This window comes from Caulobacter vibrioides OR37 (assembly GCF_000372645.1).
GTDB lineage: Bacteria > Pseudomonadota > Alphaproteobacteria > Caulobacterales > Caulobacteraceae > Caulobacter > Caulobacter vibrioides_E.
This window is the reverse complement of record NZ_APMP01000028.1, coordinates 1-57,671: the sequence shown is the minus strand read 5'-3', so window position 1 is coordinate 57,671 and position 57,671 is coordinate 1. Positions and strand designations below refer to the sequence as shown.

Annotated in this window: 34 protein-coding genes and 1 tRNA gene (1 of these 35 running past the window's edge); 22 read left to right on the top strand and 13 right to left on the bottom strand. The window is 67.0% G+C overall.

The genetic code is table 11. The features are described 5' to 3' along the window. Nucleotides 1-2,219, bottom strand: the 5' portion of a protein-coding gene (locus tag OR37_RS17210) for a beta-glucosidase family protein (RefSeq protein ID WP_004622707.1). Its footprint begins 88 nt before the window's first position; the window shows 2,219 of its 2,307 coding nt (coding positions 1-2,219); the start codon lies at nucleotides 2,217-2,219; its stop codon lies off the left edge, out of view. A 61-nt stretch (nucleotides 2,220-2,280) separates the two neighbouring features. Continuing rightward, nucleotides 2,281-3,324 carry a LacI family DNA-binding transcriptional regulator gene (locus OR37_RS17205; protein WP_004622706.1) on the bottom strand — a complete coding sequence of 348 codons (1,044 nt, stop codon included), beginning with the start codon at nucleotides 3,322-3,324 and terminating at the stop codon, nucleotides 2,281-2,283. Nucleotides 3,325-3,953: 629 nt separating this feature from the next. Here OR37_RS17205 and OR37_RS17200 point away from each other — a divergent pair. The 3 genes from OR37_RS17200 (at nucleotide 3,954) to OR37_RS17190 (ending at nucleotide 10,288) form a co-directional block, all read left to right on the top strand. Further along, nucleotides 3,954-7,067, top strand: a complete 3,114-nt coding sequence (locus OR37_RS17200) for a TonB-dependent receptor (RefSeq protein ID WP_004622705.1) — start codon at nucleotides 3,954-3,956, stop codon at nucleotides 7,065-7,067. Between the two features lie 137 nt (nucleotides 7,068-7,204). Beyond that, nucleotides 7,205-8,728, top strand: a complete 1,524-nt coding sequence (locus OR37_RS17195) for a tryptophan halogenase family protein (RefSeq protein WP_004622704.1) — start codon at nucleotides 7,205-7,207, stop codon at nucleotides 8,726-8,728. A gap of 9 nt (nucleotides 8,729-8,737) precedes the next feature. Next, complete coding sequence (locus tag OR37_RS17190) at nucleotides 8,738-10,288, top strand: tryptophan halogenase family protein (RefSeq protein WP_004622703.1); 1,551 nt, start codon at nucleotides 8,738-8,740, stop codon at nucleotides 10,286-10,288. 6 nt (nucleotides 10,289-10,294) lie between these two features. Here OR37_RS17190 and OR37_RS17185 read toward each other — a convergent pair whose 3' ends face one another. The 3 genes from OR37_RS17185 to OR37_RS21895 form a co-directional block, all read right to left on the bottom strand. After that, the gene (locus OR37_RS17185; protein ID WP_004622701.1) at nucleotides 10,295-11,947 is read right to left on the bottom strand and encodes an ankyrin repeat domain-containing protein; all 1,653 of its coding nucleotides are present in this window, start codon (nucleotides 11,945-11,947) and stop codon (nucleotides 10,295-10,297) included. A 177-nt stretch (nucleotides 11,948-12,124) separates the two neighbouring features. Continuing rightward, nucleotides 12,125-12,733, bottom strand: coding sequence for a peptidylprolyl isomerase (locus tag OR37_RS17180; protein ID WP_004622700.1), 609 nt, complete (start codon nucleotides 12,731-12,733; stop codon nucleotides 12,125-12,127). A 240-nt stretch (nucleotides 12,734-12,973) separates the two neighbouring features. Then, nucleotides 12,974-13,144: a hypothetical protein gene (locus OR37_RS21895; RefSeq protein WP_165570628.1), complete on the bottom strand. Its 171-nt coding sequence runs from the start codon at nucleotides 13,142-13,144 to the stop codon at nucleotides 12,974-12,976. 227 nt (nucleotides 13,145-13,371) lie between these two features. Here OR37_RS21895 and OR37_RS17175 point away from each other — a divergent pair, with 227 nt between their 5' ends. From OR37_RS17175 to OR37_RS17160, 4 genes are all read left to right on the top strand, one after another. Further along, on the top strand, nucleotides 13,372-15,039 hold the full coding sequence (locus OR37_RS17175) for an MFS transporter (RefSeq protein WP_004622698.1): 1,668 nt from the start codon (nucleotides 13,372-13,374) through the stop codon (nucleotides 15,037-15,039). Nucleotides 15,040-15,166: 127 nt separating this feature from the next. After that, the gene (locus OR37_RS17170) at nucleotides 15,167-15,757 is read left to right on the top strand and encodes an RNA polymerase sigma factor (protein ID WP_004622697.1); all 591 of its coding nucleotides are present in this window, start codon (nucleotides 15,167-15,169) and stop codon (nucleotides 15,755-15,757) included. Beyond that, nucleotides 15,754-16,716 (top strand): FecR family protein, encoded by a 963-nt coding sequence (locus tag OR37_RS17165; RefSeq protein WP_235046597.1) that lies wholly within the window; start codon nucleotides 15,754-15,756, stop codon nucleotides 16,714-16,716. Before OR37_RS17170 ends, OR37_RS17165 begins: the two co-directional genes overlap by 4 nt. 113 nt (nucleotides 16,717-16,829) lie before the next feature. After that, nucleotides 16,830-20,111, top strand: a complete 3,282-nt coding sequence (locus OR37_RS17160; protein ID WP_004622693.1) for a TonB-dependent receptor — start codon at nucleotides 16,830-16,832, stop codon at nucleotides 20,109-20,111. Nucleotides 20,112-20,261: 150 nt separating this feature from the next. On the opposite strand, the gene OR37_RS17155 is transcribed toward OR37_RS17160, so the two are convergent. Together OR37_RS17155 and OR37_RS17150 are read right to left on the bottom strand one after the other, a co-directional pair. Then, nucleotides 20,262-23,015 carry a M14 family metallopeptidase gene (locus OR37_RS17155; RefSeq protein ID WP_035017653.1) on the bottom strand — a complete coding sequence of 918 codons (2,754 nt, stop codon included), beginning with the start codon at nucleotides 23,013-23,015 and terminating at the stop codon, nucleotides 20,262-20,264. 208 nt (nucleotides 23,016-23,223) lie between these two features. Further along, complete coding sequence (locus OR37_RS17150; RefSeq protein ID WP_004622691.1) at nucleotides 23,224-26,016, bottom strand: TonB-dependent receptor; 2,793 nt, start codon at nucleotides 26,014-26,016, stop codon at nucleotides 23,224-23,226. 550 nt (nucleotides 26,017-26,566) lie between these two features. Between OR37_RS17150 and OR37_RS17145 the strand changes: the two genes are divergently transcribed. After that, complete coding sequence (locus OR37_RS17145) at nucleotides 26,567-27,844, top strand: alginate lyase family protein (RefSeq protein ID WP_004622689.1); 1,278 nt, start codon at nucleotides 26,567-26,569, stop codon at nucleotides 27,842-27,844. Nucleotides 27,845-27,850: 6 nt separating this feature from the next. Here the strand turns inward: OR37_RS17145 and OR37_RS17140 are convergent, their stop codons facing one another. Further along, entirely contained in the window at nucleotides 27,851-28,615 is a 765-nt protein-coding gene (locus OR37_RS17140; protein ID WP_035017646.1) for a FadR/GntR family transcriptional regulator, read from the bottom strand. 171 nt (nucleotides 28,616-28,786) lie between these two features. Between OR37_RS17140 and manD the strand changes: the two genes are divergently transcribed. From manD to OR37_RS17115, 5 genes are all read left to right on the top strand, one after another. Beyond that, nucleotides 28,787-29,998, top strand: coding sequence for a D-mannonate dehydratase ManD (gene manD, locus OR37_RS17135; protein WP_004622686.1), 1,212 nt, complete (start codon nucleotides 28,787-28,789; stop codon nucleotides 29,996-29,998). Between the two features lie 123 nt (nucleotides 29,999-30,121). After that, nucleotides 30,122-31,981, top strand: coding sequence for a hypothetical protein (locus OR37_RS17130; protein WP_004622684.1), 1,860 nt, complete (start codon nucleotides 30,122-30,124; stop codon nucleotides 31,979-31,981). 421 nt (nucleotides 31,982-32,402) lie between these two features. After that, the gene (locus OR37_RS22005) at nucleotides 32,403-32,630 is read left to right on the top strand and encodes a hypothetical protein (protein ID WP_200864146.1); all 228 of its coding nucleotides are present in this window, start codon (nucleotides 32,403-32,405) and stop codon (nucleotides 32,628-32,630) included. Between the two features lie 91 nt (nucleotides 32,631-32,721). Continuing rightward, nucleotides 32,722-33,996, top strand: a complete 1,275-nt coding sequence (locus OR37_RS17120; protein WP_035017644.1) for an MFS transporter — start codon at nucleotides 32,722-32,724, stop codon at nucleotides 33,994-33,996. After that, a complete protein-coding gene (locus tag OR37_RS17115) occupies nucleotides 33,993-35,621 on the top strand; it encodes a glycoside hydrolase family 43 protein (RefSeq protein ID WP_035017642.1) in 1,629 nt (542 codons plus the stop codon). Before OR37_RS17120 ends, OR37_RS17115 begins: the two co-directional genes overlap by 4 nt. 209 nt (nucleotides 35,622-35,830) lie before the next feature. Here OR37_RS17115 and OR37_RS17110 read toward each other — a convergent pair whose 3' ends face one another. Further along, nucleotides 35,831-37,243: a glycoside hydrolase family 2 protein gene (locus OR37_RS17110; RefSeq protein ID WP_235046599.1), complete on the bottom strand. Its 1,413-nt coding sequence runs from the start codon at nucleotides 37,241-37,243 to the stop codon at nucleotides 35,831-35,833. Nucleotides 37,244-37,832: 589 nt separating this feature from the next. Further along, nucleotides 37,833-40,337 carry a TonB-dependent receptor gene (locus tag OR37_RS17105; RefSeq protein ID WP_004622679.1) on the bottom strand — a complete coding sequence of 835 codons (2,505 nt, stop codon included), beginning with the start codon at nucleotides 40,335-40,337 and terminating at the stop codon, nucleotides 37,833-37,835. Nucleotides 40,338-40,718: 381 nt separating this feature from the next. Between OR37_RS17105 and OR37_RS17100 the strand changes: the two genes are divergently transcribed. Further along, on the top strand, nucleotides 40,719-41,363 hold the full coding sequence (locus tag OR37_RS17100) for a TetR/AcrR family transcriptional regulator (RefSeq protein ID WP_004622678.1): 645 nt from the start codon (nucleotides 40,719-40,721) through the stop codon (nucleotides 41,361-41,363). Nucleotides 41,364-41,515: 152 nt separating this feature from the next. Beyond that, nucleotides 41,516-41,605, top strand: a tRNA-Ser gene (locus OR37_RS17095). Nucleotides 41,606-41,694: 89 nt separating this feature from the next. Here OR37_RS17095 and OR37_RS17090 read toward each other — a convergent pair. Beyond that, entirely contained in the window at nucleotides 41,695-42,744 is a 1,050-nt protein-coding gene (locus OR37_RS17090; RefSeq protein WP_004622677.1) for an alpha/beta fold hydrolase, read from the bottom strand. Between the two features lie 293 nt (nucleotides 42,745-43,037). On the opposite strand from OR37_RS17090, the gene OR37_RS17085 reads away from it, so the two are divergent. The 4 genes from OR37_RS17085 to OR37_RS17070 all read left to right on the top strand — a co-directional run bounded on the left by OR37_RS17085 (nucleotide 43,038) and on the right by OR37_RS17070 (nucleotide 49,546). Further along, entirely contained in the window at nucleotides 43,038-43,571 is a 534-nt protein-coding gene (locus OR37_RS17085; protein ID WP_004622675.1) for an RNA polymerase sigma factor, read from the top strand. Beyond that, a complete protein-coding gene (locus tag OR37_RS20835; protein WP_004622674.1) occupies nucleotides 43,558-44,610 on the top strand; it encodes a FecR family protein in 1,053 nt (350 codons plus the stop codon). Before OR37_RS17085 ends, OR37_RS20835 begins: the two co-directional genes overlap by 14 nt. Before the next feature lie 69 nt (nucleotides 44,611-44,679). After that, complete coding sequence (locus OR37_RS17075; protein ID WP_165570627.1) at nucleotides 44,680-47,493, top strand: TonB-dependent receptor; 2,814 nt, start codon at nucleotides 44,680-44,682, stop codon at nucleotides 47,491-47,493. Nucleotides 47,494-47,503: 10 nt separating this feature from the next. Further along, nucleotides 47,504-49,546: a phosphocholine-specific phospholipase C gene (locus tag OR37_RS17070; protein ID WP_004622670.1), complete on the top strand. Its 2,043-nt coding sequence runs from the start codon at nucleotides 47,504-47,506 to the stop codon at nucleotides 49,544-49,546. A 477-nt stretch (nucleotides 49,547-50,023) separates the two neighbouring features. Here OR37_RS17070 and OR37_RS17065 read toward each other — a convergent pair whose 3' ends face one another. Further along, nucleotides 50,024-50,920: a bestrophin family protein gene (locus OR37_RS17065; protein ID WP_004622669.1), complete on the bottom strand. Its 897-nt coding sequence runs from the start codon at nucleotides 50,918-50,920 to the stop codon at nucleotides 50,024-50,026. Between the two features lie 367 nt (nucleotides 50,921-51,287). Between OR37_RS17065 and OR37_RS17060 the strand changes: the two genes are divergently transcribed. Beyond that, a complete protein-coding gene (locus OR37_RS17060) occupies nucleotides 51,288-53,780 on the top strand; it encodes a TonB-dependent receptor (RefSeq protein ID WP_004622668.1) in 2,493 nt (830 codons plus the stop codon). Between the two features lie 259 nt (nucleotides 53,781-54,039). Here OR37_RS17060 and OR37_RS17055 read toward each other — a convergent pair whose 3' ends face one another. Next, on the bottom strand, nucleotides 54,040-55,446 hold the full coding sequence (locus OR37_RS17055; protein WP_004622667.1) for a porin: 1,407 nt from the start codon (nucleotides 55,444-55,446) through the stop codon (nucleotides 54,040-54,042). Nucleotides 55,447-55,501: 55 nt separating this feature from the next. On the opposite strand from OR37_RS17055, the gene OR37_RS22375 reads away from it, so the two are divergent. Further along, entirely contained in the window at nucleotides 55,502-56,389 is an 888-nt protein-coding gene (locus OR37_RS22375; RefSeq protein WP_326972926.1) for a YceI family protein, read from the top strand. Nucleotides 56,390-56,574: 185 nt separating this feature from the next. Continuing rightward, nucleotides 56,575-57,671 (top strand): S-(hydroxymethyl)glutathione dehydrogenase/class III alcohol dehydrogenase (locus OR37_RS17040; protein WP_004622665.1); only part of this gene is annotated, 1,097 nt, incomplete at its 3' end.

Genomic DNA, 57,671 nt, shown 5'->3' with positions numbered 1-57,671 from the left:
ATTTCGTACTGGCCAGCCGCGATCGACCAGCCGTGGGCCTTGCCGTCCCAGACGGCGAGCAGGCGCGGATCGATCGTCAGGACGACATGCTGGCTGGCGCCGGGGGCGAGGGCCACCTTCTGGAAGCCCGCCAGGCGCTTGGGCGCTTCCCAGGTCGCGCCATTGGCCCCGGCCTTCGGCGAGACATAGACCTGGGGCACGTCCTTGCCGGCGCGCGGGCCCACGTTCTTGACGTCGAAACTGACCGTGACCTTGTCGCCGACGGCGGCGGCCTTGAGGTTCGAATAGGCGAACCGGCTGTAGGACAGGCCGTGGCCGAACGGGAACAGCGGCTGGATCCGCTTCAGGTCGTACCACTTGTAGCCGACGGCGGCGCCTTCGATCGAATAGTCGACGTCGAACGGCTGGTCCTTGGCCTTGTCCAGGCCGTCCAGCTTGGGACGCGGCAGGTCGGCTTCGCTCCGGGGGAAGCTGACCGGCAGGCGACCCGAGGCGTCGACCTCGCCCGACAGCACGCGAGCGATCGCCTCGCCGCCGGCCGTGCCCGGGTACCAGGCCTCGACCACGGCGCCGACCTTGTCGAGCCACGGCATCAGCACCGGGCCGCCGGTGGTCAGGACAACGACCGTCTTGCGGTTCGCCGAGGCGACGGCGTCGATCGTGGCGTCCTGGTCCTTGGGCAGCGCCAGGGTGTGGACGTCCTCCGACTCGGTGGTCCACTGGTCGGCGAAGACCAGGGCGATGTCGCTGGCCGCAGCCAGCTTGGCGGCGCGCGCCGGATCGGTCCCGTCGTCATAGACCACCTTCGCCCCCGGATAGCGCTTGGCCAGGGCCTTCAGCGGCGAGGAGGGATAGTAGATCACCGGGCCCGGCCAGGTCGCGGGCGTCAGGCCCTTCACCGCGCGTCCGCCGACCGGATAGACCTGGGACGAGCCGCCGCCCGACAGCACGCCGACGTCTGCGTGGCCGCCGATCACGGCGATGGTCCTGGCGGTCTTGGCCAGGGGCAGCAGGCCTCCGTCGTTCTTCAGGAGGACGATGGCTTCCTCGGCGTCGGCCTGGGTGATCTTGGCGTGGGCCGCCAGCATCGCGGCCGGCAGGTCGTTGGTCGCGGGCTTGGTCACCGGGTGATCGACCGCGCCGCTGGCGAACAGGGCGCGCAGCACCCGGCGGGCCATGTCGTCGATCCGGGCCTGACTGACGGCGCCGGCGGCCAGGTCGGCCTTCAGCGGCGCGCCGAAGAAGGGCTGCTTGTCGAAGGCTTCGCCGGCCGATTCCTGGTCGAGACCGGCATTGGCCGCCTTGGCCGAGGAGTGGTCGGCGCCCCAGTCCGACATGACATAGCCCTTGTAACCCCAGTCCTTCTTCAGGACCGTGTTCAACAGCCAGTCGTTCTCGCAGGCGTAGTCGCCGTTGACGCGGTTGTAGGCGCACATCACCGAGTGCGGGTCCGAGCGCTCGATGGCGAACTGGAAGGCCAGCAGGTCGGAGATCCGCGCCTCGGCGTCGCCGATGTTGGAGCTGACCACGAAGCGGCCGGTCTCCTGGGCGTTGAGGGCGTAGTGCTTGATGGTCGAGACGATGTGGTTGGACTGGATGCCGCGGATCTGGGCGGCGACCATGGTTCCGGCCAGCCAGGGATCCTCGCCGCCATATTCGAAGTTCCGGCCGTTGCGCGGCTCGCGCATCAGGTTGATCCCGCCGGCCAGCTGGACGTTGAACCCGGACGCCCGCGCCTCGGCGCCGATCATCGCGCCGCCCTTGAAGGCCAGTTCGGGATTCCAGGTGGCGGCGGTGGCCAGGCCCGAGGGCAGGGCTGTGCGCGGGCGCAGGTCCTGGTGGCTGCCCTGGGTGGCCACGCCGACGCCCGCGTCGGTCTGCCACTGGCCCGGAAGCCCCAGGCGCGGCACGCCGGCGACATAGCCGGCCGAGGCGTCCAGCGAGGCGGCGGGCCGGGCGTACCTCGGCTTCATGTCCGAGCCGAAATAGCCGAAGATGACCGTGAACTTCTCGTCGTTGGTCATCGCCTTCAGGACCAGGTCGGCGCGGCGGTCCGGCGACAGTTTCGGGTTCAGCCAGGGATGAGCGGGCTGGCTCGCCTTCGGCGGGGCCTTCGGGGCGGCGGGCTTGGCGGCCTGGGCGTAGGCCGGGCTCGCGATCAGGGCCGAGGCGCCGATCAGCAGCGCCAGTCGCGGGCCGCGCCAGTTCGTCCGGGTCATGTTTCCTCCGTCGTCTTCTTCTTGCGCCCCGCGCGGCTTCGGACCGGGTCGGGGGAGGGGTTCAAGTCTTGCGTCGAGGCGGCGCGCCGCTTCGGACCGGACCGGTGGACTCGCGCACCACAAGGCTGTGTCGCGCGAGGAAGGGGGTGTTGGTCTTGCCCGCGCCCTCGTTGACGCTCCACGCGCCCAGGGTCTGCAGCGCGCGCAAGGCCATCTGCTCGAAGGGCTGGCGGATCGTGGTCAGCGACGGCCAGATCACCCCGGCGATCGGCGCGTCGTCGAAGCCCACGACCGAGAGGTCGTCGGGAATCCGCAGCCCGCGCCGCTGGGCTTCCATGCAGGTGGCGGCGGCCATGTCGTCATTGGCGGCGAAGATCGCGGTCGGCGGCTCGTCCAGCTCCAGCAGGCGCCTGGCCGCTTCGAGACCCGTCTTGAAGGTGAACTCGCCCTGCACGATCAGCTCGGGTCCGGGGCGCGGCAGGCCGGCGGCGGCGTAGGCCTCGAAGAAGCCGTTGCGGCGCAGGGTGCTGGCCACGTGATCGGGATGGCCGGCGATGTGGCCGATGCGGGTGTGTCCCAGCGAGAACAGGTGCTCGACCACCTCGCGGGCGGCGGCGCGGTCGTCCATGGCGAAGGCCGGGAACTGAGGGTCCGGCGTGGTGGGCGAGATCAGCACGCAGCGCACGTCGAGCTCGCGCATCAAGGCCTTCATCGGCCCGAAGTCGCACTCGGGCGGCAGCAGGATCATCTCGCGGATCCCGCTGTCCTCGACGAAAGCGCGGATGCGGTCGTCCCAGCCGGGGATGGGGCCTTCCGACAGGTCGACCGAAAGGTGCCGGCCGGTCTCGACGCAAGCCAGCAGCAGGGCGTGGTGAACGCGGGTGTGGTAGCCGCCCGACGGATCGCCCATCAGCACGCCCACCGACCCAGAGCCGCGCGCGCGCAGGCTGCGGGCCACGGCGTTGGGCTGGTAGTCGAGATCCTTCATGGCCGCGCGGACGCGGTCGCGCGTCCTGGCGCTGACGCTGTCGTGATCGTTGAGGACGCGAGACACGGTCTTGGGCGAAACGCCCGCCCGTTCGGCCACGTCGTTGATCGTCGTCATGGATTCTACCTGCGTCTCGCCGCTCGAGCCTGGCGCACGCCATCATTCCACGGCGACGCCCGCAAGACCGCGAACGTCCGAAGCCATAAAGGATGCTGTCCCGCTTGTCATGCGCCAAGACAATATCGGGTCAAATATGAACGGACATAGAGACAATTTGGGACATTTTCGGGAGGCCCCGACAGTCAGGGCTTGGCGTTCCAAGCGCGGATGCGGGCGCGGACAGGCATTGTGTCCATATTGAAAGTTAGCGCTATCAGTCGCGGCGCGCCGAAAAATTCGGTCAATTTATACAACAAGATAATGTTTTCAGGTCTGAGACAAATCGCCTGCCGGGAGCGCTTCTCGTGTCTCCCATGGCGTTCGCTCGCCGCGAAAAGGCTGCCTTCTCGAAAATGACAACGTTGACATTTTCGTTGACTTGGTTGGGACATATGCGAAATGTGACGGCGTTCGGGGAAGGCGTGGGGCCGGACTCGGACGTCCGGCGCTGGGTCGTCCGGAGATGGACAAGGCGGGACATCCCGCCCGTCCCGCTCCGTCGAGCCTTCGCCCTCGACATCCGCCGACAAGAGCGGCGGCGCGAGGCGCGAGCGGTCAACAAGAACGAACTATTGGGGAGCGAGGAATTGTCACAGGAAGCAAGGAAAGCCGCGTTCAAGCGTGGCCTGACGCTGGCGCTCGTCGCCGGCGCGTCGCAGCTGGCGCTGGCCAGCGGCGCCTTCGCCCAGACGAGCGGCAACGACACCCAGGTCGAAGAGATCGTCGTCACCGGCGTTCGCGGATCGCAGCTGAAGTCGGTCGACATCAAGCGCAAGGAAACCGCGCTGGTCGACGCGATCTCGGCCGAGGACATCGGCAAGCTGCCGGACGTCACCATCGCCGACTCGCTGCAGCGCATCTCGGGCGTGCAGATCCAGCGTGACGCCGGCGAAGGCAAGACGGTCAATATCCGGGGTCTGGCCCAGGTCATCACCCTGCTGAACGGCGAGCAGTACCTCAGCGCCGGCAACATGGGCTCGGCCCAGCCGAACCTGCTGGACGTGCCCTCGCAGCTGATGAACCAGGTGCTGGTCTACAAGTCGACCAATCCGCTGAACCCCCTGTCGGGTATCTCGGGCACGATCGACCTGAAGACCCGCCGTCCGTTCCAGTTCGGCGAAGGCTTCAGCCTGGCGGGCGCGGCCGAGGGCCAGCGCGGCGACCGCACCAAGGACAACGACTACCTGCTGAACGGCGTCGTCAACTGGCGCAACGACCGCGTCGGCCTGATGCTGTCGGCCGCCGGCAGCAAGGCCAATCTGGGCGACAACTCGTCGGGCGCCGTGGGCCTGTCGGGCAATAACGACTGGGGCGGCTCGGCCCCGAACAATTTCGTCTCGCCGCACGGCTACGAGAGCTTCAACCGCGTCGTCGAGCGCAAGCGCCTGGGCGTCAACGCCTCGTTCGAAGCCAAGCTGGGCGAGGGCTTCACCCTGATCGCCGAGGGCTTCTACGCCAAGCTGGACGAATACAATCGCGGCGCCGGCATCAACATCTCCAACCGCTGGGACGGCGGCGCCTTCGGGGTCTGGAACCCGCCGACCGTGTTCCAGAACGCCGGCGTGAAAAGCCCGGGCAACGGGATGCCGTGGCTGGCCGTCCAGCAGTACGACATCAATGCCTGGTGGGTGAACTCCTTCACCGTCAACCGCACGACCAAGTCGAACTCGAAGAACTACAATCTCGAGCTCAACTACGACAACGGCGGTCCCTTCACCTCGGAGGTGCGGGCCATCCGCGCCAACGGCCACCGTCTGAGCATGAACGGCCAGGTGCAGGGCGACCTGTCGAACTGGCAGTACGCCGACGGTCGCTTCAACCTGTTCCGCGATCCGAACGACCGCACGCGCGGTCCGTTCTATCCGAAGGGCATCTGCGACCAGTATCCGGCCAGCCAGCGCAGCAATTCCGTCGTCGGCAGCGCCGGCGGCTGCTATCTGAACCCCAACCCGCTGGGCTACGGCGCCAACCCGCAGCTGCACTACGACATCAGCGGCGATCATCCGGTCTGGAGCGGCTTCGACCGTCCGCTGGTCGGAGGCCTGGGGGCCGGCAAGTCCCTCAAGGACTACATGGCCAACAAGGACAGCTACGCCGTCGCGGCCTTCTCGTCGGAAGGCAATAACGAGGTCAACTCGGACATGAACGTGTTCCGGGCGGACGGCCATTATCGCTTCGACGACAAGCTGCTGGGCTTTATCACCAAGGTCGATGGCGGCGTGCGGTTCAGCGACCGCTCGGTCAGCGTCGAGCAGTTCCACCTGTTCTCGAACTTCTACGGCGGCACGCCGGGCGCGGTGCAGGCCAATGGCCAGCCGGTGCCGGCCTCGGGCTGCGAGGCCCAGTGGAAGGCCATCGACGTCGTGATGAACCAGAACCAGTGCCAGGCGGGTGAGTTCGTGCCCGATCCAGTCACGGGCAAGCCGGTGTTCCAGGGCTATACGGTCAACAAGCCGACCAAGCTCGGGACCTACAACAACCTGATCTGGGTGAATAACCTGGGTGGCGTCACCTCCGGCATTCCGGGCTTCTGGGCCGTCGATCCGCGCGATTTCGACAATGTCGAGGCCTTCCACAAGAAGGTGTTCGGCGGCGCGATCCGCGAGATCGTTCCTGGCCAGACCTACGACGTGACGCTGAAGGAGCAGAGCGCCTATGGCGCCTTCAACTTCGCGCTGGGCAATCTGCACGGCGACGTCGGCCTGCACGTCATCGAGACCAAGCTGACGGTGAAGCAGAACCTGACCGGCGACACCCGCAACTACGGCGACACCAACGCCGACGCGGGCGATCAGGTCACCTCGCGCAAGTACACCGACTGGCTGCCGTCGCTGAACGCGGTCTACGACCTGGACGACCACTGGAAGTTCCGCTTCGCCTACGCCAAGACCATGCAGCCGCTGGACCTGGGCAGCTATGGCGGCGGCCTGAAGATCAACACCGCCGACTGCGGCGCGGCCCTGCCGAACGTCCGTTGCGTGACCAGCGCCAACGCCGACGGCAACCCGAACCTGGATCCCTGGCGCTCGTCAAACTTCGACGGCGCGGTGGAATACTATTTCGGGCGCGCCTCGATGCTGAACATCTCGGCGTTCCAGCTGAAGATCGACAGCTTCGTCACCGGCGGCCAGACCACTGGCCGCTTCCCCGACCAGGACGGCGTCATCCGCCGCACGGTCAATGTCAGCCTGCCCATCCAGGGCGACGGCGGCTCGGTGAAGGGTCTGGAAGTCGGGGCCAAGGTGGCGTTCAGCGACGTCATCCCGGACGTGCGGCTGCTGTCGAACTTCGGCGTCGACACCAACTACACCTACTCGCCCAGCCACGAGAGCCGTAAGGACCTGACCGGCAGCGAGATCCCGTTCTTCGACAACTCCAAGCACCAGTTCAACCTGGTGGGCTGGTATCAGGACCAGAAGCTGCAGGCGCGGGTGGCCTACAACTACCGCACCGATCGCCTGTCCGGCACGATGGGCGGCGGCGGCGACGCGGTCATCCCGATCATGCAGAAGGCCACCGGCTATGTGGACGTGAACGTCAGCTACAACGTTCGCGACAACGTCACCGTCTACTTCAACGGGTCGAACGTGACCGGCGAAATCGAGAACTACTATCTGCGGTTCGCCCCCGGAAAGACCCAGTACGCCAACCAGAACGAGTTCGAGCCCCGCTACACGCTGGGCATCCGGGCTCGCTGGTAGGGCCTCCCCGTCACCTCCTGCTGGCCGCCGTGGAAGCCCCACGGCGGCGCTTTTTCGCGGGAGGCGGGCTGTCCGATGCTGGCGTGAGCCGTTAGCGTTGGGCAGCCGGACGACAAGAGACCGGGTGGGAGCGTTCGATGGGTGAAGGCAGGATCCAGAAGCTGGTGATCGTCGGCGGCGGGACCGCCGGCTGGATGGCCGCCGCGGCCCTGCGCCGGCACTTCCAGGGCGGACCTCTGGAGATCACCCTGGTCGAAAGCGCCGAGATCGGCGCGATCGGGGTGGGCGAGGCGACCATTCCCACCATTCGCGGCTTCTATCGGTCGCTGGGCCTGTCCGACGCCGAGGTGATGCGGGCGACGCAGGCGACCTGCAAGCTGGGCATCCGCTTCAACGGCTGGCTGCGCGAGGGCGAAAGCTTCATCCATCCGTTCGGCCATTTCGGCCAGGACCTGAACGGCGTGCCGTTCCACCACTATTGGCGAAAGCTCGCGGAGGGCGGCGAGCCGACCGACATCGCCGACTATTCGCTGGGCGCGTCGCTGGCCAGGGCCGGCAAGTTCATGCCGCCGCCGCGCGATCCGGCCTCGACGGCCTCGGTGTACGACTGGGCCTTGCATTTCGACGCCAGTCTGTTCGCCCAGCTGATGCGCCGGGTAGCCGAGGACAACGGCGTGCGCCGGATCGACGCTCGGATCGTCAAGGTAAATCTGAGATCCGACGACGGCCGCGTCGCCTCGCTGGACCTGTCAAACGGCCAGACGCTGGAGGGCGACCTCTTCATCGACTGTTCGGGCTTCCGGGGACTCCTGATCGAGGAGGCGCTGGGCGCCGGCTACGAGGACTGGAGCGACCTGCTGTTCTGCGACCGGGCCTGGGCCGTACAGAGCGAGGGCGTCGGCGAGCCCATGCCGTACACGGACGTCACGGCCCATGCGGCCGGATGGCGCTGGCGCATCCCGCTGCGCCATCGCCACGGCAACGGCTATGTCTACGCGTCCCGCTATATCAGCGACGAGGACGCCCTGGCCGAGCTGAAGGCCGCCGTGCCCGACGCCCTGCTGCACGAGCCGCGCCGGATCACCTTCACCCCGGGCCGTCGCAAGAAGGTCTGGAACAAGAACGTCATCGCGCTGGGCCTGGCGTCCGGCTTCCTCGAACCGCTGGAAAGCACCTCGATCGCCCTGATCGAGACAGGCATCGAGAAGATCAAGGCGCTGTTTCCAGACCGCGACCTCGCGCCCGAGCTGGCCGACGAGTTCAACGACTGGTCGCGCCGCGAGATGGAGCGGGTGCGCGACTTCATCATCCTGCACTATTGGGCCAATCGGCGGGGCGACACGGCGTTCTGGCGCGACTGCAACGCCGTCGCCTTGCCCGATGATCTCAAGCGCAAGGTCGAGCTGTTCGTCCAGCGCGGCCACTTCGTGCGCTATCGCTGGGAGATGTTCGCGCCGACCAGCTGGATGGCGATCTATGCCGGCTTCGAGCTGCTGCCCCAGGGGATCGACCCGGCGCTGGACGGCGTCGACGCCAAGGCGCTGGGCCCGCCGCTGGCCCGGATGCGCCAGGCCGTGCGCGAGGCCGTCGCCTCGGCCCCGACCCACGGCGCCTTCCTCGACCAATTCTCCCGCCCGGCCGCCATGACGGCGGCGCGCTAGGATAAGACGATGAGCCACGCCAACCCCAACGCCATCCGTAAGATCGTCATCGTCGGCGGCGGCTCGGCCGGCTGGATCACGGCGGCGATGCTCAGCCACTATTTCCAGAACGGCGGCTGCCAGGTCGAGCTGGTGGAGTCCGAGGAGATCGGCACGATCGGCGTGGGCGAGTCGACCATCCCGCCGTTCCTGCAACTGATCGCCAGCCTGGGCATCGACGAGCGCGCCTTCATCCAGGCCACCCAGGCCAGTTTCAAGCTGGGCATCCGCTTCGAGGACTGGAAGCTGAAGGGCCAGCACTACTACCACCCGTTCGGCGCCATCGGCGGCCCGATCGGTCCGCACGAGTTCTATCAGTGCTGGCTGCGCGCCAAGGCCAACGGCCATCCTTCGGAGCTGCAGGACTTCGCGCCGGGGACGGTCATGGCCGACCAGTGGAAATTCATGCTGCCGTTCCGCGCCCAGCGTTCGTTGATCTCGGGCGCCAGCTACGCCCTGCATGTCGACGCGCGGCTGGTCGCCAAGTTCCTGCGCGACTTCGCCGAGGCGCGCGGCGTCAAGCGCACCGAGGGCATCGTCACCGACGTCGTCACCCGTCCGGACGGCGCGGTCGCCAAGGTCGTGATGAAGGACGGCCGCGAGGTCGAGGGCGATCTCTTCATCGACTGCTCGGGCTTCCGCGCCTTGCTGATCGGCAAGACCCTGAACGCGCCGTTCGACGACTGGTCGGACATGCTGCTGTGCGACCGCGCCGTGGTGGTGCAGACCCAGAACGTTGGCGATCCGCATCCCTTCACCCTGTCGAGGGCCGAGGACGCCGGCTGGCGTTGGCGCATCCCGCTGCAGCACCGGGCCGGCAACGGCTACGTCTTCAGCAGTCGCCATCTCGGCGACGACGAGGCCCGCGCCACACTGGTGAGGAATCTCCAGGGACCGGCGCTGATGGAGCCGATGTTCATCCCGTTCAAGACCGGCGTGCGCCGCCGCCTGTGGGACAAGAACGTCGTGGCCGTGGGCCTGGCGGGAGGCTTTATCGAACCGCTGGAGTCGACGGCCCTGCACCTGATCTATCGCGGCGTGGACTTCCTGCTGCGCTTCTTCCCCGACCGCGACTTCGATCCGACCCTGGCCGCCGAATACAATCGGCGCATGGTCGCCGACTATGAAGAGATCCGCGACTTCATCGTGCTGCACTACTGCACGACCCAGCGCGACGACACGCCGTTCTGGCGCGACGTCCGCCAGGCGCCGATCCCCGAGAGCCTGAAGGAACGCATGGCGCTCTTCCAGGCCCACGGGGTGCTGCGCGAAGGGGTCGACGAGATGTTCCGCAACCCGTCCTGGCAGTCGATCATGGAGGGCATGGGCGTGCGCCCGCGCCGCTACCAGCAGCTGGTCGACACCGCGCCCTACGCGGTGATCGCCCAGACCCTGGACCAGTCGAAGCCGATGCTGGCCGCCGAGGTCGCCGGCCTGCCCAGCCACGGACAGTTCCTGGCCCAGAACTGCCCCGCGCCGCCGCCGGAGGCTGCGGCGGCGCCGTTCAAGACCGTGGCCTGAGGGGGTCTAGACACCCAGCAAGGTCGCCGCCTCGTCCAGCCCGCGCTTGCGGGCCGCGTCGGCCGCGGTGTCGCCCTTGTCGTTGCGCGCGCGCCGGTCCGCCCCGCGCGCCAGCAGGAGGCGCGCCGTCGCCACCGCGTCCTCCTCGTCGTCGGGCAGGCAGAACAGCGGCGTGGGGGCGTCGCCGGGCAAGACCGCGTTGGCCAGCTCCGGCCGGGCGTCGAGCACCGCCGCCAGCCGCTCCAGACTCCCCAGGCTGGCGAGGGCGCGGACGTCGTGGCTGATCGGCGTCAGGCGCTCGACCAGACGCGGCTTTCCCAGCACCAAGGCCCAGCTCAGCGCCGAGCCGCGCCATTTGCGCTCGCGCCGGTCGACGTCGGCCCCCGCCGCCAGCAGGCGCTCGACCGCCTCCAACGAGCCGGACTGCACGGCGCGATGCAACGGCGTGATTCCGTCGTGGTCGCTGGCGCCCGGATCGACGCCCAGGTCGAGCAGCAGGCCGACCGCGCCCGCCGCGCCGTGCTCGGCCGCCGCCAGCAGCGGTCGGGCGTCGCCGACCAGGGCCGGCTGGGCGGCGACCAGGGCGCGCGCGCCGGCTTCGTCGCCCGCCAGCGCCAGGGCCTGCAGCGCCTCGACGCCGCCCAGCGCCTCCGGCCGCGCGCCGTGGGCCTCCAGCAGCTCCGCCATGGCCGCGAAGCCCGATAACCGCGCGACCGTATGCACGGACCGCTTGGCGTAGGCGTGAAACGTCCCGGCGTTCGCGCCGCGCTCCAGCAGCCAGCGCGCGCGGTCCAGGTGGTTCTGGCCGACGGCGTTCCCCAGCAGATAGTCCAGCGTCGAGCAGCCCAGGCCATCGCCCAGGCGGCCGGGTCCCCGGACCCGCCAGTCGTCGAGCTTCCCCGCCGCGTCGGCGTGGCGCCACAGAATGTCGTACCAATGGGTGTCGGCCCCCACGATCGAGACATCGTACAGCGACTGGGAGTCGTAGGCGTCCGCCCCCGCCGCGATCAGCAGGGCGACCATCGCCTCGGCTTGCGGATGGCTGGATTTCGCGCCTTCGCCCAGGCCGATCGCCCCGGTCAACACCTTGAACGGCGTCTCCCAGTCGTCGGTGAAGCCGAAGTTCGGATCGGCCCCGGCGTCCAGCAGCAGGCGGGCCATGGCCAGGCCGTTGACGTCGTCCAGCCGGCCGTAGGCGACATGCGCCAGGGCCGTCCAGCCGCGCGAGGGATCCACGCGCCGAGCGGCGTCCGGGTCGCGGGCCAGATGCCGCTCGACCGTCGCCAGATCGCCGGCGGCGGCGGCCGTGAACAGGCTGTCGGTCGCCAGCTCGGGATGGCGCTTGAGGATGCGACGGGCGATGGCCGGTTCGCCGTCCCACCCGTGGCGAAGGATCGCCTCGATCCGCTGGGCGCGGCTCTGGCGTTCGATGGCCAGGTCGTCGACGGCGCCCTTGAGGGCGATCCAGCTCTCCTGGCCATATTCGCGGGCCAGGGCGTGCTGAATGTCGCGCAGAGACGGTTCGGCCGGCGCGTCCGGCCAGGCGGCGGCGAGGCGGGCGCGGGCGTTGGCGGCGCCGGCGCGCAGGGCCTTCAGCCACCGCTTGGCGTCCTTGCGTAGGGTCTCGATCCGAGTTTTGGGCGTGAGCGCGCGGCTCATGGCAAACCTTCCTTCCCATGGCCGATCGTCCGCTTACGAAGGCCGGAAGAAGGGTTCGTAAGACTTCAGGTCTGACTGGACGGGAGGATCTCCCTTGCCGCGGACAGGCGGCGCTCCAGGGGCGCGCTGAACTTAGAAAGCCTCATACGCCCTGGGCCGTCAACCGGCGGCCGCGCTCTACCCCAGGCGCTTCATCGCGATGATCTTCACCGGCGGGTTCAGCATCTGGCCCTTCATGGCCGGGACGGTGGCGGGGCCGTCGGTGCGGCCGGCGAGGATCTTCTTCACGACGTCCATGCCCGACACCACCTGGCCAAAGACCGCGTAGCCGGCGTCGGCGTCGCTCTTGCCCGGCTTGGCGTCGAGATAGGGCTGGGGGCTGGCGCAGATGAAGAAGTCGGCCGTGGCGGTGCCCGGCGCGTCGCGACCCATCGAGATCGCGCCCGCCTTGTGGCGCAGGCCCGTCTTCAGCGTGCTCTCGTGGGCGATGGCCGGCATCCGGCGGGAATAGGGCTTGGGCGCGCCCTGGATCGAGCCGCCGCCGGGCTCGCCCTTGGCCCTGTTGGCGCGGAAGAAGGCGCCGCCGTCGTAGCGATGGCGGTCGACATAGGCGAGGAAGTTGGCCGAGGTGATCGGCGCCTTCTTGTCTTCCAGCTCGACCACGATCGTCCCCTTGTCGGTCTCGATCGCCACGCGCGGCTTGCCGGCGGCGAGAGCGGGCGAGGCGAGGGCCAGGAGCAGGGCGCCGCCCAGCATGGCGCGGCGGGCGATCCGGGAAACGGTCATGTCGGCGGCTCTCGTTGCGAAGGTCCGCGACAGGCTTAGAGCCTTTAGCCTGAAATCGGAATCGATTTCAGGCGTCAAAAAGGCTCTAAATCAGATGTTTAGAGCGTGAGATAAGCTGAAACCGGTTCCCACTTTCAGCCTCCCGCTCTAGCGCTTCGAGGGGCTGGAAAGAAGGGGAGGACCACGCCGGCTTGGGGGGCGTCGGGGCGGGGTCCTCCCCAAGGCATGGACTCCTCGGCCTTACGCCGTGGTGTCCACCCGAAGACCCGTGCCTTGAGCCGGCGCGGCCTTGATGGCGGCGGTCTTGCCGCCGTCGTCGGCGTCGCCGTCACGGTCGGGACCTCTTTCGAGGGCTTCGGGCGCGCGCACGGCCATTTGAGGACGGACGGCGGAGAGGCTGGAGACGTTCATTTTGAACACCCTTTGTTGTGACGGTCCGAGCTTGACCGTCGGGTGCAGGGACGACACGCGGGATCAACCGCCTCAAGCGTGAGGTTGCGACAACCCGTCGCGCCCAGGGCAAGAAAGTGACCGCTATCAAATTTGCGGCTCGCGAGAGTCGCGTTCGCTGAGCTAGGGTCGTTCAAGCATGGGCGACCGCGGGGGAACGCGGCGCGATCAAGGGGGAGGAGTTGTCGATGGGGGCTAAGGTCCAGGCCGCGTCCGGCGAAGCGAAGCAGGGCGGGGGGCGCGATGTGCTGGTGATCGGGGCGTCGTCCCTGGGCACGGTGTTCGAGTGGTACGACTTCTATCTCTACGGCTCGCTGGCGCCGATCATCACCAGCCATTTCTTCTCGGGCGTCAACGAGACGACCGGCTTCATCCTGGCCTTGCTGGCCTTCGCGGCGGGCTTCGCGATCCGGCCGCTGGGGGCGGTGATCTTCGGCCGGCTGGGCGACCTTTGGGGCCGCAAGAACACCTTCCTGATCACCATGCTGCTGATGGGCCTGTCGACCTTCGTGGTCGGCCTTCTGCCTTCCTACGCCCAGATCGGCGTGGCCGCGCCGATCGCCCTGGTGGTCATGCGCCTGGTCCAGGGCCTGGCGCTGGGCGGCGAGTACGGCGGGGCGGCGACCTATGTCGCCGAGCACGCGCCGGCGGGTAAGCGGGGCTTCTACACCAGCTGGATCCAGACGACGGCGACCATCGGGCTCTTCCTGTCGCTGGCCGTGATCCTGGCCACGCGGACGCACCTGGGCGAAGACGCCTTCAAGGCCTGGGCCTGGCGCATCCCGTTCCTGGTGTCGCTGCTGCTGTTGGGCGTGTCGCTGTGGATCCGCCTGAAGCTGCACGAGAGCCCGACCTTCCAGCGGATGATCGCCGAGGGGAAGGGGACCAAGAAGCCGCTGGCCGAAGCGTTCGGTCAGTGGGCGAACCTGAAGATCGTGCTGCTGGCGCTGGTCGGTCTGACGATGGGCCAGGCGGTGGTCTGGTACACCGGCCAGTTCTACGCCCTGTTCTTCCTGGAGAAGGTGCTCAAGCTGGACGGCGCCCAGGCCAACCTGCTGGTGGCCGCGGGCCTGCTGATCGGCACGCCGTTCTTCGTGATCTTCGGCTGGCTGTCGGACAGGATCGGCCGCAAGTGGATCATCCTGGCTGGCTGCCTGCTGGCGGCGGCCACCTATTTCCCGATCTTCAAGGCGCTGACCGTCGCGGCCAACCCGATGCTGGCCCAGGCCGAGGCCGCCGCGCCCGTCACGGTCTCGACCGACCCGGCCACCTGCGCCTTCCAGTTCGACCTGATCGGCAAGGCCAAGTTCAACAGCCCTTGCGACGTGGCCAAGGCCGCGCTGGCCAAGGCCGGGGCGCCGTATCGCGTCATCGACGCCGGGACAGGCGCGCCGACCACGGTCCAGGTCGGCCGCGTCACCCTGTCGGGCTTCGATCCGGCCGGCGCGACCGGCAAGGCCTTCGCCGCCGCGCGCAAGGCTTGGGAAGGCGAGCTGGCCGATCAGTTGAAGGTCGCCGGCTATCCGGCCAAGGCCGACGCCAAGCGGGTCGACCAGCCCAAGGTCGTCGGCCTGCTGGCGCTTCTGGTCATCTACGTGACCATGGTCTACGGCCCGATCGCCGCCATGCTGGTCGAACTGTTCCCGACGAGGATCCGCTACACGGCCATGTCGCTGCCCTACCACATCGGCAACGGCTGGTTCGGCGGCTTCCTGCCGACCACGGCCTTCGCCATCGTGGCCGCGACCGGCGATATCTATTCGGGGCTCTGGTACCCGGTGATCATCGCGGCGGTGACCGCGGTCGTCGGCGGGCTTTTCCTCAAGGACACGCGGAATCGTCCGATCGAGGACTGATTGGCGACTCCGCCCGGTCAGGCGATGATCAAGCGGCGGGCATTCGGCGTCGGCGACGGCGCTGGCGGCCTCGCCGGCTTGCCAACCCGCGCGCGATGGGCTTGGCTGCGCCCCGAGGGGAGCGTTCATGGCGCAAGAAGATGAAGATCGGCGCGCCTGGTTCCGGCGGGAAATCCTGCCGCTGGAACCGGACCTGCTGGCGTATGCGCGGCAGTTCTGCCGCGACGGCCAGACCGATCCGGAAGATCTGGTCCACGAGACCTTCGCCCGCGCCATCGCCTGCAAGACCTGGCGCGAGGTGAGCAATCCGGGGGCGTTCTGCACCCGCATCCTGCGCAACAGCGCCCTCGACGCCCTGCGCCGGCGCAAGGTGCTGACCATCACCGCCGTCGCCGATTTCGATCGCATCGAACCGATCGACGAGGCTCCCGGCGCGCACAGCATTCTTGAGTCGCGCGAGGAGCTGCGCGCGCTGGCCGAGGCGATCGCCGAACTTCCGACACAGTGTCGCCGCGTCTTCACGTTGCGAAAAGTTTATAGCCTCTCACCGGAGGAGATAGCGGTTCGGATGGGGCTGTCCGTCTCTACTGTTGAGAAGCATCTGGTGAAGGGTCTGCGCTCCTGTTCCGACAAGCTCGGACGGCGTATCGGACGCAAGAGCAGGGTCGACGAAGGGCGCTCATGGGGCGGGAGACGGGATCACGACGCGAAGCGGTGAGGCTGGCGGCCGCCCAGTGGGTGGTCCGGCTTGACGCCGCGACGTGCTCGGACGCCGATCGCGCCGCTTTCGAGGCTTGGCGCGGCGAGAGCTGCGAGAACGAGGCCGCCTTCGAGCGCGAGGCCTTTGCCTGGGAGCGGATGGAGCGGCTGCGCGCGTACCGGCCCGGCCAGAGCGTCCCCGACCGCGACATCCTTGCGCCCGCGCGGCGTCCCGCCCTGCCCAGCCTGCGCCGCGCGCCCTGGGCGCGAGGGCTGGCGGCGGCGGCGGCCGTGGCCCTGGTGATCGGCGGGACGATGTCGTTCGGGACCTCGACCGCCTACGCCACCGCCATCGGCGAGCGCCGGGTCGTCGTGCTCAGCGATAACAGCCGCATCGAGCTGAACACCGACAGCAAGGTCGTGGTCCGCTACGCCCACGGCGTGCGCGAGGTGAAGCTGGTGCGGGGCGAGGCGGTGTTCGAGGCCGCCAAGGACATCCGCCCCTTCGTGGTCAAGGCCGCCGACGCGGTGCTGGAGGCCGACGGCGGCGCCGAGCTGGCCGTGCGCGTGGCCGGCGACGGCGGCGCGGTCACCGTCAAGCGGGGCCAGGTCGAGCTGGACGCCGCGCCGGCTCAAGGCCGCGAGGAGCTGAAGCTGCGCGCCGGCGTGGCGGCGACCTATGGCGGCGGCGTCAGCCGCGCCCAGCCGGTCTCCGACAGCGAGATCGACCGGACCCTGGCCTGGCGACAGGGGGCGATCGCCCTGAACGGCCAGTCGCTGGCCCAGGCCGTCGCCGAGTTCAATCGCTACAACCGCCAGCAGATCAGCATCGCCGACCCGTCGATCTCGGGCCTGCGCCTGGCGGGCTATTTCCAGACCACCGAGCCCAAGAGCTTCGTCGCCGCCGTGACCAGCGCCTTCCCGGTGCGGGCGTCCGAAAGCGCCGACGGCGCCATCCGCCTGACGCGCCGGAGCTGACGCGCAAAAACTTCCCCTGGGACTGGCGGAAGCCCGACTTGGGGACGTCGGTCTATCGAAGAGTCCTTCCCGCGCGCGCGAGGGCTGGGACCAACAGGGGGTGGCTAAGAGGCATGTCCGACCGGCGCGGCCGCAGGGTTCGCGGCTTCCTGATGACGTCCGTGGCGGCGGCGGTGCTGGCGGGGCCGGCCCTGGCCGAGGACGCGCGTCACAGCTTTAACATCCCGGCGGGCGACGCGGTGGCGGCGTTGCAGACCTTCGCCCGGCAGTCGGGCCGGCAAGTCCTGTTCCCCTTCGAGGCGGCGTCGGGCAAGCGCACCCCGGCGGTGGCCGGAACCTTGTCGGACGGCGAGGCGCTGACGCGCCTGGCGCGCGCGGCCGGTCTGGTGGTTCAGTCGGACGACGGGAAGACCGTGACCCTGCGGTCCGTTCCGGCCGAAACGGCGCCGTCTCCGCTCCCCCAGCCCTCGAGCGCGGGGGCCCGCGCGATTGAAGAAGAGGCCCAGGTTGTCGACACCCTGGTGGTCGTCGGCTCCCAGATCGAAGGCGCCAAGCGCACCGCCGCGCTGCCGGTGACCGTGATCGGCGAGAAGGAGATCCTGGCGACCGGCGCGGTGTCCGGCGACGAGCTGTTTCGTGCGATCCCCCAGGCCGGCGACGTGCAGTTCCAGGAGGCTCGCACCACCGGCAATCTGAACGACGCGCGCGGCGACGTCGCGTCGCTGAACCTGCGCAGCCTCGGGACCGGCAACACCCTGGCCCTGCTGAACGGCCGCCGCGCCGTGCTCGCGCCGGGCAGCCAGACCGAGAACCTGGTGCCGGTCCAGACCGTCAACACCAACGCCTTTCCGGTGGCGGGCATCAAGCGGGTCGAGGTGCTGCGCGACGGGGCGGCGGCCATCTATGGCGCCGACGCGGTGGCGGGCGTGGTCAATGTCGTGCTGGACACCCGGTTCCGGGGGCTGCGCATGGAGGCTCAGGCCGGCGGCTCGGAAGGGACCGGCTACCGCGAGGGGACGGTCAATGTGAAGGCCGGGACGCGATTGGCCGACGGCACGCGCCTGACCCTGTTCGGCGGCTACACCGCCCACGGCCGCCTGATGGCCAGCGAGCGCGCCTACGCGGCCAGCGAGGATCATCGCGCCGCGACGGTCGGCACGCCCTGGGAGGGCGACACCGCCTTCGACAACCGCTCGACCTCCAGCCCCTGGGGCGCGTTCACGGTGATCCCGGCCTCGACGACGGTGCGCCAAGGCGCCAGCGCCCTGACGACCTCGGGCGTGTTCCACGTCGAGCCGACCAGCAACACGGCCGCCGGCTGTTCCAGCGCCCCGCTGGCCGGCGACCTATGCCTTAAGGCCGGCGTGATAACGGGCGCCGCCGACCGCCCGCTGCGCTATGACGAGAACCCAGACCGGACGCTGAAGGGCGGGCTGGAGCGGTTCAACCTGTTCTCGACGGTCGAGCACGACTTCGGCGCGGTCACCGCCTATGGCGAGGCGGGCTATTACCACGCCCTGTTCTCCGGAAGCCGCGAGCAGTCGGCGCCGATCAGCTCGGCGCCGATCAGCATCGCCGCCAACGCCTATTGGAATCCCTTCGGTCCGGCGACCAGTCCCAATCGGCTGGCCAATCTGAGCGGCGTCCCGGCCTCCGGCCTGGCGATGACCATCACCAATTATCGCCCGGTCGACGCGGGTCCGCGCACCTACACCGTCACCGACGACAGCTACCGCTTGCTGGGCGGGCTGAAGGGCGACTGGAGCGGCTGGAAGTGGGATTCGGCGCTGCTCTATTCGACGGCCCGCACCAAGGACATGACGCACAATGCGATCAGCAACACCCTGTTCCAGCAGGCGCTGAACCGCACGGACGCCAGCGCCTACAACCCGTTCAACGGCGGCGGCCTCGACAACTATTCCCTGGGCGACGCCACGCCGAACGGCCGGGACACGATCAACTCGTTCCTGATCAACGTCTATCGCGTCAGCGAGACCTCTCTGGCCCTGGCCGACTTCAAGATCTCCCGGAAGGACCTCTTCCGGCTGCCGGGCGGCGATGTCGGGGTGGCGGCCGGCGTCGAATGGCGGCGCGAGACCTATGACGACAATCGCGACAAGCGCTTGGATGGGACGATCAAGTACACCAACACCGTCACCGGCGTGACCTACGACACCGACGTGATGGGCGCCTCGGCCGCCCCGGACGTCGCCGCGCATCGCCAAGTCGCCTCGGCCTTCTTCGAGCTCGCCGTTCCGGTGATCTCGCCGGAGATGCGCATCCCGTTCGTCGAGGAGGTCAGCCTGCAGATCGCCGCCCGCGACGAGCGCTATTCCGACTTCGGCAATGTGCTCAAGCCCAAGGGCGCGATCTATTGGAAGGTCGGCCGGGGTTTCGCCTTGCGCGGCTCGGTCTCGCAGAGCTTCCGCGCGCCGAACCTGCCGCAGTTCTATAGCGACGGCTCGACCGTCTCCAACACCCGCACCGACTGGGCGGCGTGCAAGATCAACAATCCGGCCGCGACCACCTGCGCCAGCGCCTCGACGCTGGAAGTGCGCAGCGGCAACAAGACCCTCCAGCCCGAGCAGGCCGACAACGCCACCATCGGTTTCGTCTACCAGCCGAGCTTCATCCCTGCCGCCCTGGGCAAGCTGACCCTGACGACGGACTTCTGGTCGATCCGCGAGAAGAACGTCATCGGCATTCTGGGCGGGGGCAACCAGATCTATTACGACTGGCTGCTGCGCCAGAGCGGCTCTTTCAATCCCAATGTCGTGCGCGACGCGCCGGTCGGGACCAACACCGTCGGGGCGATCGCCTATATCAACGACACCTACGCCAACCTTCAGCCGCGCGTGGTCCAGGGCGTCGACTTCTCGCTTGGCTATGACCTGGACGGGACACGCTGGGGCGACTTTAGCCTGGACGTCAATGTCGCCAAGCTGCTGAAGTTCGACCAGGCCCCCAGCCCGATCGAACGGCTGCTGATCGAGGCGGCGGCGGCTGGCAAGCTGCCGGGCGTCTCGATCGTCTCGTCCGGCAACCAGATCAAGCTGGGCGGCTTTCCCGAGTTTCGCGGCGGCGCCAGCCTGACCTGGCGTCAGGGCGGCTGGGGGGCGGGCGCCTTCGTCAATTATGTGGGCGAGGTGTTCGACACTGGCTCCACCCTGATCGATGGGCGCTATTGGAAGCTGAACGCGTGGACGACCGTGAACCTCTACGGTCAATACGCCTTCGACGACGGCCGTCTGGCCGGTTCGACGGTCCGCCTGGGCGTTCGCAATGTCGGCGACAAGGACCCGCCGCTGTCCGCCTCGAACTTTGGCTACTACGGCTCGCTGCACAACGCGACGGGCCGCTACTGGTACGTGAACTTCAGCAAGCGGTTCATCTAGATCTTCGGTCTGGGCGGTCCACCGCCCACGCCGGAGCGATCGCGCCCCTCCCGGGTCATCCCTCCCCCCGAGAAGCCCTCGGGACGCGATCATCGGCGCCGGAGCTGCCCCTCCGGCGCCGAACTTCGTTTTGGGAGGAACTCGTCCCGCCTACTTCCCGCTCACCGCCGGCCCGTACAGCAGGCCGTTGAACAGGAACTTGAACGTCCCCCACGACTGGGCGCGCTGGGTGATTTCCGGGCCGAAGACGAAGACCTTGCCCTTGCCCACGTCGATGTCGAGCATGTCGGCCGAGCCCTTCAGCCGCTCCTGCCCGACCGCCCAGCCGCTGTGCAGCGGCTTGTCGCTGTCGAACCACGAGACCTTGGCCACGCCCTTGGCCTCGGCCTTGATGGTGAAGGTCGGGCTGCGGTCGAAGAAGACGTCGATGTCGGGACCCGAGCCGTAGGCCAGGGGCTGCTTGACGTCGACCTTGGCGCGCAGAACCGAGCCTGGGATGTAGAGCTCGCGAGTCGACAGGGCCTTCAGCTGGCCGTTCTCCATCTTGGCCGTGGCGACGTCGATTGGGGCGCCCAGGGCCTGGGCCAGGCGCGTCGAAGCGCCGATGGCCACGACCGTACCGCCGCCCTTCACGAAGTCGGCGATCTGGGGAAGGGTCTTGTCGTCGCTGATCCGGCCCAGCCAGGAACGGTACTGGGCCGGAATGGCCTCGGGCTTGGGCTGCGGCCCGCCGCGTCCGGCCTTGTAGGGGCCGTCGGCCGGGGCGGGGACGACGCCGTCCGGGAACACCAGGACGTCGAAGTCCTTGCCGATGTCGCCCGCGTCGAGGCGCTGCGGGTACACGACCTGGAACGGCGCCTCGAACTTCTCGAACATCCAGCGGTTCCAGCCGGACGGCATCGAGCCGCCATACACGTCGACCAGGCCGACTCGGATCGGCTTCAGGGCGATGGTCGCGCCCGAGGGTTTGCCGCCCACGGCGTAGGCGTCGATGCCCAGGTCCTTGACGCCCTTGTCGATCACCGCCTTGGCGGCGGGCGAGGCGGGGACGAAGATCGCGCCGGGACCAAAGGCCGTCTTGCCGGCCTTGGCGCCGTCCTTGACCCAATAGACCCTGGCGCCAGCCTTCAGCAGGCGGTTGGTCAGGGTGAAGCTAGCGTTGGCCTCGTGGCTGATCAGCCAGCCCGCGCCGCCCGAGCCCTTCACCGCGCCCGGCGCGACCGAGATCAGGTCCGGCACGCGGGTCGTCGGGGCCTCGAAGCCGTCCAGGATCCGGTCGAACTTGATCCCCATCTGGTAGGCCAGAGTGTAGCCGGTCACGTCATACGGCGCCTTGGGCGGGCCGCCCGGATATTCCAGGTCGTGCGGGTGATCCTGCGGCTCGAACATGTCGAGGATGTGCGGGCGATAGGCCTGGGCCGTCCGCACGACATACGAGCCGGCGGGATAGGTCTTGCCGGCGATCGCGAAGGGCTTGGTCGCCTTGTCCACGTCGACGCCGGTCTTGATCAGGGCGTTCAGGAACGCGACGACGGTAGGCATATCGGCCTGATCGGCGGGGATCACATAGCCGCGCGGGTCGCGGCTCTCCGGCGTCTGCAACACCGTCTTGTACAGGCCGGGGTCGATCGCCGCGCCGTAGGGGCCCGGCTTGTCCTTGCCCGCGGCGGCCAGCGCCTCGACGCGGGTCGGGGTGGTCGTCCAGCTATCCTTCGAGCCGCGCTTGATGCTGTTGTCGCCCATCTTCCAGATGCCTAGAAGCAGGCGTTCCTTGTTGCGCGACGCGTAGTCGATGACCGCCCGGTTCATCGTCCACTGGTAGTCGAGCGAGTCCTGCAAATGCCATTCGCGCGGCGCGATCGGGGCGGGGCGGTCGTTGCCAGGCAGCTGCAGCTCCGGCACCAGATTGACCGTCGTCGGGGTGGGGCCTCCGATGATTTCGGTCAGAAGGCCGATCGAATTGTGGAAGTAGGCGACCGAGCGCTCCATGCCGTTGTGCCAGGTGGAGTAGGGCGCGGCGCTGCGGGCGCCCGAGCCGGGCTTGTCCTCGGCCACCAGGCGGCTGTGCATGGCCATGCCGACCTCTTGGAGCTCGGTCATGACCAGCGGGTCGTAGTTGAAGTTGAACGGATCGCGGAACGGCGGAACGAACACGACCATGCCGTTCGGGCCGGTCTGGTGCTGGTTGTAGATGATCTGCGGGTACCATTCGCGGAACAGCTGCCGGTTGACGTTGGTCGTCTCGGCCATCGACGACATGAAGCTGTCGCGGTTGTTATCGTGGCCGATGTACTTGTGGTACAGGCGCGGCAGCGAGCCGAACTCGCGCTTCTTGGGGTCCTGGTTCCGCATGTACCAGTCCGAGACCATCTCCATGCCGTCCGGATTGTCCTGGCCGAACAGGATGATGGTGTCGTCCAGCATCCGCAGGGTCTCGGGATCGGTCTGCGTCAGCATCCGATAGAGCACCTGGATCTGGCCCTGCGAGGTGATGGTCTCGCTGGCGTGCAGGCCCGCGTCGATCCAGACGATGGCCTTGCCCTCGGCCGCCAGCTTGCGGGCCTCGTCCTCCCTGACGCCGTCGGCCTTGGCCAGCTTGCGGGCGATCTCCTTGTAGCGATCCAGCTTGGCCAGATTGGCCGGCGACGAGACGATGGCCACCCACATGGTGCGGCCCTCCTCGGTCTTGCCGATATCGACCAGCTTCATCCGGTCCGACTGGCCGGCCAGCGTCTTCAGATAGGCTTCGTAGGCCGTGTAGTTGGCCAGGAAGTAGTCGCTGCCGACCGGCTGGGCGAAGGCCTTATCGGGCGGTGTGATGTCGGCGGCGATCGCGCCGCTGAGTCCGCTGAAGGCCAGCACCAAGCCCAAGGCCGCTCCGGCCATCGCTCCGCCACGCGTCATTTCCAACCCCGTAAGCTCTGGGCGGACGCATCGGCGCGCCGCTCCTCCCTAGACTGACGTAACTGGAGAGCGTTTCCGCACCCGGAGCAACGGACCGTTCAGCCCATTTTTTCGGGTCGCCAAAAGAAAAGGGGCCGCCCTCGCGGGCGGCCCCTTCCATCTCATCCGGCCCTACTCACGCGGCCGGTACGCGAGATAGCTCGGAAACTCAGTACTTCAGGCGGACGCCCAGCCGGAAGTACCGACCCACGGCGCCGGCCTGCGAGTAGGTCGGGTTCCAGTTCACCGCGGCGTAGTTGGCCGGGTTGAACATCGGGCCCGCGTCGAACAGGTTCAGCACATCGGCATAGACCGTGGTCTTGTCGTTGATGTCGTACCGGCCCGTCAGGTCGAAGTCGTAGAAGTCCTTGGTGTGGCACTTGAAGCCGTCCCCGCCGTAGAGGCACGACTGGTCGCCGGTGTAGCTCTCGTCGATCTCACGGATGCCGCTGACATAGTTCAGCGTGCCGGTGAAGCTGATCGGACCGCGGGTCAGGGTGTTGCTCCACGAGGCGCGGTACTTCGGCGTGCCGGCGCCCGACGACAGGGCGTAAGGCGCTTCCTTGCCGGTGTAGTTATAGGTCACGCCGTCCTGCGTGTACTTGAAGTCGAACATCGCGGTGGCTTCCAGATTGCTGGTCCACTTGATGTCCGCCGGCAGGTACATGGTGTTCTGGACGCTGAGGTCCATGCCGCTGGTGCGCAGCGAGTCGGCGTTGATGTAGGGCGACGACACCGACAGGATGCGCGGCAGGGCGGTCGGGTGATCCGGATCCGGCAGGTCCGGGGTCACCACATAGCCGGCCGGGATGGCTTGACCCGCGTAGTAGGCGGCGATGGCCGTCCCCGCGCTGGCCTGGGCGATCACGTTGTTCTTCTTGATGTGGTAGTAGTCCAACGCGACGCTGAAGCCGCGCGTCGGGGCCCACACCACGCCGGTGGTGAAGCTGGTCGACTTCTCGGGCTTCAGGTCGGGATTGGCCGCGGTGATGTTCGAGAGCGAGTAGGTCTTGGTGTACTCGCTGCCGCCGTGGGCCGCGACGAAGGCCGGGTAGTTCGTGAACGAGAAGTTCGTGAAGCCCTGGCTGGCCGAGTTGCCCGATTCCGAGAACGACGGCGCGCGGAAGCCCTTCGAGAAGGTGGCGCGCAGGGCCACGGTCTTGATGGGCGTGTACTTGATGCCGATCTTCGGCGAGAAGTTGCCGCCGAAGTCCGAATAGTGGTCGTAGCGGCCCGACAGGTTCAGCTCGACATTGTTCAGCACCGGCATCCCCAGTTCGGCGAAAGCCGAGGCGACCGTGCGGTTGCCTATGGTGCGGGCGTTGCCGAGGCCTTGCGCGTCGTTGACCGGGTTCAGGGCCGGATCGTTCGTGGCCTCGTAGCGGAACTCGCCGCCCACACCCAGCTGGGCGGGGCCGCCCGGCAGGTTGAAGACGTCGCGCGAGGCCACGAAGTTGATCGAGTCCAGGTCGGTGGTCGAGGTCTTGGTCAGGGCCGGGGCGAGGGCGGTGCGCACGGCCTGGCTGTTCTGCGACGGGTCGATGAAGTTGTAGGTCCCGTTCTTCACCGCGCTCAGCAGGTTGCTGTAGCTGACGAAGCCGTTGGACGTGCTTTCCAGCCAGCCGTGGGCGATGACCAGATTGGCCTTGTAATTCCAGTCGTGGGTCGTGCCTTCCACGCCGCCGACCATGCGGGCCATGCGGTTGGTGTAGCGCGAGCCGGTCGCCAGGTCGCTGAAGGCGTAGCGGATCAAGGCGTCATAGCCTTGGGCCGCGAACGGGTCGTTCGGGTTCAACTGGCCGTTCGACAGCACCGCCGGCAGGACGATGGTCGACAGGTTGTGCGGGGTCGACGACGAGATGCCGGGAGGGCCGCCGGTCACCGAGGTCTTCGACTGCATGAAGCTGGTCGACAGATAGGCCTGGAAGTCGTCGCTCGGCTTGATCGTGAAGCGGCCGTAGACGCCGGCGCGCTCCTGCTGGGGCTGAACGTCGCCGAAGGTGGCGAGGTTCTGGGCGCAATAGGTCCCGCCCGCCGAGGTGGTCAGCGGAGCGTTGGCGCCGCAGGTGCGCAGCGGTTGCCACAGCGAGCCGGGGACGGCCACGCCGGTCGAGATGTCGCCGGGCGTTCCCTGGGTGGCCGGCTTGACCTGACCATAGAAGGTGCTGCCGCCGGCGCCCGGATTGTTGTTCTGGCCGCCGGGAATGCCCGACAGGTCGTTGGTGTTGTACGGATAGCCGCGCTGGTCGATGCGGATGCGCTGGTCGCGCTGGTACTCGACATCCAGATAGACGTTGTACTTGTCGGTATCGAGGTCGCCGTGGCCGATCTCGCCGTTGAAGCGGTACTGGTTGCCGCCGCCATGCTGGGACGTGCCGACCGACAGGTCCGCGCCCATGCCCTGGTAGTTCGACTTCATGATGATGTTGACCACGCCGCCGATGGCGTCGGCGCCGTACAGCGACGAGGCGCCGTCCTTCAGCGTCTCGATGCGCTCGACCGCGTTGAACGGGATCGAGTTCAGGTCGACGAAGCCGCGCTGGCCGTCGTCGGCCAGGGGATAGTTGGCGTTACGCAGGCCGTCGATCATGACCAGGGTCGAGTTCACGGTAAGGCCGCGCAGGGCCACGCCGGTCGAGCCGGCGGCGAAGCCGTTGCCGAAGGCGGCCGGAACCGAGCCGGAATTGTCGGCCGACAGGCTGCGGATGGCGTCGGCCACCGTGGTGATGCCCTGGGCCTTCAGCTGTTCGCTGGTCTGGACGGTGACCGGCGACGGGGTGGCGGTGTCGGTGCGGCGCAGCAGCGAACCGGTGACGACGACGGCCTCGACCTCGTTGTTCTGGGCGGCCGCGGGGGCGGCGGGGGCGGTGGTCTGGGCGTTCGCGGCGAAGCCGGCCAGCGTGGCCATGCCCGCGATCATCGTGGTCGCGAGCAAACGACCCCGGGTAATCTGGTACTTCATTTTCGATCCTTCCGGGCAGCCCGCGCCGGCGGTGGCCGACGTCCTCACGCCCGATCCAAGATTGACGTTCCCGTCGAAATCGGCGGTTGAGGCGGCTTAGAAGTCGGAAGGCGAAGCGGTCAATCGCACATGACGAATATGTAAATGCTTTGTCTTGGCGCTGTCGCTTTAAGGCAACGCCTTGCGCCGATTGAGGCGACAATAAGTCAAAAACTTCGCTTCGACGAAACATTACAAAAATTTATCGGCAAAAAGTCGGAACCGAACGCATATTTTGGCACTGTGCGAACATGAACATTTTTTCATTTTATGAATATCGATACTCAATATCGAACTTTATTCAATAACGACGATCTTTCATTTGGCGGGGTCACGCGTGGTCAAGTTCGCGGTGCAAGGCTTCGCGGGCGGCGGGGCGTCGCGGCAAAGGGGAAATCGCAGCGGCTCAAACTTATTTGGCCAATTTGGTCTGACCAATCTTGCCGCCCTTTCGTGATCGGTTATGGTCTCCGTCGCGACCGCGAAAATCGGCGTTTCGGGAGGCTTCGGGATGGTGCGATCGGTGATCGGGGGCGTGGCCCTGTGCGCGAGTCTGCTGGCCAGCGTCCCCGGCCTTGCCTTGGCCGACCCTGTCGGCGGCGCGCCGGTCTGCCGCGCCAGTGACGGCTACGCCGCCGACTTCGGCGGTCGCCGCACCTTTCGCTGGAAGCCTCGAGGGCTCGCCGCCGCCAAGGCCGACCGCGACAGCCCGGCCCTGGCGCCCGCCTACAAGGCTCTGATCGCGCGCGCCGACCAGGCGTTGGCCGGACCTGTCTATAGCGTCGTCGACAAGTCCCGGGTCCCGCCCAGCGGCGACAAGCACGACTATATCTCGATGGGGCCGTATTGGTGGCCCGATCCCGCCCGGCCGAACGGCGAGCCCTATGTCCGCAGGGACGGCGAGGTGAACCCCGAACGGGACACCAACGCCTTCGACGCGAGCCGGATGGAGCGGATGTCCGCCGCGGTCGAGGCCCTGTCGCTGGCCTACTACTTCACCGACGATCCCCGGTACGCGACCAAGGCCGCCGCGCTGCTGCGCGTCTGGTTCCTGGACCCGGCCACGCGGATGAATCCGTCGATGACCTACGCGCAGGGGGTGCCGGGGCGCACGCCGGGCCGAGCAGAGGGCGTGCTCGACACCTATCGTCTGCTGCGGGTCGTCGAGTCGATCGGCGTGCTGGCGCCGTCCAAGGTGCTGACGGCCGCCGATCAGAAGGGCTTGGAGCGCTGGTTCGCCGACTACGTCCAGTGGATGCGGACCGCTCCGACCGCCCTGGAGGAGCGCGCGGCCAAGAACAACCACGGCATTTGGTACGACGCCCAGCTGGCGACCTTCGCCCTGTTCGCGCGCCAGCCTGACCTCGCCAAGGCGGTGATCGCCGTCGCGGGGCCGGGACGCATCGACCCGCAGATCCAGCCCGACGGCAAGCTGCCCGAGGAACTGGCCCGCACCAAGGCGCTGCACTACAGCTATTTCGCGCTGGAGCCCCTGGTCGGTCTGGCCGAGCTCGGCCCTTGCGTCGGCGTCGACCTCTGGCGTTACAAGGGGCCGAAGGGGCAGGGGATCCGCGTCGCCTTCGACTATCTCTCCCCGTTCGTCGGCGACGAGGCGGCCTTTCCCTACAAGGACCTCAAGCCCCAGGAGGCCACGCGCGAGGCCCTGCCGCTCTACGACGCGGCGGCCTGGGCCTATGGCGACGCGGGTTTCGCCGCCAAGGCCGACCAGATCGCCAAGACGGAGCCGGCGGCGATCAGCCGGCTGACGGCGCCGGCTTATCGGAAGTAGGGGCGTTCAGATCGCCGACCGTCGCGCCAGCTCCGTCCGGCGCGCGGCCACTTCCTTGCGGGCGCGTTCCAGGGCGTCGATCTCGGTGGCGGTCAGGAGGTTGTCGATCACGCGGCCCAGATGTTCGCGCATGGCGTTGCGGGCGGCGGTCGGATCGCGCTCCTTGAGGGCTAGCAGGATCTCCTGATGGTCGTCGATCAGCGGACGCACGCCGACCTGGCGGGCGCGTTCCAGCATCGCCCGGCACAGAGGCGACTTGTAGCGCAGGTCCCAGAGGTTCTCGACCACGGTGACTAGGGCGCTATTGCGGCTCGCGCGGGCGATCGAAACGTGGAAGCGGCGGTCGGCGCGCTCGCCGCCGCGCGGATCGCTGTCGTTCTCCACGACCATGTCGTCCATGATCGCGGCCAGCTCGGCCAGCTCCTCGTCGGTGATGGTGGCGGCGGCCAAGGCGGCGACCTCGCCCTCGATCAGGCGGCGGGCCTCGGTCAGCTCGAAGGCGCCGATGTCGAGCTCGGGCTCGGCGGCCTCGGCGCGCGGGGTTTCGGTGACATAGACGCCCGACCCGTGACGCGCCTCGACCAGCCCGCGAATTTCCAGCGCGATCATCGCCTCGCGCACGGTTGGGCGGCTGACCTTGTAGTCCTCGGCGAGGTCGCGCTCGGAGGGCAGGCGCTGGCCGGGCTTGTGCAGGCCGTCGCGAATCGACTCGGCGATCGCGTTGGCGACCTGTTGGTAGAGCTTGCGGGTTTCGGCCGTCGAAGTGGTCATATGTTTCTGGTCCAGCCGGCGCGGCGCCGGCGTTTGGCTCAACCTATTGCAAGCCTCCTCGCTTCGCTACAGCCCTTGGCGATCGGAAACTGGCAAGGCCACTAGCATCTTGCCAGATATCTCTATAGAAGTGGTCAGGCCACTTAACGCCACGTCCAACCCCTTAGGTCCATGCTGAAGATCATCGACGCCAAGGTCATCGTCACCTGCCCCGGCCGCAATTTCGTGACTCTGAAGATCACGACCGAGGACGGCATCACCGGCGTCGGCGACGCCACGCTGAACGGCCGCGAGCTGGCCGTCGTCAGCTATCTCCAGGATCACATGATCCCGTGCCTGATCGGTCGCGACGCGCACCAGATCGAGGACACCTGGCAGTTCTTCTACCGCGGCTCGTACTGGCGCGGCGGCCCCGTGGGCATGAGCGCCCTGGCCGCCGTCGACATGGCGCTTTGGGACATCAAGGCCAAGGTCGCCGGCCTGCCGCTGTACCAGCTGCTGGGCGGCGCCAGCCGCGTGGGCGTCACCGTCTATGGCCACGCCAACGGCGAGACGATCGACGAGACCATCGCCGAGGCCGTCCGGTACAAGGGCCTGGGCTATAAGGCCATCCGCCTGCAGACCGGCGTGCCGGGCCTGCCCAGCACCTACGGCGTGTCCAAGGACAAGATGTTCTACGAGCCGGCGGACAACGATCTGCCGTCCGAGAACGTCTGGTCGACCCCGGCCTATCTCAGCCACACCCCCAAGCTGTTCGCCAAGGCCCGCGAGGTTCTGGGCTGGGACGTCCACCTGCTGCACGACGTGCACCATCGTCTGACCCCGATCGAGGCCGCGCGCCTGGGCAAGGATCTGGAGCCCTACCGCCTGTTCTGGCTGGAGGACTCCGTTCCCGCCGAGAATCAGGCCGGCTTCCGTCTGATCCGCCAGCACACGACGACGCCGCTGGCCGTCGGCGAGATCTTCTCGAACGTCTGGGACTGCAAGCAGCTGATCGAGGAGCAGCTGATCGACTATCTGCGCGCGACGGTCCTGCACGCGGGCGGCATCACCAACCTGAAGAAGATCGCCGCCTTCGCCGACCTGCACCACGTCAAGACCGGTTGCCACGGCGCGACCGACCTCTCGCCGGTGACCATGGCCGCGGCCCTGCACCTGGGCATGGCGATCCCGAACTTCGGCCTGCAGGAATATATGCGCCACACGCCGGAAACGGACGCGGTCTTCCCGCACGCCTACACGTTCAACGACGGCATGTTGCATCCGGGCGACCAGCCGGGCCTGGGCGTCGACATCGACGAGGCCGAGGCCGCCAAGTACGACTACAAGCGCGCCTACCTGCCGGTGAACCGCCTGCAGGATGGCACCATGTTTAACTGGTAAGACCAAATCGACTTGACATCTATCGGTGCGCGCTGAGATTGGTCATGCCAACTCGGCGCCGCCGGCTTCGCCATGGCGTCCGAATAACCGACCCGTCTGGGAGGCGGGCGCCATGAGCGAGCGATGCGCGTGCGTGATCTTCTTTTCCTGACGGCGGCCCTCGCGATCGCCGGCGCCGTTCCCGCCATCGCCGCCGAGGATCCGCGCGGTCCGCTCTACGCCGGCGCCGTCGCGCCGATGAACCAGACGATCGAGACGCGCCTGCTGCCGCGCATGGCCGTGCTGGCCGACAAGCTGCTGGCCGAAAAGCGCGACATGACCCTGGACGGGGTCAAGGTCTTCGAGGCCGACGACAAGTTCCTGCCGGGCAAGATCGCCGTCGGCCTGGCCTATCTGATCATCGACACGCCGAGGAACGATCCCAGGTCGGCCAAGTACCTGGCCGCCTATCGCCAGATCGCCGACATGACGGTCGACGACCCCAATGAGACCTGGGGCGTCTACTACTACTGCCAGGCCATCGTCATGCTGAAGCAGGCGGGGCTGCTGGACCAGGCGATCTCGCCCGCCACGCTGGACAAGCTGAAGGCCAAGCTGGACTGGCGTCGCTTCGTGCGCGAGCGCGACATGACGCTGATCGGCCTGCCCAACAACTATTACGGCGTGGCGTTCAGCGTGGCGCGGCTGCGCTATCGGCTGGGCTGGGAGGACGCCAGCGCCAGCGAGGCCCTGCTGGCCCGCACGCTGGACCACTATCGCCAATATTCCGGCCAGTACGGCTTCGCCGACGAGACAGACGGCGACGGGCGGTTCGACCGTTACAGCGTCCTGCTGATCGGCGAGATCAGCCACCGCCTGATCGAGGCCGGGATGCCCGCCAGCCCCGAGGTCCGCGCCTGGCTGCGCCGCTCGGTCGACCTGATGTTGCCGCGCCTCAACCCGCGCGGCGAGGGCTTCGAATATGGTCGCAGCATCGGGACCTATGGCGAGACGGCGTTTCTCGAGGTGCTGACCGCCGCCGCCAAGCTGGGCGTGCTGACGCCGGAAGAGAAGGCCATGGCCTATGCGTTCAGCGCGCGGGTCGCGGCCCGCTACATGGACTTCTGGTTCGATCCAGCCACCAGCTCGGTCGACATGTGGGGCCACGGCCGGCGGACGGACGCCTATCGCGGCAAGCACCGGATCCTGGGCGAGAACCTCAGCCTGGGGCGGCAGTACATCTATACGAACGCGATCTGGAACGAGCTCGGCTTCAAGGACAAGGCGCCGGACCCGGGCTTTCAGGCCTGGCTGGACCGGCTGCCCAAACGGACCGTCACCTGGTTCGCGCGGGGCCGATATGACCGTCTGGTCGTGACCCTGCGGGACGGCGGCCACGTGATCGGTCTGCCGATCATCAATGGCGGCGAGGGGCAGCACATGAACACGCCCTACTATCCGATCCCCTTCTCGCCCGGGATGCTGCAGGGCGTCGCCGACGGGGTGTTTCCGCAACTGCTGCCGCGCCTGACCCTGGAGGACGGCGCGCGACTGGCGCCGCTGGCCTACGCCAAGGGCGTCAAGGTGGAGGGCCGGGGCGCGCGGACCACGGTTAGCTATGCTCAGGACCAGCTGGATCGCCTGGGGGGCAAGGCTCCGGTCGCCGATGACCGGGTCGGGCTCAGCACCACCTATCGGTTCGAGCCGGGCCGGATCAGTCGGACCGATGTCTTCACGCCCAAGCCAGGCGTCATGATCAAGGCCACGGACCTGGCCTTCGCCAGCTTCTCCGGCCAGGCCGAGACCCGCGGCGGGACAACCGCCTTCGGAACCGGCGACGTGACCGGTTTCAAGGTCGAGGGGCTGTCGTGCTCGACGCGCGCCCTGGCCGACGAGCCGGCCTATCGCTCACCGACGGGCGCGATGACCAGCCTGACCAGCTGCGCCGCCGCCGCCGGAACGACCGGTCCCGTCACGATCAGCTGGGAAATCACCTATCGATAGGGGGGGGGCGTCGCCGAAGGGCTTCGTCCTCTGCAAGGCCGTTCGAGGTGGGCGGCGGCTTGCCATCTTCGCCGGGCGCGCAGCGCGATCCCAAGCTGACCTGGGATCGCGCTGGGAGTTCGCGCGGGAAAATAAAAATTTCTGATCTATGGTCCAGCTGCAATGTATCCAATAAACCATGATGATTAAACAGTAATCCTATTAAGATCTCGGTCTTGTGTCGGATACTCGACTAATCGAGGTTGGTCGCGGTCAAATTTTATATTGTTCGTACTCAAATCGGGTGGTAATGTGTATAAATCATTGGCACCGATTATTGAGCGCTGATGGCTGAGAGGGAAGGCTTCCTTCACTCCCGCTCGCAGAAGCCGGAGCGCACTCCATGCCTACCTATCTCTTTTATCCTAGGCGCGCGGATGGCGTGTCGCTGACCTTCATCGCCGAAGCCGCCCCGAACGATGTCGAGGCCATGGATCTGGCCGCCGAGATCGCCGAGGCGCATGACTGTGTCGGAGTCTTCGTCTGGGAGCCCGGCGAGCAGGACGGCAAGGACCGCTTCGTCGGCCGCGCGGAGCGCCACGCGGCGACCCATGGCGATGTCGACCACGAACGTCCGGAGCGCGCGTCGGAGGCTTCCGCCGAAGCCTGAAATCCGACCGCGCCGATCAAGCCTGGACGTCGAGGCTTGTCGAGGGTAGCGGTAACATCAAGCGAAGCCGGCCCAACGGCTCGGCGGGAGGATGTTGCCGTTGTTTCCGAAAATCCGAGCCCTGCGCTGGTGGATCATCGGCCTCGTCATGCTGGGGGCGATCGTCAACTACCTGACCCGCTCGACCATGGGCGTGGCCGCCCCCACGGTGCTGAAGGACCTGGGCGTTTCGGTGAAGGAGTATTCCTGGATCACCAGCGCCTTCCAGTTGGGGATCATGCTGCAGCCGGTCTGCGGCTATGTGCTGGACACCCTGGGCTTGCGCACGGGTTTCGCGATCTTCGCCGCCGCCTGGTCGCTGATCGCCATGGCCCACGGCCTGACCCACGATTGGCGAGGCCTGGCGGTCCTGCGGGGGCTGCTGGGTTTCGCCGAGGGCTCGGCCCAGCCGGCGGGCATGAAGACGGTGGCGACGTGGTTCCCCGCCAATGAGCGCGGCTTCGCCGGCGGGGTCTTCAACATCGGCGCCTCGATCGGCTCTCTGCTGGCGCCGCCGCTGGTGGTCTGGGCCGTCCTGACCTGGAGCTGGCGAGCCGCCTTCGTGCTGACCGGCGCGCTGGGCGTCGTCTGGGTCGCGCTGTGGCTGCTGCTGTACCGCTCGCCCGAGACCCATCCGGCCTTGACGGACGACGAGAGGGTCCGCATCGCCGCCGGTCAGGAGGCGCGGCTGGCCGAAGCTGGCCCGCGACCGTCGATCGTCTCGGTCCTCAAGCAGGGCCAGTTCTGGGGCATAGCCCTGCCGCGCTTTCTGGCCGACCCGACCTGGGGCACCCTGTCGTTCTGGGTTCCGCTGTACCTGTCCCAGACGCGGGGCTTCGACCTGAAGCAGATCGCCCTGTTCGCCTGGATGCCGTTCGTGGCCGCCGACCTGGGCTGCCTGGCCGGGCCGGCCATCGCCCACGTCCTGCAAGGGCGAGGGGTGTCGCTGATCAACGCCCGCCGCGTGGCCTTCACCCTCGGCGCGATCCTGATGACCGGCATGATGTTCGTCGGCAAGGTCCATAGCCCCTATGCCGCCATCGCCCTGCTGTGCCTGGGCGGGTTCGCTCACCAGACGCTGTCGGTCACCGTGATCACCATGGCCTCGGACCTCTTCCGCAAGAACGAGGTGGCCACCGTGGCGGGCCTGGCCGGGATGATGGGCAATCTGGGGCTGCTCATCTTCTCGCTGATGATCGGCGGGCTGGTGACGAGGATCGGCTACGACCCGTTCTTCGTGGCCCTGGGCGTGCTGGACCTCGCGGGCGCCGCCATCCTGTGGACCCTGGTGCGCGACCGCGCTCCGTCCGTGACTTCCAATCCGTGAGCGTCTCCGTGATCCGCAATCCGATCCTGCGCGGCTTCAACCCCGATCCGTCGATCGTCCGGGTGGGGGAGGACTACTACATCGCCACCTCGACCTTCGAGTGGTTCCCCGGCGTTCAGATCCACCACTCGCGGGACCTGAAGAACTGGCGCCTGCTGACCCGGCCGCTGACCCGTCCCAGCCAGTTGAACATGTTGGGCGATCCGGACAGCTGCGGCGTCTGGGCGCCGTGCCTGACCCACGCCGACGGCAAGTTCTGGCTGATCTTCACCGACGTGAAGCGCTATGGCCGCACGACCGTGGGCGGGGCGTCGGGCGCGTCGCTGCGCGACTTCCACAACTACCTGGTCACGGCCGAGACGATCGACGGCCCGTGGTCGGATCCCGTCCATCTGAACAGTTCGGGCTTCGATCCGTCGCTGTTCCACGACGACGATGGCCGCAAGTGGCTGGTCAATCAGCTGTGGGATCACCGGCCGGGCAAGAGCCGGTTCGCCGGCATCGTGCTGCAGGAATATTCGGTCGGCGAGGGCCGCCTGGTCGGTCCGCGCAAGGTGATCTTCGAGGGCACGGCGATCGGCCTGACCGAGGCGCCGCACCTCTACAAGCGCGACGGCTGGTACTATCTGGTCACCGCCGAGGGGGGCACCGGCTGGGGCCACGCGATGACCATGGCCCGGTCGCGGCGCCTCGAGGGACCCTACGACCTGCATCCCGACACCTATGTGCTGACCGCGCGCGATCGGCCGCACGCGCCGCTGCAGCGGGCCGGTCACGCGGATTTGGTCGATACCGCCGATGGCGAAACCTACGCCGTCTATCTCTGCGGCCGTCCATTGCCCAACCGCGGCCGCTGCGTCCTGGGCCGCGAGACGGCGATCCAGAAGCTGATCTGGGGCGAGGATGGCTGGCCCCGCACCTTGGACGGCTCGGGCGATCCGACGCTGGAGACGCCGGCGCCGGACCTGCCCGAACGGCCCTGGCCCCACGCGCCGATCCGCGAGGACTTCGACGGCCCCGACCTGCCGATCGATTTCCAGTGGCTGCGCACGCCCTATCCCGACGAGATCTTCAGCCTGACCGCCCGGCCGGGCGCCTTGCGGCTTTATGGCCGCGAGAGCCTGGGCAGCCTTTTCCGCCAGGCGCTGGTCGCTCGCCGCCAGCAGGCCATGTGCTATTCGGCGGCGACGACGCTGGACTTCGAGCCCGAGCACTTCCAGCAGGCGGCTGGCCTGGTCTGCTACTACAACGGCGCCAAGCTGCACTATCTGCACGTCACCCACGACGAGGCGCTGGGCAAGCATCTGCGGGTGATGAGCTGCCAGCCCGACAGTCCGCAGGCCGACAGCTTCACCCGCCCGATCACGCTGGCCGCGGGGCCGGTGGAGCTGCGGGTCGAGGTCGACTTCGAGCGCCTGCGGTTCGCGTTCCGGCAGGGGCGGGGCGACTGGACCTGGCTGCCGGAGGTGTTCGACGCCTCGATCCTGTCGGACGAGGCCACGGCGCCGGGCGCGCCCAACTTCACCGGGGCGTTCGTGGGCATGGCGTGCCAGGACACCGCCGGAACGGCCGCGCCGGCGGACTTCGACTGGTTCGACTACGAGGAACGCGACTACCGCGCCTGACCCTCTCCGTGGGCCAAAAGAAAACCGGCCGGCCTTGCCCTTGGGGCCCGGCCAGCCGGTCTAAACAAAAAGGTGTCGGACGCGGTGGGGTGCGCCGAGTTCCAGACACATCCAACGAGTCAGCTTCCGAAGCAATCTCGAAGATCGAAAGGCCCTGCGGCGAAACGGCGCGGGTCTCCCCGTTCCGGGTTCTGACGTTCTGAGACGGCCTACTTCCCCGCTTCCTTCGCCTCGTAAAAGGCCCGCAGCACGAAGAAGGCCGGCTTGCGGCGACCGGTCGGCGAGACCAGACCCTTGCGGTTCCAGCCCTGTTGATAGATCGGGTGCTGGCGGCGGGGCGCGCGGAAGTCCTTCAGGATCCAGGGCGACATGCCGCGAAGGGTCGGGATCGCCCGCGCCATGGCTAGGGTCTTCTCGTAGTACGCCTTTTGGAATTCTTCGGAGAACTTGCGCTTCAGCACCGGGTCGCTGAAGCCCGACAGGGCGTCGGCCCCGAATTCGGAGAACACCATCGGCTTGTCGGTGGCCTTCCACGTCATGGACGGCAGGTCGTCCAGGGCGTCGTCGGTGTACCAGCCGTTGTAGGTGTTGGCCGCCAGCACATCCAGCTTGTCGGCCAGCGGGTCGTTCAGCCCGATCACAGGATGGCCGTCGACCGTCTTGCGGTCGGTGAGCAGGGCGGCGGTGACCAGGCGCGTGTCGTCCAGGGCCTTCACGTCGTCGACCAACTGGCCGAGGAACCGGTTGCGGAGATCGGTGATCGGGGTCTCGTTGGCCACGCTCCACAGGATGATCGAGGCGCGGTTGCGGTCGCGGCGGATATTGTCCGCCAGCATCCCGCGCGCCAGGGCCAGGGTGCGCGGATTGCCGAAGTCGACCAGCCAGTAGACCGGGATCTCGCTCCAGACCAGCAGGCCCATCTCGTCGGCCAGGCGGGTGGTGATCTCGCTGTGCGGATAGTGGGCCAGGCGCACGAAGTTGCCGTGCAGCCCGGTCTTGACCTCGCTAAGCAGCGCCCGCGCCCCGGCCTCGGTGATGGTGCGCGCGGGGTTGTCGCCGAACTCCTCCTCGTGGACCGAGATCCCGCGCAGGAAGATCGGCTTGCCGTTCAGCAGGATCTCGCTGCCCTTGGTCTCGATCGTGCGGAAGCCGACGCGGTCGCTCAGGTGGTCGTCACGGGTCTCCACGGCGATGTCGTAGAGCTTGGGCTTGTCGGGCGACCAGCGCACCAGCGCCTTGGGCGCGGCGGCCGAGGCGTTCAGCACCCCGCTCGCGTCCGTCCGGCCGGTGACGTCGAGGCCGAGCTCGGCGACGCGAACGTGCACGTCCTGACCCGCCGCCTGGGGGCCGTCCAGCTTGACGGTGGCGGCGATGCGGCCGTCGCGGGTCAGCCGAACCCACGCCTCGTCGATGAAGGTCCCGGGGGTGATGACCAGGCGCATGGGCCGGGTGATCCCGCCGTAGTTCTCCCAGTCGGTGACCGGCGGGGGCGCGCCGTCGGCCTTGGGCGTGGAGTCCACCCCGACCGTGAGCTGGTTTTGGCTGGTCCGCAGGACGTCCGTGACCTCCATCGAGAACGGCGTGAAGCCGCCCTCGTGCTCGCCGACCGGCTTGCCGTTCAGATAGACCTTGGCGGTGTAGTTGGCCGCTTCGAAACGCAGGAAGGCGGCGCTGGCCGGGCTTCAGGGCGGGCGCGTCGAAGCGGCGCTCGTACCACATCAGGCCCTGGTAGTAGCGCAGGGTCGGGTCGTGGCCGATCCAGCCCTGGGGCAGCACGGCCGTCGGACTCCGGTCCATGTCGTATTCGTAGAGCGCCGTCGGCTTGGCCTTCAGCAGGGCGTCGACGTCGACATCGTCATAGCGCCGATGCCCCGCGCCGGGCGCGCCCCGGTGGAAGCCCTCCAGGCCGTCGCGATAGGGATCGACCGAGTAATGCCAGGTTCCCGACAGGTCGCGCCCCTCGCGGGTGTCGGCGCGGGTCAGGGTCGGCGAAGAGGCGTTCGCGCCCAGCGGCGCCAAGAAGATCAAGGCGCACGCCGCGCCCAGCAAGGCCCTCAACACCATCGCTTCCTCCCACACCCTTCGGCTTGTATGGCGCTTTTGAAGCACGGGTATGGTCAGGGCGCAATGAAAATTGGCCAGGCCAATTTGGATGACAAAACGGCCCGACCGTGAGGTCGGGCCGTGAAGGTGGGATCTCTCTGGAGTTCGTTAGAAGCTCTTGCGGACCGTCACGCCGTAGGTGCGCGGCTGGGACGGATAGCCGCTGTAGCTGCCGTCCTGGGCCACGGTCGGGAAGGCCGAGATCAGGTACTTGTCCTTGGTCAGGTTGCGCGCCCAGAACATGATGTCGATCTGGTTGGCGCGGTTGGTGACGCCGATGGAGGCGTTGACCACGTTCTGGCTGTACGAGTTCAGGTTCGGCGGCACGGTCTCGGTCAGCTGGGTCTTGCTGACATAGTCGTACTCGACGCGGGCATAGCCCGAGTAGTCGTTGCCGAAGTCGTGGTTGATCGTCGCCGAGCCCGAGACGGTCCACTTCGGAATGCCGGCCGGGGTGTCGCCGGTCAGGTTGCGGAAGTTCGGACGCAGGCCGGTGGCCGGGTTCACCGGGCAGCGGGCGGTGTCGTAGTTCACGCAGGCCGCGCCGGTGAAGCTGTCATAGACCGGATCGAGATAGGTCGCCGCCGCCGTCAGGTTCAGCCAGCTGATCGGGCGCCAGGCGCTGTCGAACTCGAAGCCCTTGACCGATTCCTCGCCGGCGTTGACCAGGCTGTAGCCCAGGCCCGTATAGGCGTTGGACTGGAAGCCCTTGATCGACTGCTTGAACACCGCGACGTTCGCGTAGCCGCCGGTGAAGCTGGTCTTCACGCCCAGTTCGTAGACGTCGACGTTTTCCGGCTGGGCGGTGCGGCCCACGCCGTTGGCGTTCGGCGGACGGCTGTCCGAGGACAGGTTGTAGGCGCCGGCCTTCCAGCCCGTGGAGTAGCTGACATAGGCGTTGATGTGGTGACCGAAGTCATAGGCCGCCCGGATCGCGTAGGTGACCTTGTCGCCCTTCAGCTCGCCCGACTCGGTGGCGTTCGGGAAGTTGACCGGCGCGTGGTTGGTCGTATTGGCGTAGAAGAACTGCAGCGCGCCCAGGGCCTGATACAGGTTGCCCGGCAGGCCGATCGCCTGGAACTGCGGCACGGCGGCCAGGTTCAGCGCCGAGAACGGATCGTTCATGACCACGTTCGAGCTGGCCTTCTTGTCATCCGACAGATAGGCGAGGCCGCCGGTGATCGTCAGCTTGTCGGTGACCTTGTAGTCGGCCTGGCCGAAGATCGAATACGACCGCTGGGTCATGCTGTAGTAGTCGTTCAGGCCTTGGCCCGCCTGGAAGTAGGTCGAACCCGGCTTGACCAGGGTCGGCGTGGCCAGGCTCTGCAGGAATTCCAGCGCGTAGAGGTTCGACTTGCCGGTCAGGGCCGGGCGCAGCGTCGGGGGCAGGGCGCCCAGCAGGGTGGCCGGAACCGCGCCCGACAGGACGTCGGCGTAGGAGCGGATGTCCTTGCCGTAGGTGATGGTGCGGCCGGTATCGAGCTTTTCGTGCTCGTAGAAGCCGCCGATCAGCCAGTTGAGCGGGCCGTCGCTGTTCGACGCCAGGCGGACTTCCTGGGTGAAGGTCTTGATGTTGTTGGCGGTGCGGTTGTTGGAGATATCCGCGCCCGAGAAGTCGATGTCCTGGAACGAGGCGTTCTTCTGGTTCCGGTAGGCGGTGATCGAGGTCAGCTTGGCGAAGCCGAAGTCATGGTCGATCTGGCCCGACACGCCCTTGCCCGACAGGTCGTTCGACGGGTCGGTGTTGAACACCACGTTGTAGCTGAAGATGTCGTTCGGATTGCCGATCTGCTTGCCCAGCACCGCGCCGATCGCCTGGGTGGCCGGGCCGTTGTAGATCTGGGCGACCGCGCAGCAGGTTTCCTTGATCTTGTTGTAGTCGGCGATGATGCGCACCGAGGTCTTGTCGGTCGGCTCCCACAGCACGTCGCCGCGCACCGACCAGCGGTCGCGGGTGTTGACGTCGTTGCCGGTGATCACGTTGGTGAAGAAGCCGTCGCGCTTGTTCAGGCTGCCCGACAGGCGGATCGCCAGGGTGTCGCTGAGCGGGGTGGTGAAGGTGCCCTTGATCTGCTTCTGGTTATAGTTGCCCATCGTGGCCTCGACCTTGCCGCCGGTCTCGAACTGGGGCTTCTTGGTCACGATGCTGATGGCGCCGGCGGACACGTTCTTGCCGAACAGGGTCGATTGCGGGCCGCGCAGCACTTCGATGCGCTCGACCTCGGGAAGGTCGTCCAGGGCCGCGGCCGAACGCGAGCGGTAGACGCCGTCGATGAAGACGCCGACCGAGCTTTCGATGCCGTCGTTGCCGTTGCCGTTGCCGAAGCCGCGGATGACGAAATTTGTCTGGCCGGTGGCGTTGAACTGCGAAACCTTCAGCGAGGGCACGACCGACTGCAGGTCGATCAGGTCCTTGACCTGGGCGCGTTCGATCGTCTGCTGACCGGTGACGGCCACCGAGATCGGCACGTCCTGAAGGGTCTGTTCGCGCTTGGTGGCGGTGACGACGATCTCTTCGATGGAATTGTTATCGGCAGCCTTCTGTTGCGCGAAGGCGGGCGAAGCGATGGCGAGCGCCAGGGCCGACACCCCCAGCAGGTGGACGTTTCTCATACCTAACTCCCTGTTTATATTTATTGATCGCCGCGTTTCTTCCCGCCCCAGCTCGAGCAATCCTGGGGTCTTCCGTGGGAAGGGCGGTCGTGATGACGTAGGGGAAGGGCGATCGGGGCCGGATCGCCGCCGTGCTGGCCTGGAAAGCCGAGACGGACGGTTGGGCCAGACCTTCAGTGCAGACGCTTTGCGTCATGTTTTCGCCCCAGCACGCCCGGTCTTGCATCCCGCGCGTGGCTACGCCGATTTTAATATGACCTCGATATTTTAGCGCAAGTTAGAATTTATCGGATTGATCCAAATCGCGTTCCGGATCAGCGTCACATTTCGGCGTTCGCTCGACGACAGAATCGAGCGCGCCGCGCGGAGGAGAGAGCGCGATTGGCGAAGGGTGCCGACCCCTCGGCCCTGACGGACGACGTCAGGCCGTTGGCGCAGAGCGAGAAGTCGGTCAGGAAACGCGAGGCGATCCTGCGGGCCGCGATCGAGATCATCAACGCCAGGGGCTTCGCCGCCGCGACCATGACCGACATCGCCGCCGCCCTCGATCTGAAGGACGCCGCGCTCTACTACTACTTCCCCAACAAGCAGGCCCTGGCCTATGCCGGTCACCAGCGCTCCCTGGAGCGGTTCGAGGCGCTCCTCCTGCGCGTCGACGCCGACGGCGGCACGGGGCTCTGCAAGCTGCGCCGCTTCCTGCGGGCCTTGCTCGATGACGCGGTCGACAACGGGCCGCAGCTGTATTTCGGCGACAACTCCTATCTCGACCCCGACCAGCGCCTGGCCATCGAGACCTGGGCGGCGCGTCTCTCCAAGCGCCTGGAGCGCTTTTTGGAGGAGGGCATGGCCGACGGCTCGCTGGCGCCGTGCGAACCGGAACTGGTGGTCCAGCTGATCCTGGGCATGTTGATCTGGCTCACCAAGTGGGCCCCGGGCACGCCGGGCCTGACCAACGAGCGGCTGCTGGGCGCCATCGAATCGATGGCCCTGAACGGGCTCGCCGGCCCCCGGGCCGGGCGGGAATAGGCCCTCCCGACCGCCTGTTCGGCCGCGTTCGGCCCCCGGTATGGCCCGTATCGCGTCTTTCGTCGGGAACGCGCTTGCTACCGGCCGGCCCCTGAGTATATTGCGCGCCTTCCCGCGCCGGGGGTCTCAACCACCTCCGACCCGAGTGCGCTGGTGAGGTGGCCGAGTGGTTGAAGGCGCACGCCTGGAACGCGTGTATAGGGGAAACTCTATCGAGGGTTCGAATCCCTCTCTCACCGCCACCTCTCTCTTAAATATTTGATTATCTTATTTATTTTCTCGGAATCGGGAATATGGCCCCGCCTTGGGTCCTACTTGCGCTCTACGCTAGCTAGCGGGTCCCCGCCGCCGCCTTCAGCGCCGCCAGCTGCCCGTCGATCATGATCCGGTTCGGATCGTGCCCCGTGCGCGGCAAGAGAACCCAGGTCTTCTGCGGCGCCTCAATTGCGTCGAAGTACGGCTTGGAGACGTCGGGAGGCGTCACGAGGTCGGCCTCTCCCTGTAGAATCCAGATTGGCATGGCGAACCTTGTCCCCAGCTTTCGCAGATCGATCCGCGGCCCCATGCCATCGCCGTGCAAGCCGACAAAGTTCAGGAAGGAGTAGTCCTCGCCCGCTGTGTAGTCGGCCTCGTAAGCGGGGGTGTCGTAGCCGGGACCGAAAGCGAACCAGTCCTTGGGCGGCGCCTCGGCGCCCTGAGCCTCGTACTTTCGAGTGATGCGGCGCAGGATTCCAAAGGCGCGAGGATCCGTCCAAGGCGGCGGGCCCAACGGCTGCAGCTTAGCAAGGGATTCGGCATCGCCCGCGGCCTTCGCCAACGCCAGGGTCTTGGCGTAGCTGGCCTGCATGTCCAGTTGATAGTTTACCAGCTGGGCCGTGCCGACATAGGCGCTGAACAGCTCTGGCCGCGCCATGGCGATGTTGACGGCCAGGGCCGATCCCCACGAGCCGCCCATCAGGATCACTTGGCGCTTGCCAAAGCGCTGCGCCGCGTAGCGCGCCATCTCGACCCCGTCTTCGGTCAGCCGCGCCATCGTCAAGGGCTCATCCTCGGCGGGCTTGTTCTCGCCGTAAGTCTTTCCCGCGCCGCGTTGATCCCATTGGACGACGGTAAAGTCCTTGGCCCAGCCGCCGAATAGATTGTGGGCGAAGGGGGTGTTGGGGTTGCCGGGTCCGCCGTGAACGATCAGCACCACCGGATTGGCGCAATCCTGGCCGTCCACCGTGACCCATTGCCGGATGCCGCCGATCTGGACGAAGCCCTGTTCGCTGACGGGCCGACCTGGCGCGCGACAGGCGGGATTGAGTTCCGTCGCCCAGCTTGCCTCATTCCCGGCCATCAGAGCCATGATCGCCGTTGCGACCGCCCACAGACGTTTCATCGAGCCCCCAAGGTTCATCTCTCGCCGAGCCGTGGGGCAAGTCGGGCCGCACGGCAAGAGCGCCTTCGCCCAGCGTTAGCCTTCCCGAACAAGTGCTGGAAGTGCGGTTCCCAGAGCGGTCCCAACGGCGGCGACGGGCGCGATCGGGGCGCGGCGTCGGCAGGGGCGCGGCGGCGATCAACGAATAGTTTCAAACCGGGGCGGGGGAATTTTCGTCACGCTGCGTCTTCATACCTTGGGTGCGTCCACTTGCGGCGGGGCGCCGAGAGAGGCGACGTGACGGAGGGCGGGTTGTGAGGCGGGGAGGGCGTCTGGCCGCGGTCGATCCGGCCTCGCTGGCGAGCTTGGCGCTGTCCTATCGCCAGCCGCTTCTGCGGTTCTTCGCCCGACGTTCGCTGACGCCAGAGGCGGCCGAGGACTGTGTGCAGGACGTCTTCATGCGCCTGGCTCGCGTCGCCGATCCTGGTGTCGAGAACTCCGAGGCCTATCTGTTCAAGGTCGCGCGCCACGTTCTGATCGATCGCGCCCGGCGCGCCAGCGTCCGCTTCGAGGGCATGCACGATCCGATCGCCGACCTACAGCTGGTCAGCTCCGAGGGCTCGCCGTCGCGGATCCTGGAGGGCCGCGAGGCGCTGGAGCAGGCCGCCAAGGCGCTGCGCGAACTGCCCGAGCGAACCCGCAATATCTTTCTGCTGAACAGGCTGGACGGGCTGACCTATACCCAGCTGGCCGCGCGGTACGCCGTCAACGTTAAGGTCATCGAACGCGAGATGAGCAAGGCCTTAAGTCACCTTCGTCAACGGCTGCCCGATAATGACCGACGCTGAGCGCACAGAAGGGGAAGCGGCGGCCTGGGTCGTGCGTCTGCACTCGGATCAGCGCACGCAGAGCGACCAAGAGGCGTTCCGCGCCTGGCTCGACGCCGACGCGGCCAATGTCGAGGCCTTCTCGGCCCACGTGGCGATCTGGGACTCCGTGGCGGCCTGGGGCGATGACCGGGAGGCGCGGGAAATCCTGCAGTTCTCGCCGTTGTGGTCCGGCTTTGGTCGGCGGGTGGCGAAATGGGGCGTGTCGATCGGAGGGGTGGCCGTCGCCGCGGCGCTGGTCGTTTTCGTGTCGGGCGGTCTTCGGCTGTCGCAACACTATGCCACCGTACCGGGCGAGCTGCGCACCATCTCGCTCAGCGATGGCTCGACCCTGCTGATGAACACCGACTCCAAGGTCAGCGCCCGGTTCAGTCAGGGCGAGCGGCGGGTCTATCTTGAGCGGGGACAGGCTTATTTCCGCGTGGCCAAGGACAGTCACCGCCCGTTCCGCGTGTTCGTCGGTCACGACGAGGTTCGCGCCGTCGGCACGGCGTTCGAGGTCCGGCGGATGGGAGACCGCGCCGAAGTGGTGCTGGAGGAGGGGCGGCTGGCCATCTTCCGCGGCGTGGAGCAGGCGGCCGACAAACCACTACTGCCTACGCGCGCGGCGTCGACGCCGCCAAAGCCTTTGCTCTACATGACCGCCGGCGAGGCGCTGGATCTCGCCGATCGGACCCCGCCTGTCGTGCAGCCGGCCAATGTCGTCCAATCCAGCGCCTGGCGTTACGGCCGCGTGGTGCTGGACGAAACCCGGCTGGAGGACGCCGCCGCCGAACTGAATCGCTATGGCGGTCCGCGCATCGTCCTGTCTGATCCGCGCCTCGCCGATATCCGCATCAGCGGCGTCTTCCATACCGGGCGGCCTCGCGACGTGGTCAGCGACGTCGTCCGCGCCTTTCCCATCAAGGTGGTCAAGGACGATGGCGAGCAGATCGTCCTGGCCATGGTCCCGTCGGCGAGCCCCGCCGACGCCCCGGCTGTCGTCAAAAATTCACGGTGAGTTTCCAGGGGTAGGTTCGTCGGACTGCGTCTTCCCAGCTGCCGGCAAAGGCCGGAGACGGGGATGATCATGCAGTACAAATTCTTGTCCGCCGCCCTGGCGGGCGTCTCGGCTTTCGCCGTCGGTCTGTCGGCGCCTTCCGCCCACGCCCAGGTCCAGGCGCGCGCCTTCGAGATCGCGCAGCAGCCGCTGGGCCCGGCCCTCCGCGCCTTCGCCCTGCAGAGCGGCAAGGACATCGTGTTCGATCCCAAGCTGGTGCGCGGCAAGAGCGCGCCGCCGCTGAAGGGCCAGTACCTGAACGAGGAAGCCCTGCGCCGGCTGCTGGCCGGCTCGGGACTGACCTTCGAGGGCTCCGCGACCGGCGGCTTCATCATCCGCGCCCTGGCGACGCCGGGCGCCGACGCCCGATCGGGCGAAGATGTCGCCGACATCGGCGGTGTCGTGGTGATCGGCCGCCGCTCCGTCGAGACGCCGCGCGACCAGATCAAGCGCTTCACGTCGGGGATTTCGGATTCGGTGACCGTCGCCGACATCGAAAACACGCCCGACACCACGCTGCCCGAGGCCTTGGACCGCGTGGTCGGCGTCAGCGCCGACAAGTATTACGGCACCAGCGACGGCGGCTATGTCTCGATCCGGGCTTTCGATTCCCGCTACAACAGCATCGACATCGACGGCAATCCGATCTGGTTCAGCAGCCAGAACAACCGCGGGGCCCAGATCGGCGTCTTTCCATCCTCGATGGTCAAGGAAACCAGCGTCTACAAGACCGTGACGCCCGATCAGGACGGCAATTCGGTCGGCGGGCACATCTCGCTGCGCACCCTGCGGGCGTTCGACGGCGGCGGCCGGCCCTATCTGTCGCTGGGCGGGCGCGTCGGCCGTTTCGACCAGGAGGGCGCTGTCGCCTCGGGGCCGTCGATGCGCCTGTACGGCGCGGGCAAGGCCACCTTCGGCCCCGATCGCCAGTACGGCGTGGTTGTCGGTTTCAACGCCCAGCGAATGCGCAACGCCGACAAGTACGGCGGGGTGGACGCCTATACGCAGGTGAACGGCGCCGACCTGGTCAACAACAGCAACGTCTATGCCGACAGCGCCTACGACAAGGACGTCAAGAACCTGGTCGGCTACGCCAAGGTCGAGCTGCGCAAGAACGACGGCCTCTACGCTTTCCTGTCGGGGACGGTGATCGACGACAAGCGCCGCCAGTATCTGCAACGTGAAGGCACTTACATCTACCAGACCAACGGGCGCACGACGAACTTCAGCGACGGCGCGGCCGACTTCAACAAGGCGGTCGGCCAGACCAAGGAGTACGACTACGACGGCAACCGCAAGGCCAAGATGCTGGGCGGCGGGGTGGACTACCAGATCGGCGCCGGCGGCGTCCTGACGGTGCGGGGCAACTATACGGACTTCCGAAACGACCTGATCACCCGTTACCCGGAGACGTTTCAGTTCAGCAACCTGTCGGGCCACTACGACCTGAACGGCGACCTGCCGACGATCCGCTACGACAACCCGGCCGCCTACGCCGACCCGACCAACTGGGTCAACCGCAACACCACGGCGTCCTATGTTCGCGACCAGAACCTGAGGGACAAGGTCACGGCGCTCAGGGTCGACTACAGCCAGAACACCTTCGCCGACGCTCGTGGGTTCGGCTTCGCCGCCGGCGCCAGCTGGACGCGGCTGGATCGCCGCTACGACCAGAACCAGGACAACTATCTGTTGCCCAAGGGAACGACGCTGCGCCTGTCGGACGTGATCGATCCCGGCGCGACCATGGCCGGCAACGCCGCGATCAAGATGAACTGGGACCGGTTCTGGACCTATGTCTACGCTAACGGGATCAAGACGACCGACCTCGCCCCGGCGTCGGACTACGCCCTGGTCGAGGACGTCGCGGCCGGCCACGCCGAGGCCTATCTCAGCGGTGATCGCTATCGGGTGATCGCCGGCGTTCGCTACGAGACGACGCACGACGTGGACGACACCGGCGACACGGTAGGCGGAGTCTCCACCCCGTCGCATCGCACGAACCGCTATGGCAATTGGATGCCCAACATCCAGGGCAGCTATGACCTGACGCCGCGCCTGAAGCTGAAGCTGGCCTTCACCAAGACGATCGGCCGACCAGACTTCGCCGATATCGCGCCGGGCCGGACGGTGGGCGTGGACGCCAACGGCAATCCGGTGATCAGCGGCTCGAACGCGCAGCTGGGCCCGCGCCTGTCGACCAACTACGACGCCAGCCTCGAATACTATCTGAAGGACGGCTACGTCTCGCTGGCGGCGTTCCACAAGGATCTCGACCACGAGACCTTCAACGAGAAGACCGTAACGCTGGACGCCAGCGGCGCCGTGATCCTGACGCGGACCACGCCCCTGAACAGCGGCAGCGCCCGGGTGACGGGCGTCGAGGCGTCGTTCGCCAAGCGGCGGCTGGAGTTCCTGCCGGGCCCGCTCAAGCGCCTCGGCCTGACCGCCAACTACACCTGGCTGGACAGCCGCTGGTCGGTGGTCCTCACCGACGGGACGGTCCGCAGCATCAACTCGCTGCGCAACCAGCCCAAGTACATGGGCAATGTCGGCCTCAGCTACGACCTCGGACGGCTGGACCTGCACCTGGACTATCGCGTCCGCGGCCGGGCCTTCACCACGACGTTCGGGACCACGCCCGCCGGCGACCAGTGGATCAAGGCCAGCGACCAACTGGACCTGCAGGCCAACTGGCGGGTGCGGCGCGACCTGCAGCTGACGTTCGAGGCTCGGAACCTGACCGACAGCTACACGACCATGACCACGGGCGTCACCAACGCCATCTACAACAGCGTCGGCGGCGGCAGGAGCTATTTCGCCGGCTTCAAGTATCGCTATTGAGGCGGGCGTCATGACCGACCATCGAGACGAGGCGTCGCGGCGGGCCTTCCTGGCCGGGGCGCTGGGCCTGACGGCGACCGCCGAGCTGTGGCCCGGCGCCCTGGCGCGGGCCATGGAGACGCCGGCCGCCCATCGCACCGGCACGATCCGCGACGTCGAGCACGTGGTGATCTTCATGCAGGAGAACCGCTCGTTCGATCACTACTTCGGGACGCTGTCGGGCGTGCGCGGCTTCGCCGATCGGCGGCCCTGGACCCTGCCGAATGGCGACCCGGTCTGGCGCCAGCCCGACGGAAAGGGCGGGGTGGTCACGCCGTTCCGCTTCGACGCCGAGGGCACGAACTTCCCGGTGATGAAGAGCCTCCACCACGATTGGGCGACCGGCCACGCGGCTTGGAACGCGGGGCGCTACGACAACTGGGTTCCGGCCAAGGGCCCCCTGACCATGGGCTATCTGGCGCGCCCGGACATCCCCTATCACTTCGCCCTGGCGGACGCCTTCACCGTCTGCGACGCCTATTTCTCCTCGCTACAGGGGCCGACCTGCCCCAATCGCCTCTATCTGATGACGGGCTGTGTCGACCATCACGGCAAGGGCGGCGGTCCCGTGATCGCCAACATCGACATCACCCAGAAGCCCGACGGCGTCGTCTTCGGTCCCGAATGGCGGACCTATGCCGAGCGCCTGCAGGACGCCGGGGTGTCGTGGCGCCTGTATCGGCAGGGGGCGGACCTGGCCAGCGACGACGACAGCGACGGCGGCATGAACACGCTGATGGCGTTCGAGCGGTTCCACACCGCCCGCCCCGGCGATCCACTGTATCAGGCCGGCGTCGAGCCTCGGCGGCTGGAGCAACTGAAGGCCGACGTCGAGAACGACCGCCTGGCCCAGGTCTCGTGGATCACCCCGCCCCGGGTCTTCTGCGAGCATCCCAACTGGCCGCCGGCCTATGGCGTCGAATATCTGGCGCGGATCCTCGACGCCCTGACCTCGAACCCGGACGTCTGGAGCAAGACGGTGTTCCTGGTCATGTACGATGAGAACGACGGCTTCTTTGACCACGTGGTTCCGCCCGTTCCGCCGTTCAGCCGCGCCGAGGGGCGCAGCACCGTGGCGACCGACGACGAGCGCCATCCGGCGACCGGGCAACCCTACGGCCTGGGCATGCGGGTGCCCATGTTGGTCATCTCGCCCTGGAGCCGGGGCGGCTGGGTATGTTCGGAGGTTTTCGACCATACCTCGGTGATCCGTTTCCTGGAGGCGCGGTTCGGCGTCCACGAGCCCAACATCAGCGCCTGGCGGCGCACGGTTTGCGGTGACCTGACCAGCGCCTTCGACTTCAAGACCCCGAACGGCGAGCCGCCGCGCCGCCTCGCGACGATCAGCGCCGATCTGGCCTTGCCGAACCAGGCCGCCTTCAACGCCTACAAGGCGGTGGTGGGCAAGCGGCCCAAACCAGTCGTCCCCGCCAGTCCGCCCCAGCCGGTCGCGGAACCAGGTCAGCGTCCCTGGCGGCCTTTGCCTTACGATCTGGCGGTGGACCTGAAGTCGGAGGAGGAGGGTGTCGTCCTGACCTTCCGTAACGCCGGCAAGGCGGGGGCCAGCTTTTACGTGAATGATCGACTTGCGCCCGAGACGCCGCCTCGGCGGTTCACGGTTGGGGCCGGTCGGTCACTTTCGGATCGGTGGAAGGCGATCGACGGGCGCTATGCGCTCGTCGTGCACGGGCCGGCCAGCTTCTATCGCGCGTTTGAGGGCGGTGACGACGACGGGCTTGAGGTGCGTCTGCGGACGTCGGCGGACGGCGGGGTGAGGCTGGATTTGAGGAACCGGACGGCGCACCGTTTGGACCTGGCTGTTCACGATCACTACGCGCCCAAGTCGCGGAGCATTTCGATGGGGCCCGGCGCGAGGCTCGCTCGTCTCTTTGACCTCAGGCAGAGCGCTCGGTGGTACGACCTGACGATCAATACAGCGGGGCTTAGCTATCGCTTGGCGGGACACGTCGAGTCCGGGGAGGGCAGCCTCAGTGATCCCGCCGCGGCGCGCTGAACAGCTTCGCTGTCGGCGTTCCCGATTTCGAACCGAATGTCCAACCTTTGGAAACGCGCCAAAGACAGCGATTGGCGCATTGCTTCGGTCGAACTGTTCCGCGCTCCCGCGGGACGCTAAAGGAAGCCCCTGTTCCAGGCCACCAGCGGCCGGACGGGGGAGAGCGTGCTCTCCTTCGAAAGGTCGCCAGACTTGGCGACCTAGATGTGAGCTCTCAATGGGTTGTCCATCCGGTCCGGACCCGAGAAGCTGTGGTTGCGAAGCTACAGAACCTCAGGAGAGGATCGGATGAACGTGCATAAGAATGCCCGTCTGATAGCGCACAGTCGAGCCGAGGTGGGGCGGCGTGTGTTGGATGAAGGTCAATTGTGGAGGGCAGTCGCCACAAATGAAACGGGTTGGTCTCTTTCGGGCGGACGGCGGATTTGACTCGCGATGCGAGCGCCGTCGATCGCGGACGGCCGTCGCCCGTCCGGGTCAGGTCAGCCGGTAGCGTTCGGGCGTGATAGGCGGCGGCAGGTCTTCGCGGCCGAGGGAGAACAACAGTTCGCGCTCCACCATGCGGGCCATGGCGTCGAGCGGCAGATCATTGTCGTCATGGCCAAAAGGGTCCTCCAGCTGATCCCCAAGCGCGTCGAGACCGAAAAAGGTGTAGCTGACGATCACGACCAGCAAAGGGGTCCACCATCCCAGCGTCGGCGCGAGGCCGAACGGCAGGAGAACGCAAAACAGAAGCGCGGTGCGATGCAGGAGCAGCGAGTAGGCGAAGGGCAGCGGCGTGGTCTTGATCCGCTCGCACGCGGCCTGCACGACGCTGAGCTCGGACAGTTTGGTTTCGAGCACCGAGTAGTGAATATCCGAGATCGTCTTGCTGGCGGCTAAGCGCAGACATTCGGCGCCGACCTCGGCCAGGACGGCGTCTGTCGGATTGGGCGCCGCCCGCCACGCGCGATGTTGGACCCAGGGCGCGATGGCGGCGATTTCGTCGCTTTCCCGCAACCGCGCCGTGAGGCCGTGGGTGAACCCGCAGACCCCGGTCAGCAAGGCTTCGCGCGTCTCCTTATCCAGCGTCGCCGTCTGCCGAGCGAAGGATCGCGAGGCGATGATCAGTTGCCCCCAGAGTTTTCGGGCCTCCCACCAGCGATCGTAACAAGCGTTGTTTCGAAAGCTCATGAAGATCGAGAGCGACAGCCCGATCAGCGCGAACGGCATCGTGCTCAGATGGATCATCTGTCGCGGGAACTGGATGTGGAGCAGTATCGCCAGAAAGGAAATCGCGGTCAGGGCGACGAGGCGGGCCGCGATTTTCGGAATAATCGAACCGTGGATCGCCAGCAGAACATCTAGAGTTTCCGGCCTGTCCCTGACGATCATTACCGAATACCTCTTTTTTCGTTGTGTTCGGCTTACGGCACAAAACGCGGGCTAGCCATGCGACATACTGGAGCAGGTGATAGCCCTGATTCGAATTAAATAATTGATATTATTAAATATTTAGTGCGGGCGAGCGGCCTGGAAATGCGGTCAAGCCCAGCTCGATGGCGTCGGCGGAGGCTTTTCTCGCGCGTCGTGTTCAGGGCTTGCGACGTTTGGACGCGTCCGCCTGGCCGCGTCTTCGCTTGCGAGGTTCGAATTCCAAGCCAGAACTAAACCTAGAACAGCAGAAGCCTCGCTCGACCGGATTCACGCGATCTCTCGGCGGCGCGAGGTTTACAAAGCGGATTGGGGAGAGCTTCAAACGATGCGGCCGCGTTACCGGCTCGCGCCTCTGTGGGGCGCCGTCCTGAGCTTGCCAGCGGGTTTCGCCGCGGCGGCCGACAATGCGTCCCCCTCGGCCGTGTCGCCCGTCGTGGTGGTGGGCGTCACGCCGCTCGGCGCCGGCGTCGACGCGGACAAGGTGGCCGCGCCCGTGCAGACCGCGACGGGCGAGGATATCGACCGAAGCCATGCGCTGGATCTGTCGGCCTTCATGATCCGCAAGCTGCGCGGGGTTTACGTCAACGATATCCAGAACAATCCGCTGCAGCCGGACCTGAACTACCGGGGCTTTACCGCTTCTCCGTTGCTGGGCACGGCGCAGGGCCTGTCGGTCTTTGTCGATGGCGTTCGCTTGAACCAACCTTTCGGCGAGGTCGTCAGCTGGGACCTGATCCCCCGCCAGGCTATCGCCGATATGGCGCTCGTCCCGGGCTCCAATCCGTTGTTCGGGCTGAACGCGTTGGGCGGCGCGATCTCGATCCGCACCAAGGACGGCCGGCGCGACCCTGGCGGCATGGTGCAACTGAGCTACGGCTCCTACAACCGACGTCTGGCCGAAGCCGAGATCGGCGGCGCGTCCGGCGCTTTCGACTGGTATGCGACCGGGTCGGCGTTCAAGGACAAGGGCTGGCGCGACGCCTCGCCGTCCAACGCCACGCAAGGGTTCGCCAAGCTTGGCTGGACAGGGGATCACACCCGGCTGACGCTTTCCGGCGCCTACGCCAATACCGATCTGACCGGCAACGGCCTGCAGGAGCAGCGCTTCCTGTCGCGCGACAGGGCGAGCGTCTACACCAAGCCCGATGTCACCCATAACCTGTCGCGTCTGGTCAATCTGACCTTCGATCACGACGCGGGCGGCGGGCTGGTCCTGTCAGGCAATCTCTATTTTCGCGAGATCCACACCCGCACCCTTAACGGGGATATCAACGACGACTCGCTGACCGAGAGCGTCTATCAGCCCAACGCCGCCGAGCGCGCCGCGCTGGCGGCGGCCGGCTACGCCGGGTTTCCAGTTTCCGGCGAGAACGCGGCCAACACCCCGTTTCCCTCCTATCGCTGCATCGCCAACGCGTTGCTGAACAGCGAGCCGAACGAGAAGTGCAACGGCCTGCTGAACCGCACCGGCGCGCGTCAGCGCGAAGGGGGCGTCGCGGTTCAGGCCGCCTGGCGAGGAACCCTGGCCGGGCGTGACAACATGTTCGTGGCGGGGGGCGGCTACAGGGAAAGCCGAGCGCATTTTCTGCAGTCGTCGCAATTTGGCTATCTGACCGCGGACCGCGGGGTGATCGGCGTCACGGGCCCCGGGGCCTTCGCCGATGGAACCCAGGATTCCGAAAACGCCTTCGACGCTCGCGTCGACCTTTCGGGCAGGACACGGAGCTTCGGCGCCTATGCCGCCGACATCCTCCAACTGACCCCGGTCCTGTCGGCCACGCTGTCGGCGCGATACGATGTCGACCATGTGCGCGATCGCGACGCCATCACGCCGGGCGGCGGCCCCGGTTCGCTGGACGGCTCGCCGAGGTTTTCACGCCTCAATCCGGCCTTGGGGCTCACCTGGAAAGCCTCCGCCAGCCTTACGGCCTATGCGAACCTGAGCCAGGGCGGACGAGCGCCGTCGGTCATCGAGCTGGGCTGCGCCGATCCCGCGAACCCGTGCCGGCTGCCCAACGCCATGGCCGGCGATCCGCCGTTGAAACAGGTTCGGACACGCACGGCCGAGCTGGGCGCGCGCGGCGCGTTGTCGGGCGTCCATTGGACGATCAGCGCCTTCCGGGCGGACAATCGCGACGACATCCTGTTCGTCGCCGACGACACGGCCGGCTATGGCTATTTCAAGAACTTCGGACGCACGCGTCGGGAAGGCGTCGAGCTGGGCCTGGAGGGGCGCCATGGGCCGGTGTCCGCCAGCCTGAACTACACCTATCTGCGCGCCAACTACCGCACCGCGGAAACCGTCGGCGGGGCGGGCAACAGCACCAACGACATCGGCCCGGGTTTCGCGGGCAACATCCAGATCGCGCCGGGCGACAGGATCCCGCTGATCCCCGAGCATCTCTTCAAGGCTCAGGTGGACTGGGACGTGACCAGCGCCCTGGCGCTCAGCGCCGACATGGTCGCCCAGAGCGGCGTCTACGCCCGCGGCAACGAGAATAACGCGCACCAGCCGGATGGCGTCTACTATCTCGGCGCGGGCAAGACCAAGGGCTACGCGGTCTTCAATCTGGGCGCGGACTATCGTCCGACCAAGACGGTGAAGCTGTTCGTTCAAGTGACCAATGTCTTCGACGCGCGATACGAGACGGCGGCGCAACTGCGCGCGACGGGCTTCACCGACACGGGCGCCTTCATCGCCAGGCCCTTCAGCGGACCGATCGTCGGCGGCGAGCGTCCAGTGCGCTCGGCCACCTTCTATGCGCCTGGCGCGCCCAGAATGATCTGGGCCGGCGTGCGCTATCAGTTCGGGCGTTAGAGCGCTTTCCGACGAGACGGGACGCTCTAAGTATTTGATTTAGAGCGTCGTTATCGCGTCAAAACGATTCCGTTTCGACGCGCGCGGCTCTAGAGCCTTATCCGCTCGAATGGAATCATCCGAGCGGAAAATAAGGCTCTAAATCAAACATTTAGAGCGTGATAACCGCCGAAACCGCTCACACTTTCGGCTATCACGCTCTAGGTATGGTCGGCGGGAGGGGCGTCCGCGACGCCGCCCCTCTCGCCAATCCTTATCTCTAGAAGAACAGGATCGCGCCCAGAGCCGTGGTGTCCGACTCCGCGCTGTTGCCGTTCTGGGCCTCCGAACGGGTTTTGGTGTATTCGCCGACCAGGTTGATCCAGGGCGTCAGAGCGTATTGCGACTGGAACAGGGTCGAGCTGTTCTTCGAGACCAGCGTCGGGAACGTCTCCCCGCGCGCCGCGCGCAGCCGGCTTTCGCCATGGCTGGCGCCCAGCGAGAGCTTGCGGGTGACCTTGTAGGCGCCTTGGACGTAGTAGCCGCTGCTGTCGCGTTTGCGGCCGTCGGTCGTCGCGGCCAGGATGAAGAGCCCCGTCGTGCCGACGCCGGAGCCATTGTAGTAGTAGCCGATGACGGTCGCCTTCCCAGCCGTCAGCTTGCCGCCCAGATCATAGGCCGAGCCGGTGTAGCCGCCAAAGCCGCTGACGCCGTCGTGCTTCTGGGTCAGGGCGTTGGCCCACAGCTGGCCGCTGAAGCCTTGTCCGCCGAACGCGTAGGTGAGCTTGCCCTGGAAGCCCGGGCTGGAATTGGCCTCGCTGGCGCCGGCGGTGGTCAGGGGCTGGAACACGCCGACCGCCATCTGCAAGCCGCCGAACTTCGGCGAGGTGTAGGTGATCTGCGGTTGGAAGTCGGTGTAGATGTAGCCGACGCCGATCCGCCCGATCGAGGTGTTGCTCGGCGCGCTGTTGCCCGCCGCGGTGCCGACGCCCAACAGGCTCAGATCGTTCAAGATCGCTTCGGAGCCGAACAGGCCGATATCGCGCCCGATCTTCAACTCGCCCAGATCCTTGCGGCCGATGGTCAGATAGGTCTGGCGCGCGTCGATGCCGGAGGTGGAGAGCGCGGTGGGCGACCCCGCCGAATTGGCGCCGCCGATGTTGGAAACGCTGTTGATGCCGGGGTAGAGGCCGAAGTGGGCTCCGACATCGAAGCCGTTCTGGACGCTGGTCACATCCACCTTGAGGAAGCCTGGCAGAAGGCCGTTACGGACCGACGACGTGTTGGGCCCAAGGCTGGCCAGGCCGCCGACCACGGTTGACCCAGGGCCAGCCGTCGCGCCGCTGTCGTGGACATAGAACCCGTTGACCGAGCCGGAAAACTTCACGGTGACGGGGCCGGCCTGGAAGCCGACGCCGCTATCGGTGGTGCGCACGAAGCTGTCCGCCCGCCCGTCGGGTTTGGCGCTGGCGGATGACGCGTCGGCGTTGGGGGCTCGCGCCGACGCGGAGGCGATGGGTTCGTCGACGGCCTTTCGACGCATCAGTTCATCGTACTCGGCCTGCGTCAAAATGCCCTTGGCCAACAGCTTGCCGAGCAGAGCGTCGGTGGTGTCCGCCGCCGCCGAGGACGCCGTTCCGAGCGCGCCCGCAAGGATCGCGGAGATGAGAAGTCCATGCCTTTTCATGATTGTTTCCGTCCCCATGTTTGGAGGAAGTAATTGATTTTACTTCTCTATCGACGTGGCCTCGGCGTCGTGTTCGGCGCGGGCGGCTTGGGTCGATCCGCTAAGCGTGTGCCTTGGGGGCGATAAGCGTCGCCGTGACAGATGGCCCCACGGGAGGGGCCTTCGCCCCGTTCGAGGGCCCGGCTGGGCCCTTGACGATACGGGGCGCGGGAGTGCGATCTTGGCGCGCTCTCGCCGAGCGGAGCGTTCGACCGTTTCCGCGTCTTGGTGGCGAGCCAACGACCATTCATCGGGAGAGCTTCGGGTGTTCAGATACTGTCTCGCGGCGATCTCAAGCGTTTGCCTTCTGGGGGCGGCGGGTCTTGCCCCAGCCCAGACCCGGGCGCCGACCGCTCAGGCGAGCGTGAACCCCGCCGAGGCGCGATCCGGACACTACCGAGTCGATCCCAACCACACGCGCGTGGCTTGGAGCGTCAGCCACAACGGATTTTCGACGTTCCAGGCCATGTTGACGGACGTGTCCGGGTCGCTTGTTCTGGACGTGGCGCATCCCGAAGCCAGCAAGCTCGATATCAGCATCGACATGACCAAGGCGGCTTCGGGGCTTCCGAAATTCGACGAGACCTTGCGGGGCGCATCCATCTTCAATAGCGCCGCCTTTCCGAGCGCGACGTTCAAGTCGACGCGCGTCGAGCGGTATGGAGATCGCGACGCCAAGGTGACCGGGGACCTGACCTTCCTGGGCGTGACGCGACCCGTGACGCTGGATGTAAGGTTCAATCGCGCGGGGCCCGGCTCGGGCGCGCCCGGCTATCGCCTGGGCTTCGACGCCAAGGCCGTGATCGATCGTAACCAGTTCGGGCTTTTGGCCATGCCCTCCATAGGCAACCAGGTGACCCTGGTGGTCGAGGCCGAGTTCCTGCTTTCGGAACCCAAGCTTTAGGAGGCCCCGGTCGCCTCGACCTCTGGGTTGTCTCGAAACTGCACTGTGGGTCGAAATGTCGCGGCCCAATCAAGATTTTCGAATGCTCTAGCGATTGAGTTTTCATGAAGCCCCGATAGGGTTTCGAGCCATTCGAGGCACGCAATACTGATCTCGAACCGCCAAAATATCTGGGGAGCCCCGCCATGAAGACCCGCGCCGCCGTTGCGTTTGAAGCCAAGAAGCCGCTGGAGATCGTCGAGGTCGACCTGGAGGGGCCGAAGGCGGGCGAGGTGATGATCGAGATCAAGGCGACGGGGGTCTGCCACACCGACGCCTACACGCTGGACGGCCTGGACAGCGAAGGCATCTTCCCGTCGATCCTGGGCCACGAGGGCGCGGGCGTGGTGGTCGAGGTCGGCGCGGGGGTGACCAGCGTGGCGGTCGGCGACCACGTGATCCCGCTCTACACGCCCGAGTGCCGTCAGTGCAAAAGCTGCCTTAGCGGCAAGACCAACCTGTGTACGGCCATCCGCGCCACCCAGGGCAAGGGGCTGATGCCCGATGGGACCAGCCGCTTCTCGTACAAGGGCCAGCCGATCTACCACTACATGGGCTGCTCGACCTTCTCGAACTACACGGTGCTGCCCGAGATCGCGGTGGCCAAGATCCGCCGCGACGCGCCGTTCAAGACGTCGTGCTACTGCGGCTGCGGCGTGACCACGGGCGTGGGCGCGGTGACCAACACCGCCAAGGTCGAGCCGGGCTCGAACGTCATCGTGTTCGGCCTGGGCGGCATCGGCCTGAACGTCATCCAGGGCGCCAAGCTGGTCGGCGCCAACATGATCATCGGCGTGGATCTCAACCCCGCCCGCGAGGAATGGGGCCGCAAGTTCGGCATGACCCACTTCGTCAACCCGAAGGACGTGCAGGGCGATCTGGTTCAGCACCTGGTGGCCCTGACCGACGGCGGCGCCGACTACACCTTCGACGCCACCGGCAACACCGGCGTGATGCGCCAGGCGCTGGAAGCCTGCCACCGCGGCTGGGGCGAGAGCATCATCATCGGCGTGGCCGAGGCGGGCAAGGAGATCTCGACCCGTCCGTTCCAGCTGGTCACCGGCCGGGTGTGGCGCGGCACGGCCTTCGGCGGCGCGCGCGGCCGCACCGACACGCCCAAGATCGTCGACTGGTACATGGACGGCAAGATCCAGATCGACCCGATGATCACCCACGTCCTGCCGCTGGACCGCATCAACGAGGCCTTCGACCTGATGCACAAGGGCGAAAGCATCCGGACGGT

What these genes read in the sequence shown, in the direction of transcription:
- OR37_RS17160 (WP_004622693.1), top strand. Translation starts at nt 16,830, where the DNA reads ATGTCCGACCGGCGCGGCCGCAGGGTTCGCGGCTTCCTGATGACGTCC.
- OR37_RS17075 (WP_165570627.1), top strand. Translation starts at nt 44,680, where the DNA reads ATGCAGTACAAATTCTTGTCCGCCGCCCTGGCGGGCGTCTCGGCTTTC.
- OR37_RS17065 (WP_004622669.1), bottom strand. Translation starts at nt 50,920, where the DNA reads ATGATCGTCAGGGACAGGCCGGAAACTCTAGATGTTCTGCTGGCGATC.
- OR37_RS17070 (WP_004622670.1), top strand. Translation starts at nt 47,504, where the DNA reads ATGACCGACCATCGAGACGAGGCGTCGCGGCGGGCCTTCCTGGCCGGG.
- OR37_RS17090 (WP_004622677.1), bottom strand. Translation starts at nt 42,744, where the DNA reads ATGAAACGTCTGTGGGCGGTCGCAACGGCGATCATGGCTCTGATGGCC.
- OR37_RS17170 (WP_004622697.1), top strand. Translation starts at nt 15,167, where the DNA reads ATGGCGCAAGAAGATGAAGATCGGCGCGCCTGGTTCCGGCGGGAAATC.
- OR37_RS17145 (WP_004622689.1), top strand. Translation starts at nt 26,567, where the DNA reads ATGGTGCGATCGGTGATCGGGGGCGTGGCCCTGTGCGCGAGTCTGCTG.
- OR37_RS17195 (WP_004622704.1), top strand. Translation starts at nt 7,205, where the DNA reads ATGGGTGAAGGCAGGATCCAGAAGCTGGTGATCGTCGGCGGCGGGACC.
- OR37_RS17120 (WP_035017644.1), top strand. Translation starts at nt 32,722, where the DNA reads ATGTTGCCGTTGTTTCCGAAAATCCGAGCCCTGCGCTGGTGGATCATC.
- OR37_RS17130 (WP_004622684.1), top strand. Translation starts at nt 30,122, where the DNA reads ATGCGCGTGCGTGATCTTCTTTTCCTGACGGCGGCCCTCGCGATCGCC.
- OR37_RS17140 (WP_035017646.1), bottom strand. Translation starts at nt 28,615, where the DNA reads ATGACCACTTCGACGGCCGAAACCCGCAAGCTCTACCAACAGGTCGCC.
- OR37_RS17155 (WP_035017653.1), bottom strand. Translation starts at nt 23,015, where the DNA reads ATGACGCGTGGCGGAGCGATGGCCGGAGCGGCCTTGGGCTTGGTGCTG.
- OR37_RS17055 (WP_004622667.1), bottom strand. Translation starts at nt 55,446, where the DNA reads ATGAAAAGGCATGGACTTCTCATCTCCGCGATCCTTGCGGGCGCGCTC.
- OR37_RS17105 (WP_004622679.1), bottom strand. Translation starts at nt 40,337, where the DNA reads ATGAGAAACGTCCACCTGCTGGGGGTGTCGGCCCTGGCGCTCGCCATC.
- OR37_RS17190 (WP_004622703.1), top strand. Translation starts at nt 8,738, where the DNA reads ATGAGCCACGCCAACCCCAACGCCATCCGTAAGATCGTCATCGTCGGC.
- OR37_RS17175 (WP_004622698.1), top strand. Translation starts at nt 13,372, where the DNA reads ATGGGGGCTAAGGTCCAGGCCGCGTCCGGCGAAGCGAAGCAGGGCGGG.
- manD (WP_004622686.1), top strand. Translation starts at nt 28,787, where the DNA reads ATGCTGAAGATCATCGACGCCAAGGTCATCGTCACCTGCCCCGGCCGC.
- OR37_RS17205 (WP_004622706.1), bottom strand. Translation starts at nt 3,324, where the DNA reads ATGACGACGATCAACGACGTGGCCGAACGGGCGGGCGTTTCGCCCAAG.
- OR37_RS17150 (WP_004622691.1), bottom strand. Translation starts at nt 26,016, where the DNA reads ATGAAGTACCAGATTACCCGGGGTCGTTTGCTCGCGACCACGATGATC.
- OR37_RS21895 (WP_165570628.1), bottom strand. Translation starts at nt 13,144, where the DNA reads ATGAACGTCTCCAGCCTCTCCGCCGTCCGTCCTCAAATGGCCGTGCGC.
- OR37_RS17185 (WP_004622701.1), bottom strand. Translation starts at nt 11,947, where the DNA reads ATGAGCCGCGCGCTCACGCCCAAAACTCGGATCGAGACCCTACGCAAG.
- OR37_RS20835 (WP_004622674.1), top strand. Translation starts at nt 43,558, where the DNA reads ATGACCGACGCTGAGCGCACAGAAGGGGAAGCGGCGGCCTGGGTCGTG.
- OR37_RS17060 (WP_004622668.1), top strand. Translation starts at nt 51,288, where the DNA reads ATGCGGCCGCGTTACCGGCTCGCGCCTCTGTGGGGCGCCGTCCTGAGC.
- OR37_RS17180 (WP_004622700.1), bottom strand. Translation starts at nt 12,733, where the DNA reads ATGACCGTTTCCCGGATCGCCCGCCGCGCCATGCTGGGCGGCGCCCTG.